Annotated in this window: 47 protein-coding genes and 1 pseudogene (2 of these 48 only partly in view); 29 read left to right on the top strand and 19 right to left on the bottom strand. The window is 74.1% G+C overall.

Annotation, left to right across the window (positions count from 1 at the left end):
• The 10 genes from ACH443_RS16360 to ACH443_RS16315 form a co-directional block, all read left to right on the top strand.
• Positions 1 to 1,629, top strand: partial view of an ABC transporter substrate-binding protein gene (locus tag ACH443_RS16360; RefSeq protein ID WP_430590898.1) — the 3' portion only. 33 nt of this gene lie to the left of the window's left edge; only the last 1,629 of its 1,662 coding nucleotides appear in the window; the start codon falls outside the window, past its left edge; its stop codon occupies positions 1,627 to 1,629.
• An 87-nt stretch (positions 1,630 to 1,716) separates the two neighbouring features.
• Positions 1,717 to 2,697 (top strand): ABC transporter permease, encoded by a 981-nt coding sequence (locus ACH443_RS16355; protein ID WP_429730146.1) that lies wholly within the window; start codon positions 1,717 to 1,719, stop codon positions 2,695 to 2,697.
• 5 nt (positions 2,698 to 2,702) lie between these two features.
• Positions 2,703 to 3,671: an ABC transporter permease gene (locus tag ACH443_RS16350; protein ID WP_430590897.1), complete on the top strand. Its 969-nt coding sequence runs from the start codon at positions 2,703 to 2,705 to the stop codon at positions 3,669 to 3,671.
• Positions 3,668 to 5,368, top strand: coding sequence for an ABC transporter ATP-binding protein (locus ACH443_RS16345; RefSeq protein WP_430590896.1), 1,701 nt, complete (start codon positions 3,668 to 3,670; stop codon positions 5,366 to 5,368). The genes ACH443_RS16350 and ACH443_RS16345 overlap by 4 nt, the downstream gene beginning before the upstream one ends.
• Positions 5,365 to 6,282, top strand: a complete 918-nt coding sequence (locus ACH443_RS16340) for an alpha/beta fold hydrolase (RefSeq protein WP_430590895.1) — start codon at positions 5,365 to 5,367, stop codon at positions 6,280 to 6,282. The genes ACH443_RS16345 and ACH443_RS16340 overlap by 4 nt, the downstream gene beginning before the upstream one ends.
• Positions 6,283 to 6,323: 41 nt before the next feature.
• Positions 6,324 to 7,499, top strand: coding sequence for a glycoside hydrolase family 1 protein (locus tag ACH443_RS16335; protein ID WP_430590894.1), 1,176 nt, complete (start codon positions 6,324 to 6,326; stop codon positions 7,497 to 7,499).
• Positions 7,500 to 7,667: 168 nt separating this feature from the next.
• Positions 7,668 to 9,953, top strand: coding sequence for a glycoside hydrolase family 3 N-terminal domain-containing protein (locus tag ACH443_RS16330; protein WP_430590893.1), 2,286 nt, complete (start codon positions 7,668 to 7,670; stop codon positions 9,951 to 9,953).
• A gap of 46 nt (positions 9,954 to 9,999) precedes the next feature.
• Positions 10,000 to 10,344 carry a metal-sensitive transcriptional regulator gene (locus ACH443_RS16325; protein WP_430553503.1) on the top strand — a complete coding sequence of 115 codons (345 nt, stop codon included), beginning with the start codon at positions 10,000 to 10,002 and terminating at the stop codon, positions 10,342 to 10,344.
• 45 nt (positions 10,345 to 10,389) lie between these two features.
• Complete coding sequence (locus ACH443_RS16320) at positions 10,390 to 10,770, top strand: heavy-metal-associated domain-containing protein (protein ID WP_429763154.1); 381 nt, start codon at positions 10,390 to 10,392, stop codon at positions 10,768 to 10,770.
• Between the two features lie 191 nt (positions 10,771 to 10,961).
• A complete protein-coding gene (locus ACH443_RS16315; RefSeq protein ID WP_430590892.1) occupies positions 10,962 to 13,484 on the top strand; it encodes a heavy metal translocating P-type ATPase in 2,523 nt (840 codons plus the stop codon).
• An 82-nt stretch (positions 13,485 to 13,566) separates the two neighbouring features.
• Here the strand turns inward: ACH443_RS16315 and ACH443_RS16310 are convergent, their stop codons facing one another.
• The 4 genes from ACH443_RS16310 to ACH443_RS16295 are packed head-to-tail and all read right to left on the bottom strand — an operon-like array spanning position 13,567 to position 16,295.
• Entirely contained in the window at positions 13,567 to 14,358 is a 792-nt protein-coding gene (locus tag ACH443_RS16310) for an ABC transporter permease (RefSeq protein ID WP_430590891.1), read from the bottom strand.
• On the bottom strand, positions 14,355 to 15,326 hold the full coding sequence (locus tag ACH443_RS16305) for an ABC transporter ATP-binding protein (RefSeq protein ID WP_430590890.1): 972 nt from the start codon (positions 15,324 to 15,326) through the stop codon (positions 14,355 to 14,357). Before ACH443_RS16305 ends, ACH443_RS16310 begins: the two co-directional genes overlap by 4 nt.
• On the bottom strand, positions 15,323 to 15,625 hold the full coding sequence (locus ACH443_RS16300; protein ID WP_429763150.1) for a transcriptional regulator: 303 nt from the start codon (positions 15,623 to 15,625) through the stop codon (positions 15,323 to 15,325). The genes ACH443_RS16305 and ACH443_RS16300 overlap by 4 nt, the downstream gene beginning before the upstream one ends.
• The gene (locus ACH443_RS16295; protein WP_429763149.1) at positions 15,618 to 16,295 is read right to left on the bottom strand and encodes a hypothetical protein; all 678 of its coding nucleotides are present in this window, start codon (positions 16,293 to 16,295) and stop codon (positions 15,618 to 15,620) included. Before ACH443_RS16295 ends, ACH443_RS16300 begins: the two co-directional genes overlap by 8 nt.
• Positions 16,296 to 16,370: 75 nt before the next feature.
• Between ACH443_RS16295 and ACH443_RS16290 the strand changes: the two are divergent.
• Together ACH443_RS16290 and ACH443_RS16285 are read left to right on the top strand one after the other, a co-directional pair.
• A pseudogene (locus ACH443_RS16290) lies at positions 16,371 to 16,649 on the top strand (hypothetical protein); the annotation flags it as partial.
• Positions 16,650 to 16,740: 91 nt separating this feature from the next.
• Entirely contained in the window at positions 16,741 to 17,535 is a 795-nt protein-coding gene (locus ACH443_RS16285) for a CPBP family intramembrane glutamic endopeptidase (protein WP_430590926.1), read from the top strand.
• Between the two features lie 27 nt (positions 17,536 to 17,562).
• On the opposite strand, the gene ACH443_RS16280 is transcribed toward ACH443_RS16285, so the two are convergent.
• From ACH443_RS16280 to ACH443_RS16265, 4 genes are read right to left on the bottom strand one after another with little or no spacing between them, the layout of a single operon-like run.
• A complete protein-coding gene (locus tag ACH443_RS16280; RefSeq protein ID WP_430590889.1) occupies positions 17,563 to 19,296 on the bottom strand; it encodes a dipeptide ABC transporter ATP-binding protein in 1,734 nt (577 codons plus the stop codon).
• Positions 19,293 to 20,384 (bottom strand): ABC transporter permease, encoded by a 1,092-nt coding sequence (locus ACH443_RS16275; RefSeq protein ID WP_429763146.1) that lies wholly within the window; start codon positions 20,382 to 20,384, stop codon positions 19,293 to 19,295. Before ACH443_RS16275 ends, ACH443_RS16280 begins: the two co-directional genes overlap by 4 nt.
• Positions 20,384 to 21,427, bottom strand: a complete 1,044-nt coding sequence (locus ACH443_RS16270; RefSeq protein ID WP_429763145.1) for an ABC transporter permease — start codon at positions 21,425 to 21,427, stop codon at positions 20,384 to 20,386. Before ACH443_RS16270 ends, ACH443_RS16275 begins: the two co-directional genes overlap by 1 nt.
• Positions 21,428 to 21,448: 21 nt before the next feature.
• Positions 21,449 to 23,089 (bottom strand): ABC transporter substrate-binding protein, encoded by a 1,641-nt coding sequence (locus ACH443_RS16265; protein ID WP_429763144.1) that lies wholly within the window; start codon positions 23,087 to 23,089, stop codon positions 21,449 to 21,451.
• Positions 23,090 to 23,294: 205 nt separating this feature from the next.
• Between ACH443_RS16265 and ACH443_RS16260 the strand changes: the two genes are divergently transcribed.
• A complete protein-coding gene (locus ACH443_RS16260; RefSeq protein WP_430590888.1) occupies positions 23,295 to 25,985 on the top strand; it encodes a flippase-like domain-containing protein in 2,691 nt (896 codons plus the stop codon).
• On the top strand, positions 25,982 to 26,896 hold the full coding sequence (locus ACH443_RS16255) for a helix-turn-helix domain-containing protein (protein ID WP_430590887.1): 915 nt from the start codon (positions 25,982 to 25,984) through the stop codon (positions 26,894 to 26,896). The genes ACH443_RS16260 and ACH443_RS16255 overlap by 4 nt, the downstream gene beginning before the upstream one ends.
• Here the strand turns inward: ACH443_RS16255 and ACH443_RS16250 are convergent.
• From ACH443_RS16250 to ACH443_RS16240, 3 genes are all read right to left on the bottom strand, one after another.
• Complete coding sequence (locus ACH443_RS16250) at positions 26,803 to 28,062, bottom strand: MFS transporter (protein ID WP_430590886.1); 1,260 nt, start codon at positions 28,060 to 28,062, stop codon at positions 26,803 to 26,805. The genes ACH443_RS16255 and ACH443_RS16250 overlap by 94 nt on opposite strands.
• Positions 28,063 to 28,242: 180 nt before the next feature.
• Complete coding sequence (locus tag ACH443_RS16245) at positions 28,243 to 28,524, bottom strand: HU family DNA-binding protein (protein WP_429763137.1); 282 nt, start codon at positions 28,522 to 28,524, stop codon at positions 28,243 to 28,245.
• 231 nt (positions 28,525 to 28,755) lie between these two features.
• Positions 28,756 to 29,481, bottom strand: a complete 726-nt coding sequence (locus ACH443_RS16240) for a copper resistance protein CopC (protein WP_430590885.1) — start codon at positions 29,479 to 29,481, stop codon at positions 28,756 to 28,758.
• Positions 29,482 to 29,561: 80 nt separating this feature from the next.
• Here ACH443_RS16240 and ACH443_RS16235 point away from each other — a divergent pair, with 80 nt between their 5' ends.
• The gene (locus ACH443_RS16235) at positions 29,562 to 31,610 is read left to right on the top strand and encodes an NAD(+) synthase (RefSeq protein ID WP_430555490.1); all 2,049 of its coding nucleotides are present in this window, start codon (positions 29,562 to 29,564) and stop codon (positions 31,608 to 31,610) included.
• Positions 31,611 to 31,622: 12 nt separating this feature from the next.
• Here ACH443_RS16235 and ACH443_RS16230 read toward each other — a convergent pair whose 3' ends face one another.
• Positions 31,623 to 32,210 (bottom strand): histidine phosphatase family protein, encoded by a 588-nt coding sequence (locus ACH443_RS16230; RefSeq protein WP_430590884.1) that lies wholly within the window; start codon positions 32,208 to 32,210, stop codon positions 31,623 to 31,625.
• A 29-nt stretch (positions 32,211 to 32,239) separates the two neighbouring features.
• On the opposite strand from ACH443_RS16230, the gene ACH443_RS16225 reads away from it, so the two are divergent.
• From ACH443_RS16225 to ACH443_RS16215, 3 genes are all read left to right on the top strand, one after another.
• Entirely contained in the window at positions 32,240 to 33,493 is a 1,254-nt protein-coding gene (locus ACH443_RS16225) for an amidohydrolase (protein ID WP_430590883.1), read from the top strand.
• Between the two features lie 159 nt (positions 33,494 to 33,652).
• Entirely contained in the window at positions 33,653 to 34,279 is a 627-nt protein-coding gene (locus ACH443_RS16220) for a TetR/AcrR family transcriptional regulator (protein WP_430590882.1), read from the top strand.
• Between the two features lie 92 nt (positions 34,280 to 34,371).
• On the top strand, positions 34,372 to 35,142 hold the full coding sequence (locus tag ACH443_RS16215) for a glucose 1-dehydrogenase (RefSeq protein ID WP_430555486.1): 771 nt from the start codon (positions 34,372 to 34,374) through the stop codon (positions 35,140 to 35,142).
• 4 nt (positions 35,143 to 35,146) lie between these two features.
• Here the strand turns inward: ACH443_RS16215 and ACH443_RS16210 are convergent, their stop codons facing one another.
• The 3 genes from ACH443_RS16210 to ACH443_RS16200 all read right to left on the bottom strand — a co-directional run bounded on the left by ACH443_RS16210 (position 35,147) and on the right by ACH443_RS16200 (position 39,380).
• Complete coding sequence (locus ACH443_RS16210) at positions 35,147 to 37,186, bottom strand: penicillin-binding transpeptidase domain-containing protein (RefSeq protein WP_430590881.1); 2,040 nt, start codon at positions 37,184 to 37,186, stop codon at positions 35,147 to 35,149.
• A 251-nt stretch (positions 37,187 to 37,437) separates the two neighbouring features.
• On the bottom strand, positions 37,438 to 38,649 hold the full coding sequence (locus ACH443_RS16205; protein ID WP_430590880.1) for a MalY/PatB family protein: 1,212 nt from the start codon (positions 38,647 to 38,649) through the stop codon (positions 37,438 to 37,440).
• A gap of 65 nt (positions 38,650 to 38,714) precedes the next feature.
• A complete protein-coding gene (locus tag ACH443_RS16200; RefSeq protein ID WP_429763128.1) occupies positions 38,715 to 39,380 on the bottom strand; it encodes a hypothetical protein in 666 nt (221 codons plus the stop codon).
• 344 nt (positions 39,381 to 39,724) lie between these two features.
• Between ACH443_RS16200 and ACH443_RS16195 the strand changes: the two genes are divergently transcribed.
• The 10 genes from ACH443_RS16195 (at position 39,725) to ACH443_RS16150 (ending at position 51,575) form a co-directional block, all read left to right on the top strand.
• Complete coding sequence (locus ACH443_RS16195) at positions 39,725 to 40,045, top strand: hypothetical protein (protein WP_429763127.1); 321 nt, start codon at positions 39,725 to 39,727, stop codon at positions 40,043 to 40,045.
• A 107-nt stretch (positions 40,046 to 40,152) separates the two neighbouring features.
• Positions 40,153 to 43,104 carry an AAA family ATPase gene (locus ACH443_RS16190; protein WP_430590879.1) on the top strand — a complete coding sequence of 984 codons (2,952 nt, stop codon included), beginning with the start codon at positions 40,153 to 40,155 and terminating at the stop codon, positions 43,102 to 43,104.
• 24 nt (positions 43,105 to 43,128) lie between these two features.
• Positions 43,129 to 45,528, top strand: coding sequence for a SpoIIE family protein phosphatase (locus tag ACH443_RS16185; RefSeq protein ID WP_430590878.1), 2,400 nt, complete (start codon positions 43,129 to 43,131; stop codon positions 45,526 to 45,528).
• A 65-nt stretch (positions 45,529 to 45,593) separates the two neighbouring features.
• Entirely contained in the window at positions 45,594 to 46,664 is a 1,071-nt protein-coding gene (locus ACH443_RS16180; RefSeq protein WP_430590877.1) for a sigma-70 family RNA polymerase sigma factor, read from the top strand.
• A gap of 49 nt (positions 46,665 to 46,713) precedes the next feature.
• Positions 46,714 to 47,967, top strand: coding sequence for an AI-2E family transporter (locus ACH443_RS16175; protein WP_430555480.1), 1,254 nt, complete (start codon positions 46,714 to 46,716; stop codon positions 47,965 to 47,967).
• 19 nt (positions 47,968 to 47,986) lie between these two features.
• Positions 47,987 to 49,207, top strand: a complete 1,221-nt coding sequence (locus ACH443_RS16170; protein WP_430590876.1) for a cation:proton antiporter — start codon at positions 47,987 to 47,989, stop codon at positions 49,205 to 49,207.
• Between the two features lie 25 nt (positions 49,208 to 49,232).
• Complete coding sequence (locus tag ACH443_RS16165; protein WP_430590875.1) at positions 49,233 to 49,685, top strand: universal stress protein; 453 nt, start codon at positions 49,233 to 49,235, stop codon at positions 49,683 to 49,685.
• A complete protein-coding gene (locus ACH443_RS16160) occupies positions 49,682 to 50,116 on the top strand; it encodes a fluoride efflux transporter FluC (protein WP_429763120.1) in 435 nt (144 codons plus the stop codon). The genes ACH443_RS16165 and ACH443_RS16160 overlap by 4 nt, the downstream gene beginning before the upstream one ends.
• A gap of 24 nt (positions 50,117 to 50,140) precedes the next feature.
• Positions 50,141 to 50,545, top strand: coding sequence for a fluoride efflux transporter FluC (locus ACH443_RS16155; RefSeq protein ID WP_429763119.1), 405 nt, complete (start codon positions 50,141 to 50,143; stop codon positions 50,543 to 50,545).
• A 55-nt stretch (positions 50,546 to 50,600) separates the two neighbouring features.
• On the top strand, positions 50,601 to 51,575 hold the full coding sequence (locus ACH443_RS16150; protein WP_430590925.1) for a 5'-3' exonuclease H3TH domain-containing protein: 975 nt from the start codon (positions 50,601 to 50,603) through the stop codon (positions 51,573 to 51,575).
• A 22-nt stretch (positions 51,576 to 51,597) separates the two neighbouring features.
• Here the strand turns inward: ACH443_RS16150 and ACH443_RS16145 are convergent, their stop codons facing one another.
• From ACH443_RS16145 to ACH443_RS16135, 3 genes are all read right to left on the bottom strand, one after another.
• Positions 51,598 to 52,287 carry a VOC family protein gene (locus ACH443_RS16145; protein WP_430590874.1) on the bottom strand — a complete coding sequence of 230 codons (690 nt, stop codon included), beginning with the start codon at positions 52,285 to 52,287 and terminating at the stop codon, positions 51,598 to 51,600.
• Between the two features lie 90 nt (positions 52,288 to 52,377).
• Positions 52,378 to 55,050 (bottom strand): phosphoenolpyruvate carboxylase, encoded by a 2,673-nt coding sequence (locus ACH443_RS16140; protein ID WP_430555685.1) that lies wholly within the window; start codon positions 55,048 to 55,050, stop codon positions 52,378 to 52,380.
• 127 nt (positions 55,051 to 55,177) lie between these two features.
• Positions 55,178 to 55,828: a CatA-like O-acetyltransferase gene (locus ACH443_RS16135; RefSeq protein ID WP_430590873.1), complete on the bottom strand. Its 651-nt coding sequence runs from the start codon at positions 55,826 to 55,828 to the stop codon at positions 55,178 to 55,180.
• Positions 55,829 to 55,995: 167 nt separating this feature from the next.
• Here ACH443_RS16135 and ACH443_RS16130 point away from each other — a divergent pair, with 167 nt between their 5' ends.
• The gene (locus tag ACH443_RS16130; RefSeq protein WP_430590872.1) at positions 55,996 to 56,772 is read left to right on the top strand and encodes a metallophosphoesterase family protein; all 777 of its coding nucleotides are present in this window, start codon (positions 55,996 to 55,998) and stop codon (positions 56,770 to 56,772) included.
• A 54-nt stretch (positions 56,773 to 56,826) separates the two neighbouring features.
• Here ACH443_RS16130 and ACH443_RS16125 read toward each other — a convergent pair whose 3' ends face one another.
• On the bottom strand, positions 56,827 to 57,671 hold the 3' portion of the coding sequence (locus ACH443_RS16125; protein ID WP_430590871.1) for an NADP-dependent oxidoreductase. It continues 175 nt past the right edge of the window; only the last 845 of its 1,020 coding nucleotides appear in the window; its start codon lies beyond the right edge, outside the window; it ends in the stop codon at positions 56,827 to 56,829.

Below are 57,671 nucleotides of genomic sequence, written 5' to 3'. Positions count from 1 at the left end.
GCCGCCATCGCGGCCACCGTCGCGGTGCTGGCCACGGCGGCCTGCTCGGCACCGGTGCAGAACAAGGGTGACGACGGCGCCGCCGGCGGCGCGACGTCGATGCTCATCGCGGCCGACAACGGCTCGCCGACGTTCGACCGGAACTTCAACCCGTACTCGTCCGGCAAGCGGAACACGACGACGTACATGTACGAGCCGCTGGTCATCATCAACGAGATGAGCGGCGAGGAGACCCCCTGGCTGGCCACGGGGTACGAGCAGCCCGACGCCAAGACCGTCGTCTTCACCATCCGGGACGGCGTCACCTGGTCGGACGGCGAGCCCCTCACCGCCGAGGACGTCAAGTACTCCTTCGAGCTCGTCAAGAAGCACCCCGAGATGGACCTCAAGGGTGCGTGGTCGCACCTGAAGTCCGTCGAGGTGGACGGCAAGACCGTCGTCGCGCACCTGAAGACCGACGACGTCCCCGCCGCGAAGATCCTCGCCCAGCAGCTCATCGTGCCCGAGCACATCTGGTCCGAGGTCAAGGACCCGGTCACCTGGACCAACGAGGAGCCCGTCGGGTCCGGCCCCTACACGCTCGGCACGTTCACGCCGAACCAGTACACGCTCACGAAGAACGCGACGTACTGGCAGGCGGACGAGGTGGCCGTCGAGGAGCTCGTGCAGCCCGCCGCCAACTCCGAGCTGGACATCGTCAACAACGGCTACGACTGGGCCTACGCGTTCATGAGCGACGTCGAGGACACCTGGGTCAAGGCCGACCCCGAGAACAACACCTACTGGTTCCCGGCGGGCGCGGCGATCTCGCTGATCCCGAACATGACGAAGGCGCCGTACGACGACGTCGACTTCCGCAAGGGCATCGCGCTGGCCCTGGACAAGCAGGTCATCGCCGACAAGGCCGAGCAGGGCTACGTCGACCGGGCCAGCCAGACCGGCCTCATGCTGCCGAACCAGGAGGCCATCCTCGACACGTCGATCCCGAACCAGGGCTACGTCGACCAGGACACCGACGCCGCCCTCGCCTCGTTCGAGAAGGCCGGGTACACGAAGAAGGGCGACAAGCTCGTCGACTCGTCCGGCAAGCCGCTGAAGGTCACGATCACCACCCCGAACGGCTGGTCCGACTGGCTGCAGGGCGTCGAGCAGGTCAAGGGCCAGCTCACCGCGATCGGCATCGACGTCACCGTCGTGCAGCCGCAGGCCGCGGCGTACCAGAAGGAGCTCCGCACGGGCGACTTCGACATGATCATGGGCACCGTCGGCGGTACCGGGCAGCCGTTCCAGGACTACAACGGCCTCATGGGCTCGGAGTTCCTGCTGCCCGTCGGCAAGACCTCCGCCGGCAACTTCGGCCGCTTCGAGTCGAAGGAGGCCGACGCGCTGCTCGCCGAGCTCAAGGTGACCACCGACGAGGCCAAGCAGCTCGAGATCACGCACCAGCTGGAGCAGATCACCTACGAGCAGCTGCCGATGATCGCGCTGTTCTACGGCGGCTCGTGGGGCCTGTTCTCGAACAAGAACTTCACCGGCTGGCCCAGCGCGGACGACCCCTACGCCTCCCCGAAGACGTGGGACTCCACCCCGCTGCTGATCCTCACGCACCTCAAGCCCGCCCAGGGCTGACGCCCGCCCGCCGGCCGGGCCCGACGACCGCCGTCGGGCCCGGCCGGCACCCCTTGCCCCACCGAACCGACCGACCCGGAGGCTCCGTTGCGCTACGCGCTCCGCAAGCTCGGCCTGCTGGTCCTCACGCTGTGGGCGGCGGTGACGCTGAACTTCGTCATCCCGCGCCTCATGCCCGGCTCGCCCGCTGACGCGGCCATCGCCAAGCTCGCCCAGAACGGCCCCGTGACGCCGTCGGTGCAGGCGGCGATCGAGGCCCAGCTCGGCGTGCCCGGCGGCAGCATCTGGGACCAGTACGTCACGTACCTGAACAACGTCATCCACCTCGACTTCGGGGTGTCCTACACCTTCTTCCCGCAGCAGGTCTCCGAGCTCGTCGCCGGCGCCCTGCCCTGGACGCTGATCATGGTCGGCGCCGTCACCGTCGTGGCGTTCGTGCTCGGCACCCTGATCGGCATCGGGGCGGCCTGGAAGCGCGGCACCTGGATGGACTCCCTGCCCACGGTGGCCGGCAGCTTCCTCTCCGCGTTCCCCTACTTCTGGACCGCGCTCCTCATCGTCTTCTTCCTCGGCTACGTGCTCGGCTGGTTCCCCACCTCGGGCGCCTACTCCGCCACCGCGGTGCCGAACCTGTCGTGGGAGTTCCTCGGCGACGTGCTGTACCACGCGGCCCTGCCCGCGGTGACGATCCTCATCACGTCGCTCGGCGGCTGGATCCTCGGCATGCGCAACACGATGATCAACACGCTCGGCGACGACTACGTGACGTTCGCCGAGGCCAACGGCCTGCGCGGCCGCACCGTCGCGATCCGCTACGCCGCCCGCAACGCGATCCTGCCGAACCTCACCGGGTTCGGCATGGCGCTCGGCGGCGTCGTCGGCGGCTCCCTGCTCGTCGAGCAGGTGTTCGCGTACCCCGGCGTCGGCTACCTGCTGTTCAACGCCGTCACCAACCAGGACTTCCCGCTGATGCAGGCCCTCTTCCTCATGATCACCGTGAGCGTGCTGCTCGCGAACTTCCTGGTGGAGATCCTCTACGGCGTCCTCGACCCCCGAACGAGGCGGTGACCCCGATGGCTGACCCGACCACCACCACCACCGCGACGATCCCGGACCCCGAGGGTCCCGCCCCCGAGGCGGCCCGCGGCCCGCACCGGCCCGCCCGCACCCGCCTCGGCCGCACCTGCCAGGTGCTCGGTCGCGCGTTCGCCACCGTCTGGGCCAACCCCAAGGCGCGAGTGGGCCTCGTGATCCTGGGCCTGTTCGTCCTCATGGCGGTCTTCGCGCCGCTGCTGGCGCCGTACTCCCCGCACGACGACTCGTTCGCCCGCAACGAGCCCGGCAGCGCCGCGCACTGGCTCGGCACCACCGGCGCCGGCGAGGACGTGCTGTCCCAGGTGATCTACGGCGCCCGCGTCTCCCTGCTCGTCGGCTTCGTCGCCGGCGGCCTGTCCACCGTCGTCGCCGTCGTCATCGGCCTGTCGTGGGGCTACCTGCGCGGCTGGGGCAACGACGTCGTCAACTTCCTCGTCAACCTGTTCCTCGTGATGCCGGGCCTGCCGCTGATGATCATCATCGCGGCGTACCTGCAGAACGGCGGGCTGCCGATGATCATCCTGGTCGTCGTCATCACCGGCTGGGCGTGGGGCGCCCGCGTGCTGCGCTCGCAGACGCAGTCCCTGCGCTCGCGCGACTTCGTCACCGCGGCGATCTTCTCCGGCGAGAGCTCGGCCCGCGTGATCTTCCGCGAGATCCTGCCGAACATGACCTCGATGATCGCGGGGTCGTTCTTCGGCGCCGCGACGTCGGCGGTGCTCGCCGAGTCCGGCCTGTCGTTCCTCGGCCTGGGCGACATGGCCACCGTGAGCTGGGGCTCGATGATCTTCTGGGCCCAGAACTCGATGGCGATCCTCACCGGCCAGTGGATCCTCCTGTTCGCCCCGGGTCTGTGCATCGCGCTGCTGGCGACCTCCATGACCCTCGTGAACTTCGGCGTCGACGGGTTGTCCAACCCGCGCCTGCGGGAAGGGACCGGCCGATGAGCCTGCTCGAGATCCAGGACCTGTCCGTCGTCTACGAGCCCCGCGGTGCCGTCCCGACGCACGCCGTGAAGCACGCGAACCTCACCCTGGAGCAGGGCGAGTTCGTGGGCCTGGTCGGCGAGTCCGGTTCCGGCAAGTCGACGCTCGGCTTCGCCGTCACCCGCCTCGCCAAGGCCCCGGCGCGCATCTCCGCCGGCCGCATCGTGTTCGACGGCACCGACATCGCGCACCTGGACGCCGAGGAGCTGCGCGTGCAGCGCCGCGGCGGGTTCGCGATGGTGCTGCAGTCGGGCATGAACGCGCTCAACCCGGTGCGCACCATCGCGCACCACTTCGGCGACATCTTCGCCGCGCACGGCCACGTGCCGAAGGGCAGGCGCCGCCAGCGCGCCGTCGAGCTGCTCGACAAGGTGCAGCTGCCGTCCACGGTGCTCGACCGCTACCCCGGCGAGCTCTCCGGCGGCATGCGCCAGCGCGTCTCGATCGCGCTGGCCCTGTCGCTCGAGCCGCGCCTCATGGTGTTCGACGAGCCCACCACGGCCCTCGACGTGCTGGTGCAGCACGCCGTCATGGACACCATCCGCGAGCTGCAGGCCGCGGAGGGCTTCACCGCCGTGCTCATCTCGCACGACCTCGGCGTCGTGCTGGAGTCCGCGGAGCGCGTCGTCGTCATGCACGACGGCGAGATCGTCGAGGACGGCGCCTCGCGGCAGATCTTCTCCGCACCCGCGCACCCGTACACGCAGATGCTGCTGAGCCACTACGCCGACCCGCGGGCCGAGGTCGTGGAGCTGCCGGGCTTCGAGCGCAAGGCACCTGCGGCCGCAGCGACCGGCGGGGCGGAGGACGGCGCGGCCCGCACGGGCGCTCGCGAGGGGCGCGCGGCCGCGCACGACGCGATCGTCGTCGACCACGTGTCGAAGGTGTACCCGCCGCCGCGCCGCGGCGAGAAGGCGGTCACCGCCGTCGACGACGTCTCGTTCCGGCTCGAGCCGGGCGCCGCGATGGCGCTGGTCGGCCAGTCGGGCTCCGGCAAGTCGACCATCGCCAAGATGGTCACCGGCGTGGAGCGACCGACGTCGGGCACCGTGACGTTCGGCGACCTGCGGGTCGACCGGCTGCGCCGCCGCCAGCTCAAGACGCTGCACGCGGACGTCCAGATGGTCTTCCAGGACCCGTACTCGGCGCTCAACCCGCTGCACACCGTGGAGTACACGCTCACGCGGCCGGTGGAGAACTTCACCGGGCTCAAGGGCGAGGCCGCGCGCGAGCGCGTGCTGGAGCTGCTCGAGACCGTGGGTCTCACGCCCGTGGAGCAGTACGCGGCCAAGCTGCCGCACCAGCTGTCGGGCGGGCAGCGCCAGCGCGTCGTCGTGGCGCGCGCCCTGGCGTCGGACCCGCAGGTGCTCATCGCCGACGAGCCGGTCTCCATGCTCGACGTGTCGCTGCGCGCCGGCGTGCTCAGCCTGCTGGAGGACCTGCGCGCCGACCTCGGCGTCTCGCTGCTGTACATCACGCACGACCTGCTGTCCGCGCGCGTCGTCACCGACCAGATCATGGTGCTGCACCACGGCAAGGTCGTGGAGTCCGGCGGCACCACGCAGGTGCTGCGGTTCCCCGAGGACGCGTACACGACCCAGCTGCTCGACGCGATCCCGCAGCCGGCCCGCCGCTTCTCCGACGGGGCCGCGTCGTGACCGCCCCCGCCCCGACGGCCGTCCGGCCCGGGGCGCCGTTCTCGGTGCTCCCGCTGCCGGACGGCGTCGAGCCGCTGGTGCTGGACGTGCCGGTGGGCCCGCTGACCGCGCTGCGGTCGGTCGTGCCGGACGGCGTGGAGCGCCGCGCCGTCGCGCTGCTGGTCCCCGGGTTCACCGGGTCGCGCGAGGACCACCGGCTGCTGCTGCCACTGCTGGCCGAGCGCGGGGTCGAGGCGTGGACGTACTCCCAGCGCGGGCAGGCCGACTCGGTCGCGCCTCGCGGGGTGGGCGCCTACCGCCGCGACGACTTCACGGGCGACGCGCTCGACGTCGCCGCCGTCGTGGGCGCGGCCGCCGGCCTCCCCGCCGGCGACCTCCACCTGCTGGGGCACAGCTTCGGCGGCACGGTCGCGGCGGCCACGGCCGTGCGCGACGCCGCGCCGTTCGCCAGCCTCACCATGCTCTGCTCGGGCCCGCACGGCTGGCCGGGGCGCAAGGACGCCGAGCGCGACCGGCTGCTCGCCGCCGCCGGGCTCGTCGACCTGTGGACGCTCGACAACCCCGGGCTCGCCCGGCGCCTGTCCGAGGACCCGGCCGCCCTGGCCGCCCTCGACGTCGACGCCCGCTTCCACCGCGACCGCTCGGTCGCGACCAGCACGGACAACCTGCTGGGCGCGATCGACGTCCTCGCCGACGTCCGCGACGTCACGCCCGGCCTGGCCGCCACCGGCCTGCCGGTGCTGGTCGCGCACGGCGTGGACGACGCGGCGTGGCCGCAGCCGTGGCAGCGCGCCATGGCCGAGCGGCTCGGCGCCCGCTACGAGGTGATCGCCGACGCCGGTCATCTCCCCAACGTCGAGAACCCCGCCGCGACGGCGGACCTCCTGGCCGGCTTCTGGACCACCTCCCGCTGAGCCACCCCCCGAACACCGCTCCACTACGTAAGGACCATCCCGTGCTGCACTTCCCCGAGGGCTTCCGCTGGGGCGCCGCCACCGCGGCCCACCAGATCGAGGGCAACAACGTCTCCAGCGACTGGTGGGTGCGCGAGCACGCCGCCGGCACCTCGATCGTCGAGCCCAGCGGCGACGCCGCGGACAGCTACCACCGTTACCGCGAGGACATGACGCTCCTGCGCGACGCCGGCCTCGACACGTACCGCTTCTCCATCGAGTGGGCGCGGATCGAGCCCGAGGAGGGCTTCGTCTCCCGCGCCGAGATCGCGCACTACCGCCGCATGGTGGAGACGTGCCTCGAGCTCGGCATCACCCCGATGGTCACGCTCATGCACTTCACGGTGCCGCGCTGGTTCTACGAGGAGGGCATGTGGCGCTCCCCGAAGGCGGCCGACCGCTTCGCCCGCTTCACCGAGCTCGCCCTGCCGATCCTCGGGAACGACGTCGACTACGTCTGCACCATCAACGAGCCCAACATCGCCGCGATGATCGCGGGCGGCGAGGACCCGGCCAACCTGGTCGCCTACGGGCTGCCCGCCCCCGACCTGCAGGTCGCGGACACGCTGCTGGAGTCGCACCGGCGCTCGCGCGAGATCCTCGCCGGCGTGGGCGGCATCAGCTCCGGCTGGACCGTCGCCACCCAGGACTTCCAGCCCGAGCCGGGCTGCGAGGACGTGGCCCACGAGTACGGCCACCAGCGCGACGACTGGTACCTCGAGGCCGCCCGCGGCGACGACTGGGTGGGCGTCCAGGCCTACACCCGCACCATCATCGGCCCCGACGGCCCGCGCCAGGTGCCCGAGGGCGTCGAGACCACCCTCACCGGCTGGGAGTTCTACCCCCTCTCCCTGGAGCACGGCGTGCGCTCGGCGTGGGAGAAGACCGAGGGCGTGCCGGTGTTCGTCACCGAGAACGGCATGGCGACCCAGGACGACGCGCGCCGCATCGACTACACCGAGGGCGCGCTGGCCGGCCTGCACGCCGCCATCTCCGACGGCATCGACGTGCGGGGCTACCTGCACTGGAGCCTGCTGGACAACTACGAGTGGGCCTCCGGGTTCCGCCCCACGTTCGGGCTCGTCGAGTTCGACAAGGAGACGTTCGAGCGGCGCCCGAAGCCGTCGCTGGGCTGGCTGGGCTCCGTCGCGCAGGCGAACGGCCTCACCGTCCGCTGACCCCGTCCGCGAGGTGGTACGGACCCTGCCGAGGTAGTACGGGCCGTGCCGAGGTAGTGGGCTGCCCACGACCTCGGCACGGCCCGTACTACCTCGCGGGGTGGGGTACTACCTCGCGGAGACTCGTACTACCTCAGCGATCCTCGACCGACGGAAGGCTCAGGAGCCATGACCGACCTGCCGTACCGCGACCCGTCCCTGTCCCCCGCCGCACGGGTGGAGGACCTGCTGAGCCGCATGACGCTGCCCGAGAAGGTCGGGCAGATGCTGCAGCTCAACGCGATGGACGACCTCGACGAGATCGTCGTCGGGCGGCTGGCGGGGTCGATCCTGCACGCGTCGCCGTCGCGCGTCGTCGAGGCGATCGAGCTGGCCCGCGGCACCCGCCTGGGGATCCCGCTGCTGGTGGCCGACGACGCGATCCACGGGCACGGCTTCTTCCCCGGCGCGACCGTCTTCCCCAGCCAGCTGGGGATGGCGGCGACGTGGGACCTCGACCTCGTGGAGCGGGCGGCCCGCGCGACGGCGGTCGAGGCCGCCGCGACCGGCCTGCACTGGACCTTCTCCCCCGTGCTCTGCGCGACGCGCGACCTGCGCTGGGGCCGCGTGAACGAGACGTTCGGCGAGGACCCGTACCTCATCGGCGAGCTCGGCGCCGCGATGGTGCGCGGCTACCAGGGCGAGGGGCTCACCGACCCGACGGCGGTGCTCGCGACGGCCAAGCACTTCGCCGGCTACTCCGAGACCCAGGGCGGCCGCGACGCCACCGAGGCCGACCTCACGCCGCGCAAGCTCCGCTCCTGGTTCCTGCCGCCGTTCGAGCGCGTGGTCCGCGAGGGCGTGCGCACCGTGATGATCGGCTACCAGGCCATCGACGGCGTCCCCATCACGACCAGCCGCTGGCTGCTGCAGGGCGTGCTCAAGGACGAGTGGGGCTTCGACGGCACCCTCGTCACCGACTGGGACAACGTGGGCCGCATGGTGTGGGAGCAGTTCGTCAGCCCCGACCACGCGGCCGCGTCGGCCGCCGCCGTCGGCGCCGGCAACGACGTCATCATGGCGACGCCGACGTTCTTCGAGGGCGCGCAGGAGGCCCTCGCCGACGGGCGCATCGACGAGACGCGGCTCGACGACGCGGTGCGGCGCATCCTGCGCCTCAAGGTGGACCTCGGGCTGTTCGAGGACCCGCGGGCGCCGGTCGGCGAGCGCATCGAGGCCGTCGTCGGCTCGGCGGAGCACCGCGACCTCGCCCTCGACGTCGCGCGCGGCTCGCTGGTGCTGCTGGAGAACGACGGCACCCTGCCGCTCGCGGGCGGCCTCGTGGCGGACGACGACGGGCGCGCGGGCGCCCCGACCGGTGCCGCGCCGCTGCGCGTCGCCGTCGTCGGGCCGAACGCCGACGACCCGCACGCCCAGCTCGGCGACTGGGCCGGCGCGTCGGGCCAGGTGAGCTGGATCCGCGACGGCCACCCGCGCGAGCTGACCGAGACGGTGCTGGACGGGCTGCGCGCCGTCGCGCCGCCGTCGTGGGAGGTGACGTACGCCCGCGGCGCCGACATCGTCGAGCTGGGACCCGACCCCGACGGCACGCACTTCCCCGACGGGCAGCCGCGCCCGCCGGCGGCCCTGCCCGCACCGTCCGACCCGGTCCTGCTGGCCGAGGCGGAGGACGCGGCCCTCTCCGCGGACGTCGTCGTCGCCGTGCTGGGCGACGCGGTCGCGCTGGCGGGCGAGGGCAGGTCGACCGCCACGCTGGAGCTCCAGGGCGGGCAGGCCGAGCTGCTGGAGCGGCTGGTCGCGACCGGCACTCCCGTGGTCGTCGTGCTCGTCGCCTCCAAGCCGCTCGTGCTGCCCGAGGCCGTGGGCCGCGCCGCCGCCCTCGTGCACGCCGCCAACCCCGGCATGCGCGGCGGCCGGGCCGTCGCGGAGCTGCTGCTCGGGCTGGTCGAGCCGACCGGCCGCCTGCCGATCTCCTACGCCCTGCACGCCGGGCAGCAGCCGGTCTTCTACCACCAGGTGCGCGGCCAGCACGGCACGCGGTACGCCGACCTCACGCAGCGCCCGCCGTACGTGTTCGGCGAGGGCCGGTCGTACACGACGGTCGAGTACTCCGGGCTGGAGCTGGACGCCGCCGACGTCGCGGCCGACGGCGTGGTGCGGGGCCGCGTCACCGTCGCCAACACCGGGGCCCGCCCGGCGGTCGAGACCGTGCAGGTGTACGTGAGCGACAAGGTCACGTCCGTGACCTGGGCGGACCGGGAGCTGAAGACCTTCCGCCGCGTGCCGCTGGCACCCGGCGAGAGCGTCGTCGTCGAGGTCGAGGTGCCCGCCACGGACTGCACGATCGTCGACGCCGCCGGCCGCCGCGTCGTCGAGCCGGGCGAGTTCGAGCTGCTCGTCGGTCCGAGCTCGCGCCGTGACGACCTGCTGGTGACGCCGTTCCGCGTCGGCTGACCGCTTCAAGGGTTGACGCATTACCCCCTAGGGGTATGGTGGACCCATGACCGACACCGGCACGCCCCTCCCCGACCTTGCGACCGACGGCGGCCACCCGCACGACGGCCCGCACGGCTACGCCTCCGACAAGGAGGCCTACCTCAAGCGCATGCGCCGCATCGAGGGCCAGGTGCGCGGCATCGCCCGCATGATCGACGAGGACGTCTACTGCATCGACATCCTCACCCAGGTGTCCGCCGTGACCAAGGCGCTGCAGGCGGTCTCCATCGGCCTCGTCGAGGACCACCTGGGCCACTGCGTCGTCGACGCCGCCCGCGCGTCCGAGGCCGAGGGCGCCGCGAAGGTCAAGGAGGCCGCCGACGCCATCGGCCGGCTCGTCCGGTCCTGACCCACGTCTCACCCCTGCTGATCCACCCTCGATGAAGGAGCACGCATGAGCACCGTCACCACCCTGGGCGTCACCGGCATGACCTGCAGCAACTGCGTCGCGCACGTGACCAAGGACCTCTCCGCCGTCCCCGGCGTCGAGGACGTCTCCGTCGAGCTGCACGCCGGCGGCACCTCCGACGTCACCGTCTTCTCCGACGCCCCGCTCGACGAGGCCGCGCTGCGCGAGGCCGTCGACGAGGCGGGCTACGACGTCGAGTCCGTCGCCGTCCAGCAGGACGCGCTTGCCGCCCAGCAGGCCGCGCAGGCGCCCGCCCGCCAGGAGGCGCACAACTGCGCCTGCGGCTGCGGCACCGGCGAGGCCTCCGCCACCGAGACCGGCCCGGCGCGGAAGACCTACGACCTGGCCGTGCCCCCGCGCGCCTGAGTCCCCGCTCCCCGGAGCCCATCCCCGCGGACCGCCTGCCGAACCGTCGCGCCGCTCGACCACCACGAGCCGCCGCGACCCAGGCCCTCCGCGCCGCGCCGCCGTCCCCCCGACCCGGCGCCCCCACCGCGACCCCGCCGCCCCGGGTCGTCGCGGGTGACCTCCACCCAGCACCTCAGGGAGTCACCCTCATGAGCACCCCCACGTCCTCGCCGGTCGACCCGGCAGGGCCCGCCGCCGGCCCTCCGATCCTGGAGATCGACCTCGCCATCGAGGGCATGACCTGCGCGTCGTGCGTGGCGCGCGTCGAGAAGCGGCTCAACCGCGTCGACGGCGTCACCGCGACGGTGAACCTGCCGCTCGAGAGCGCCCACGTCGAGCTCACCGCGCCCGTCGACGACTCCGCGCTGGTCGAGGCCGTCGAGAAGGCCGGCTACGGCGCCCGCGTCACCGGCCGCCGCGACGTCGCCCCGCCCGCCCCCGACCTGTCGGAGGCTCAGCGCACCCCGGTACGACCTCCGTCCGACACGTCCGCCCCCGGCGACGCCCGCGGGGCCGACCTCCGCCGTCGGCTCGTCGCGTCCGCGGCGCTCACCGTGCCGGTGGTCGCGCTGTCGATGATCCCCGCGCTGCAGTTCACGGGCTGGCAGTGGGTGGTCGCCGCCGCCGCGCTGCCGGTCGTGACGTGGGGCGCGTGGCCGTTCCACACCGCCGCGGCGCGGGCCGCCCGGCACGGCGCGTCCACGATGGACACGCTGGTCTCGCTCGGCGTGGCCGCCGCGACGCTGTGGTCCCTGTGGGCGCTCACGCTCGGCGGGGCGGGCGAGCTCGGCATGCGGATGCGGCCGTCGCTGATCCCGTCCGAGTCGGGCGGCGCGCCCGAGCTGTACTTCGAGGTCGCGGCCGTCGTCACGACCTTCCTGCTCGCCGGCCGCTACGCCGAGCACCGCTCCCGCCGCCGCGCCGGCGACGCCCTGCGCTCCCTGCTGGAGCTGGGCGCCAAGGACGCCGAGCGCGTGCGGCTCGCACCCGACGGCGCGCCCCTGACCGGTCCCGACGGCGGGCGCGTCACCGAGCGCGTGCCCGTCGCGGACCTCGCCGTCGGCGACGTGTTCGTCGTGCGGCCGGGCGAGAAGGTCGCCACCGACGGCGAGGTGGTCGAGGGCGCGAGCGCCGTCGACACGTCGCTGCTCACGGGCGAGCCGGTCCCGGTCGACGTCGGCCCCGGCGACGCCGTCACCGGCGCGACCGACAACACGTCCGGCCACCTGCTGGTGCGCGCCACGCGCGTGGGCGAGGAGACGACGCTCGCGCAGATCGGGCGCCTCGTGTCCCAGGCGCAGACCGGCAAGGCCCCCGTGGCCAGGCTCGCCGACCGCATCTCCGCCGTCTTCGTGCCGATCGTCATCGGGCTGTCGGTGCTCACCCTGGTGGGCTGGCTGCTGGCCGGCGCAGACGTCCAGCTCGCCTTCACCGCCGCCGTCGCGGTGCTGATCATCGCGTGCCCCTGCGCCCTCGGCCTCGCGACGCCCACCGCCCTGCTGGTCGGCACCGGCCGCGGCGCGCAGCTCGGCATCCTCATCAAAGGCCCGGAGATCCTGGAGTCCACCCGCCGCGTCGACACCGTCGTGCTCGACAAGACCGGCACCGTCACCGAGGGCCGCATGCAGGTGGAGCGCGTCGTCGCCGAGCTGTCAGGGCCAGGAGCAGGTTCTGATGGCCCTGGCCCTGACAACTCACGGGAGGACGAGGTGCTGGCGTACGCCGGCGCCGTCGAGGCCCTGAGCGAGCACCCGATCGCGCACGCCGTCGCGGCCGCCGCACGCGAGCTGTCAGGACCAGGAGCACGTTCTGATGGTCCTGGCCCTGACAGGTCGGGCGGGACGGGGGCGGACGGCGTCGGGATCGGCGCGCTGCAGGCGTTCGACTTCCGCGCGACGCCGGGCGGCGGGGTCGAGGCGGTCGTGCGGCGGGCGCACTCGGGCCTCGCCGGGCTCGCCGCGGACGGCGGGCTCAACGCCCGGCGGGTGCTCGTCGGGCAGCCGTCGTGGCTGGCCGGGCAGGGCGTCGCGTTCGACGGCGACCTCGCGGCGGCGTTCGCCGACGCCGAGGCGACCGGCGCGAGCGCCGTCGTCGTCGCGTGGGACGGCGCCGCCCGCGGCGTCGTCGTGCTGCGCGACCCGGTCAAGGCGACCTCCGCCGAGGCGGTGCGCGAGCTGCGCGACCTCGGGCTCCGGCCGGTGCTGCTCACCGGCGACGGCGAGGGCGCGGCCCGTGTCGCCGCCCGCGAGGTCGGCATCGCCGAGGAGGACGTCATCGCCCGCGTGCTGCCGCAGGACAAGGCGGCGGTCGTGACGCGGCTGCGCTCCGAGGGCCGGGTCGTGGCGATGGTCGGCGACGGCGTGAACGACGCCGCCGCCCTCGCCACGGCGGACCTGGGGCTCGCGATGGGCACGGGCACCGACGTCGCGATCGAGGCGAGCGACATCACGCTCGTCCGCGGCGACCTGCGCTCCGCGCCCGCAGCCGTCCGGCTCTCGCGCGGCACGCTGCGCGTGATCAAGCAGAACCTGTTCTGGGCCTTCGCCTACAACGTGGCGGCGATCCCGCTCGCCGCGGCAGGCCTGCTCAACCCGATGATCGCCGGGGCGGCCATGGCCGCGTCGTCCGTCATCGTCGTCGGCAACTCGCTGCGCCTGCGCCGCGCCGGCTGACCCTCCCGCGATGGTGTGGGCGCGATGTCGGGGACGCATGGTCCCCGACATCGCGCCCACAACACAGCCGGTGGCAGGCAGGTCAGCGGAAGCGGCGGCCCTCGTCGCGGCGGTAGGCGCCGGCGGCGAGGACGGCGAACAGCACGGTCCAGCCGAGCAGCACGACCCACGCCAGCCCGTAGGCGGGCTCGCCGGTGAGCGCCTGCACCAGCAGGTCACGACCGGCGCGCGTCGGGGTGGCCTGCGAGATCGCGTCCAGCCACTCCGGGAACGCCTGCGGCGGCAGGAACAGGCCGCCCGCGAACGCCAGGGGGAACAGCACCGCCTGCACGACCGGCAGCGCGGCCTTGGCGGACAGCGAGTACCCCACCGCCATGCCGAGCAGCACGAACGGCACGGAGACCAGCAGGATGGTGCCCACCCCGGCGAGCAGCTGCCCGAACGTCACGGTCGCCGCCGTGAAAAGCCAGCCGATGAGGATCAGCGGGACCAACCCGAACAGCGCGAAGATCGCGCCGTTGCCGATCCGCGCGACCATCCGCGGGCCGGGGCCGGCGGGCAGGGAGCGCAGGAACGGGTCGAACGGGAGCTGCCGGTCCTCGGCCACGCCCAGCCCGTAGGTGAACAGGCTCGCCGAGCAGACGGCGAACAGGCCGAGGCTCGCCACCGACATCGTGGCCCACAGCGGGTTCTGCGCGACCTCGCGCTGCGGCACCACGAAGAAGAACATCGCCAGCGCGGGGAACAGCATGTTGCCCAGCACCGCGATGGGCACCCGCACCGTCTCCAGGAACTGGTAGCGCAGGTGCAGCCAGGTCAGCCGCAGCGGTCCCGGGGCCGTCCCCGCCCGGGCGGGGGTCGTCGTCGCGCTCATCGTGCCGCCTCCGTCACCATCTCCTCGAACGCCTCCTCGAGGCTCGCGCCCCGGATGCGGAGGTCGTGGAAGTCCACCTCGCCGCGCACCAGCGACCGGACGAGCTCGTCGGCGTCCGCCGTGTACAGCTCCTGCGTGCCGTCGTCGAGTCGTTCGGCGCGCACGACGCCGGGCCACGCGGCCAGGTCGGCCGTCGCGCGCAGCGCCACCCGCCGCAGGCCCACGCGTCGCAGGATGGCGTCGAGCGTGTCGTCCGCCCGCACCACGCCGCGGTCGATGACGACGACGCGCTGCGCCAGCGCCTGCACCTCCTCGAGGTAGTGGCTGGTGAGCAGGACCGTGCCGCCGTCCGCGTGGTAAGCGCGGATCGCGTCCCACAGCGCCTGGCGGGCGCCGACGTCGAGCCCGGTGGTGGGCTCGTCGAGCAGGACGACGCGCGGCCGCCCCACCAGCGACAGCGCGACGGCGAGCCGCCGCTTCTGCCCGCCGGACAGGGCGCCCGTCTGGCGGCGGGCCAGGTCGGCGAGCCCGAACTGCTCCAGCAGCTCGCCGGTGGGCACGGGGTCGGCGAAGTGCCCGCCGACGAAGTCGACCACCTCGCGCACCCGCAGCGTGGCGGGCAGGCCCGTCTCCTGCGGGGTGATGCCGAGGCCGGCGCGGCTGGCGGCGTCGCGCGGGTCGCCGCCCAGCAGGCGCACGGTCCCCGCGTCGGGGCGGCGCTGGCCGCTGACCAGCGAGAGCAGCGTGGACTTGCCGGCCCCGTTGGGCCCGAGCAGGCCCACGAGCTCGCCGGGTCCGACGTCGAGCGACACGTCGTCGAGCGCGACGACGTCGCCGAACCGCCGGGTGACACCGCGCACGGCGACGACGGCGGGGACCGCTGCGGGCCCGGGGTCGGGCGCGGCGGCGGGCACGGGCGGCGTGTCGGCCCGGGCGGGGGCACGCTCCGGGGGGCGGGTGCGGGTCATGATCCGGCTCCTCTCAGCAGGCCGGTCAGGGCCTCTTGGTAGTCCTCGAACGCGCGGCGCCCCTGCGGGGTGAGCGCGAGATAGGTCGCGGGGGTGCGGCCCTCGTGGGTCTTGGTGACGCGGACGTAGCCCGCGTCCTCGAGCTTGCGCAGGTGGGTGGACAGGTTCCCGGCGGTCATGTCGAGCAGCTTCTGCAGCCTGGGGAAGCTCAGCTCGTCGCCGGCGTCCAGGGCGGCGAGCGTCGCGACGACGCGCAGCCGGGCGGGCGCGTGGATGACCGGGTCGAGGGCGTCAGCCACGGCCCGCCCCCTCCCCCGCGCGGCGCCGTCGGCGCACGATGCGCAGGTGGTCGACGAGGGCCATCACGAGGAAGCCGCCCCCGCCGGCGAACGCCATCACGAGGTAGGTGAGGGGCAGGCCGGCGAGCGTCGCGGCCGCGGCGACGAGCAGGATCCACCCACCCAGGACGAACAGGGAGCGGTCGTCGAACGCGACCGCCCCGCCCAGGTACAGCAGCCCGACGACGAGGCACGCGCCGCCGTTGCTGGCGAGGCCCATGAGCTCCCCGTCCGCGCCCGCGCGGGCGAGCCCGCCGAGGAACGCGCTGAAGGTGAGGAAGCCGAGCATCCACGCCCAGCCGTACATCGCGCCCGTCCGGGCGGAGACGCCGCGCGTGCCGGACGTGCGGCTCATGGTGTGCACCATCGTGAACACGACGGCCGCGGCGAGGGCGCCGGCGAAGACCCAGTACGCCCAGGCCTCCGGCTGCTCGCGGCCCTGCGCGCTGAACCACAGCACCAGGTAGCCGGCCAGCCAGGCGACGCCCCACGCGCCGTAGAGCGCGCGGCCGTCCGGCCCGAGGGCCGCGCGGGCCCGGTCCTGCTGCTCGCGGATGAGCCGGAGCGAGTCGGCGGCGGCCAGCCCGGCGTCGTCGGTGGCGTCGCCAGGGCGGTCGGGGTGGTCGGTCATGGCTCCCTCTCGAGGATCCTGCAGACGACTTTGCGCTGCAAACTGGTTTGTTGATCATGACACCGAGCGGCTCCGCGCACAACCCCCCTCGCCTACGCCCCGGAGATCGCCCGGGCCATGCTGCAGCGCCAGCAGGCGGGCGCGATCATCGCCGCCCGGTCGCGGATCGTCGAAGGCGCCGTCTCGATGGTCGCGGACGCGCTGAACCGCCTCGAGTCCGAGGGCGTCGTCACGCTCGACGACGAGCGCCGCGCCACCACGGTCTCCAACCTGCTGGTGGTGCGGTGCGGCGAGAGCCGCGCCACCCCGTCGTCACGCGGGATCGCTGCACCTGTGACGCCCGCGCGCCCCTGAACCCGGGGACCAGCGCTCAAGGACGCCGCCGTCCTCCTGACCGTCGTCCAGGGGCGGGTGCTATAACCGGACGGTGGCCGACCCGCAGACGATGACGCCCGCGGCGCGACGCCGCACCACCGCCGAGATCTGGATCGTGCTGGGCCTCAGCCTGGGGCAGAGCGGCGTGTACGCCCTGGTCAACATCATCGCGAGGCTCACGGCCGAGACCCCGCTCGCGGAGCAGTCCGCGACCCTCAACGCCAGCCAGTCGGACCGCTCGCTCCTCGACCTCACCTACCAGCTGCTGGGGATCTTCTTCGCGCTGGTCCCGGTCGCGCTGGCGCTGTACCTGCTCAGCGGGCGGGCGGGCGCCACGTGGCGGGGCACGCGCCGTCGGATCGGCCTCGACTGGGGCCTGGAGGACGCGCGCCCCGGCCGCGACGTCGCGTGGGGCTTCGCGCTGGCCGCCGCCATCGGCATCCCGGGGCTCGCGTTCTACGCCCTCGGCCGCCTGCTCGGCATCACGGTCCAGGTGCAGGCCAGCGCCCTGAACGAGCACTGGTGGACGGTGCCGGTCCTCGTCGTCGCCGCCCTGCAGAACGGTCTGCTCGAGGAGGTCGTGGCCGTCGCGTACCTGCACGAGCGCACCCGCGACCTCGGGTGGTCCCGCCTGTGGTTCGTGGTGTGGAGCTCGCTGCTGCGCGGCTCGTACCACCTGTACCAGGGCATCGGCCCGTTCTTCGGCAACGTCGTGATGGGGCTGGTGTTCTCGTGGTTCTACACCAGCCGGTGGGGCCGGCATCGGGTGGTGCCGCTCGTCGTCGCGCACACCCTGCTCGACGTCGTCGCCTTCGTCGGCTACGCGCTGCTGCCGCAGGGGTGGAAGGACGCGCTCGGCCTCTGATCGGCGACCGAGCGCGTCCCGCCGGGGTCAGCGCTGCCGGAGGGCGAGCAGCTCCTCCCGGTGCACGGCCTGCGCGTCCGGGTCGGGCACCGGCAGCGAGGCCAGCAGCTGCTTCGTGTAGTCCTCGCGCGGGGCGCCGAGCACCTGCTCGCCCGTACCCTCCTCGACCAGGTGCCCGCGGTAGAGCACCGCGATGCGGTCGGCCAGGAGGTCCACGACGGCGAGGTCGTGCGACACGAACAGGCAGGCGAAGCCGAGCTCCTTCTGCAGCTCGGCGAAGAGCTCCAGCACCCGCGCCTGCACCGACACGTCGAGGGCCGACGTCGGCTCGTCGGCGATGAGCAGCTCCGGGTCGAGCGCCAGGCCGCGCGCCAGCGACGCGCGCTGCCGCTGCCCGCCCGACAGCTCGTGCGGGAAGCGGTCGCCGTAGCTGCGGGGCAGCTGGACGGCCTCGAGCAGCTGGTCGACGCGGCCGCGCGCGGCCTCCGGGTTGCGCACCCGCCCGTGCACGACCAGCGGCTCCGCCACGCACTCGGCGATGGTCAGCAGCGGGTTGAACGACGTGGCCGGGTCCTGGAACACGAACCCCAGCCGCGGGCGCATCGCCTTGAGGTCACGCCCCTTGGCGCCGCGCATCTCGGTGCCGAGCACCCGCAGCGACCCGCCGCTCACGGGCGTGAGGCCGGCGATCGCGCGGGCGATCGTCGTCTTGCCCGAGCCCGACTCCCCCACCAGCCCCAGCACCTCGCCGGGGCGGATCGCGAGGTCCACGCCGTCCACCGCGGTGAACGCCGGCTGCCGGAACCGCCCCGGGTACGTGATGGTCAGGCCCTCGGCCCGCACCACCGGCTCGGACGCCGCCCACCCCTCCGGGCGGGCGGCGGCGCGCTCGACGGCGCGGACGGTGCCCTCCCCGACGCGCGGCACGGCCTTGAGCAGCGCCTTCGTGTAGTCGGCCTGCGGGTCGGTGAACAGGTCGCCCACCGGCGCCTGCTCCACGACCTTGCCCTGGTACATCACGGCGACCCGGTCGGCCAGGTCCGCCACCACGCCCATGTTGTGCGTGATGAGCACGATCGCCGTGCCGGTCTCGTCGCGCAGGTGGCGCAGCAGGTCGAGGATCTCGGCCTGGACGGTGACGTCCAGCGCCGTCGTCGGCTCGTCCGCGACGATGAGGCTCGGCCCCAGCACCAGCGCCATCGCGATGACGATGCGCTGCTTCTGCCCGCCCGAGAACTGGTGCGGGTAGTGGTCGACGCGGTGCTCGGGGTCGGGGATCCCGACCGTGCCGAGCACCTCGATCGCCCGTCGCCGCGCCTCCTTCTTCGACACGTCGCCGTGCGCACGGATGCCCTCGGCGATCTGCCACCCCACCGTGTACACGGGGTTGAGCACGCTGGAGGGCTCCTGGAACACCATCGCCACGTCGCGGCCGCGCACCTGGCGCAGCTTCGACGCCGAGACCGCGACGACGTCCGTCGCCGCGCCGTCGCGCCCCGTGAGGACGACGGCGCCGCTCGTGGTCGCCGTCTCCGGCAGCAGGCCCAGGATGGTCTTGGCCGTGACGGTCTTGCCGGAGCCGGACTCGCCGACGACGGCGAGCACCTCGCCCGGCTGGACGTCGAGGCTCACGCCGGCGACGGCCCGTACCGGCCCGGCGTCCGTGGCGAACGAGACCTCGAGGTCCCTGATCGACGCGACAGCACCGTTCGGCGCGACCGCGCCGTTCGATGCGGCGGCGCTCGATGCGACGGCGCTCATGCGTCGCCTCCCTTCGGGTTCTCCTCCGAGTGCTCGGCGGACGCCGGGTTCTCCGGGTCGGAGGCGTCCGCCTCGACCGACGTCGCCGCGACCGCCCCCGCCACCTGGCCGGAGCGTGCACGCGAGCGCAGGCGCGGGTCGGCCAGGTCGTTGAGCGACTCGCCCATGAGGGTCATGCCCATCGCCGCGAGGACGATGGCGAGACCCGGGAACAGCGCGGTCCACCAGATGCCGGAGGTGACGTCGGCGAGCGAGCGCTGCAGGTCGTAACCCCACTCGGCTGCCGCCGTCGGCTCGATGCCGAAGCCGAGGAACCCCAGGCCGGCGAGCGTGAGGATCGCCTCCGACGCGTTCAGCGTGACGATGAGCGGCAGCGTGCGCGTGGAGTTGCGCAGCACGTGGCGGGTCATGATGCGCCAGTGCCCGGTACCGAGCACGCGCGCCGAGTCGACGAACGCCTCCGCCTTGATCCGCACCACCTCGGCGCGCACCACCCGGAAGTACTGCGGCACGAACACCACGGTGATCGACAGCGCGGCGGCGAGGATGCCGCCCCACATGCTCGACTGCCCGCCCGAGATGACGATGGCGAGCAGGATCGCGAGCAGCAGGGACGGGAACGCGTAGATCGCGTCCGCGATCACCACGAGCACCCGGTCGAGCCAGCCGCCGAAGTAGCCCGACACCAGGCCGAGCAGCACGCCCACGACGATCGACGCCGCGACCGCGACGATCACGACGAGCAGGGACGTCTGCGCGCCCCACACCACGCGGGACAGGACGTCGTAGCCGCCGACGGTGGTGCCGAACCAGTGCTCCGCCGACGGTGGCTGCTGGGCACCGAACGCGACGCCGTCCCCGCTGCGCAGCTGCGACCAGCCGTACGGCGCCAGGAGCGGCGCGAAGACCGCGACCAGCACGAACACCGTCGTCAGGACGAGGCCCGCGATGAGCATGCCCCGCTGGAGCCCGACGCTCTGGCGCACCTGGTGCACCACCGGCAGCTTCTTGAACCAGGCACCGCGTCCGGCGACGTGCTCGGGGGCTGCGCCGGCCGTGCCGACGCTCGTGATCTCTCCGCTGGTCATCAGTACCTCACCCTCGGGTCGATCAGGGCGGCGAGGACGTCCACGAGGAAGTTCGTCACCGCCACGACCACGGCCATCAGCACGACGATCCCCTGCACGGCGACGAAGTCGCGCGCCTGCAGGTACTCCGACAGCTGGAAGCCGAGGCCGCGCCACTCGAACGTGGTCTCGGTGAGCACGGCGCCCACGAGCAGCATCGCGACCTGCATGCCGGCCACGGTGATGATCGGGATGAGCGCCGGGCGCCACGCGTGCTTGCGCACGAGGCGGCTCTCCTTGACGCCCCGCGAGCGGGCCGCGTCGACGTAGCCGGTACCGAGGGTGCCGATCATGTTGGTGCGCACGAGGCGCAGGAACACGCCGGCCGTGAGCAGGCCGAGCGCGATCGCCGGCAGCGCGGCGTGCGACAGCACGTCGAGCACGACCGCGGGGTCGCCCGTCTTGAACGCGTCGATCAGCATGAACCCGGAGTCGGCGCCGGCGAGCTGCATCGCGATCTCCCCGTCGGTGGACACGCGGCCCGCCACCGGGAACCAGCCCAGCCAGACGGAGAACACCAGCTTGAGGATGAGGCCGGCGAAGAACACCGGCGTCGCGTACGCGAGGATCGCGAGGATGCGGAGCACCGCATCGGGCAGACGGTCGCGGAAGTAACCGCTGACCATGCCGAACGGGACGCCCAGCACGAGAGCCACGAGGATCGCGTACGACGCGAGCTCCAGCGTCGCCGTCCCGTAGGTGGTGAGCACCTCGGTGACCGGCCGGTTGTCGCTGATCGTGGTGCCGAAGTCGCCGGAGAAGATCCCGGTGAGGTACTCCCAGTACTGGACGACGATGGGTCGGTCGTAGCCGGCCGCATGGATCAGCTCGGCGAGCTGGTCGGGCGGAAGCTTGCCGCCCAGCGCGGCGGTGATGGGGTCACCGGTCGCGCGCATGAGCACGAAGACGGTGGTGACCAGGATGAACACGGTGGGGATGATGAGCAGGAAGCGCACCAGGACGTAGCGTCCCAGTGCGCTCCCTGCCGTGCTACGTGCAGACACGAGAAGTGCTCAGTCCGTCTCTCAGCCCTTGGCCAGCGCGGCGTAGCGGACCTTGAACGACGCGTCGAGGGTGTCCTCGACGCCCGTGACGTCGGCGCCGGTGACCGCGACCTGCGCACCCTGCAGGTACGGGACGGTCGACAGGTCCTTGGCCTCGGCCTCCTGGATCTGGCCCAGGAGCTCGGTGCGCTTCGCCTCGTCGGCCGTGACGGCCTGCTCGAGGATCATGTCCTCCACGTCCTGGTTCACGTAGTGGTTGCCCAGGAAGTTCTCCTTGAGGAAGAACGGCGTGAGGTAGTTGTCCGCGTCCGAGTAGTCCGGGAACCAGCCGAGCTGGTAGGCCGGGTAGACGTCGGACGTGCGGTCCTTGGAGTACTGCACCCACTCGGTGGTCTGCAGGTTGACGGTGAACAGGCCGTCCGCCTCGAGCTGGTCCTTGATGAGCGCGTACTCGTCGCCCGACGACGGGCCGTAGTGGTCGTTCGAGTACTGCAGGTTCAGCTCGACCGGGGTGGTGACCCCGGCGTCGTCGAGGCGCTTCTTCGCCGCGTCGGCGTCGGCGCCGCCCTGGCCGTCGCCGTACATCTCCTTGAGCGGCTCCGTGGCGCCGGTGAGGCCGTCCGGGACGAAGGAGTACAGCGGGGTGTAGGTGCCCTTGTAGACCTGGTCGGCCAGGGCCTCGCGGTCGATGAGGTCGGCGACGGCCTGGCGGACCGCGGTCGCCTTCTTCGGGTCGGCGTCCGGCTGCTTCTCGCCGTAGGGCTGGGTGTTGAAGTTGAACGTGATGTAGCGGATCTCGCCGCCGGGCCCGTCGACGACCTTCACCGCGTCGTCGCCGCGCAGGTCCTCGATGTCCGTGGGCGACAGCGACCGGAGGGCGACGTCCACCGAGCCGTCCTGCACCTCGAGCTTGAGGTTGGAGGCGTCCGTGAAGTACTTGGCGGCGACCTTCGGCGTCTTGGCCGCGCCGAGGATGCCCTGGTAGCCGTCGTACGCCTCGTAGCTGATGAGCTCGTTGGCCTTGTAGCTCGTGATCGAGTACTGGCCGGCGAACGCCTTGCCGTCGACGATCTCCTGGTCCGGCGTCACGGCGTCGGCCGAGAAGACGTCCTCGTCCACGATGGGGCCCACAGGGGACGACAGGATCTGCGGGAAGATCTGGTCGTCCGCGCTCTTGAGCTTGAAGACGACGGTCGTGTCGTCCGGCGTCTCCACCGAGTCGAGGTTGTACAGCAGCGACGACGGGCCGTTCTCGTCCGCGATCGCGAGCTGGCGGTCGAAGGTGAACTTGACGTCGGAGGACGTGAGGTCGTTGCCGTTGGCCCACTTCAGGCCCGGCTTGAGCTTGACCGTGTACTCCTTGGGCGACGTGAACTCCGCCGACTCCGCGATGTCCGGCTCCACGTCGGGGCTGCCGTACGGGGTATTCAGGAGGAACGGGTAGATCTGGTTCATCACCGCGAACGACCCGTTGTCGTACGACCCGGCCGGGTCGAGCGACGTGATCTTGTCCGTGGTGCCGACGACCAGCGACTCGGCGCTGCCTCCGCCGCCGCTCCCGCCGTCGCCGGAACCCCCGCCGCACGCGGTCAGCACCAGCGCGAGCGCTGCCGTTCCTGCGGCGCCGGCGAGCAGCCGTCGCGAGCCTCTGATGGCACTCATGGTCGTGGTCCCCTTCGTCCAGGCCGGCCGCGGCGGGTGGCCGCGGACTCGTCACGATGCGGGTTTCTAGCACACCGGTGTGTCGCTCCCGTCACGGGTGTGGGTCACACCCGGGGGCAGGTTCGCATCGTGGTCCGGGAACCTACCACCGCTCTCTACCTCGTGTCACAGGCCGTGAGGCCCGGCAACACCTAGACTTTCCGGCATGTCCGGAGCGAGCACCGCGGGTCCTGCCCAGGATCCTCCGCACCGGAGCCCCGCGGGCGACGCGGCGACACCGACCGGCCCGCTGCGCGCCCTGCTCGGCGGCGACACCTCCGACCAGGGCACGCCGACCGACCTGGTGCGCGTCGTCGACACCCCCGAGGCCCGGGTGCGGCACCCGTCCGACATGCTCGGCATGGTGGTCAGCGCGCTGGGCGTGGCCCTGGTGCTGGTGCTGTCGGTCGTCGCGCACGCCACCACCGAGGGCGTCACCCAGGACGTGCGGACGTTCAGCTCCCTGCTGGCGCGCATCCTGTTCATCCCGGTCGCGCTCCTCGAGGGCCTCATCACCCTGTTCGTGCCCGCGGCCGTGCTGATCGAGCTGGGCTGGCGCCGGCTGGGCCGCCAGGTGGTGGAGTCCATCTGCGCGGCCGCGCTCGGGCTCGTGCTCGGCGTCGTCACGGCCCTGACCATCTCCCGCTTCGGCAGCGACGAGCTGGTGCGCGGGCTGTCGGTGTTCACCGACGGCGCGTGGCAGCTCACCATCCCCGGGTACGTGGCGGCGATCGCCGGCCTGCTCACCACGGCGGGGCCGCGCACCCGCCGGCGCACGGTGCGCTGGTCGTGGAACGTGCTGTACCTGGCCCTGTTCATCGTGCTCATCACGGGGCAGGTGTCGCTGCCGGGCGTGCTCGTCGCCCTGCTGCTCGGCCGCCTCGCCGGGCAGGCGGTGCAGTACGTGTCCGGCGTGCGCAGCGAGCGCGCCTACGGCGCCGACCTCGTGGGCGCGGTGCGGCGGGCCGGGTTCCACCCCACGGCGCTGGTGCGGGTGCGCGACGTCTCCGCCGTCGTCGACGACGGCGAGGCGCACGCCGACGGGCCTCCCGCCGTGCCGGAGGACCCGGTGGCCTCCTACGACGCCGACGGCGACGTCGTGGACGCCCCGGAGGACGAGGAACACACGCTCCCGCCGGACCCCACGACCGCGGACGCGGCGGCCGTGGCCCTCACCCGCTCCGGCGACAACCGGGTGTACGCGCTGTTCACCGGCGACGGCGAGCCCCGCCGCGACGTCGTCGTGCTGGACGGCGACCGCCAGGTGCTGACCACGGTGCAGCGGCTGTGGCGCGCCCTGCGGCTGCGCGGCCTGGAGGGCCGCGCCGCGATCTCGCTGCGCGCCGCGGCCGAGCGCACCGCCCTGCTCGCGTACGCCGCCCAGGCGGCCGGCGTTCGCACCCCTCGGCTGGAGGGCATCGGCGTCGCCGCCGACTCCGTGGTGCTGGTGCAGGAGCACGCCCGCGGCGCCGTCTCCCTGCGCGACCTCGAGCCCGACGACCTCGACGGGCCGCGCGGCGACGCCGTGCTCGCCCAGGCGTGGGAGCAGCTGCGGCGCGCGCACGACGCCGGTCTGACCCACCACGCCCTGACGCCCGACGTCGTGCTGGTGCACCGGGACCTCTCCGGCGCGCCGCACGTGTGGCTCACCGGCTGGGAGCAGGGCGAGATCGCGTCGGGCACCCTGTCGCGACGCCTGGACCTCACGCAGATGCTCGCGCTGCTGGCCCTGCGGGTCGGGGCGCGTCGCGCGCTCGCCTCCGCGGTGCGCGCCCTGCCCGACGAGGACATCGCCGCCATCGGGCCGCTGCTGCAGTCCATCGCGCTGCCCAGCCCGACGCGCGAGGAGGTGCGGCGCACGAAGGGCCTGCTGGACGAGCTGCGCGAGGCGCTCGTCGAGCGGCTGCCGCAGGCGGACGTGCAGCCGCAGAACATCACCCGCTTCGGCGCCCGCACGGTCATCACGCTCGCGCTGACCATCGTCGCCGTCACGGTGATCGTCACGACCCTGAACTTCGAGGAGATCGCCTCCGCGATCACCGAGGCGAATCCCTGGTGGGTCGCGGCGTCGTTCCTGCTCGGGGCCCTCACCTGGTTCGGCGCGGCCCTGACGTTCAGCGCCTTCTCGCCGGAGAAGCTGCCGCTGTGGCGCGCCACGCTGACGCAGATGGCCGGCTCGTTCGTCGCGCTCGCCGCCCCCGCCGGCATCGGGCCCGCGGCGCTCAACCTGCGCATGCTCACCCGCCGCGGCGTGTCGACTCCGATGGCGGTCGCGACGGTCGCGCTGGTGCAGCTGTCGCAGTTCGTCGTCACGGTGCTGCTGCTCGTGGTGCTGTCGGTGTCCACCCAGTCCGGCGGCCTCATCGACCTGCCCTCCACGACCGTGCTGCTGGCGATCGCGGGCGTCGCGATCGCCGTCGTCGCGATCCTCCTGGTGCCGTCCGTCCGCCGGTGGGCGTGGGAGAAGGCGCGCCCGACGCTCGAGCAGGTCTGGCCCCGGCTGTCGGCCATGCTGGGCCAGCCCACCCGCCTCGCGCTGGGCCTCGGCGGCAACGTCATCATGACGCTCGGGTACGTGCTGGCGTTCGACTTCGCCCTCGCCGCGTTCGGGCAGTCGCTCAACCTCATCGACGTCGCGGTGATCTACCTGGTCGGCAACTCCGTGGGCGCGATGGTGCCCACGCCCGGCGGCCTGGGCGGCGTCGAGGGCGCGCTCATCGCTGGGCTCACCGCGGCCGGCATCCCGGCGTCCCTCGCCGTCACCGTGACCATGCTCTACCGCGTCGTCACGTACTGGGCCCGCGTGCCGATCGGCTGGGTGGCGATGAAGCGGCTCGAGAAGACGGGCGACCTGTGACGGCCCTGGGCTGCGCGTCCCGCTGTTCGTCGAGCACGACGTCGGCGTCGGCCGCCGCGGAGGAGCTCGACCGCGTGCTCGCGGGGCTGCAGTGGCGCTTCGTGGCACGGTCCCGGCACACGCTGGCCGCCGGCGAGTGGGCCGAGCACACCTCCGGGGACGCGGCGCTCCTGCTCGTCACCGACGGCCTGGTGCGCGTGCGCGGCGTGGGCGACGTCGCCGACCTCGCGCCCGGCGACTTCCTGTTCCTGCCGCACGGCCCACGCTTCGAGGTGCACGCGCTCTCGGCCGCCGCCGTGCAGTGCGTGCGGGTGGCACCCGTGGGGGCGGACGACGGCGCGGGCGTGCTGCCCGCCGTCGTGCTCCTCACCGAGCTGCCCCAGACCGAGCCGACGGCCGCGACGATGCTGCGCTCGCTGGTCGAGGACTACCGCGCCCCGCGCAGCGTGCTGGGCGACCGGGTCGTCACCCTCGTGGCGTCGATGGCGATCAGCGCCTGGTACGCGCGAGGCTGCGCCCCCGCCCGCTGGCTGATGCAGCGCGAGGACCCGGGCCTGGCGAGCGCCGTCGCCGCGATCCACGCCGACCCCGGCCGCGAGTGGACGGTGGACGACCTGGCCCGGGTGGCGCTCGCCTCCCGGTCCGGGTTCGCCGCCCGGTTCCGCGCCGCGACGGGGCTGCCCCCCGGGCGCTACCTGGCACAGGTGCGCGTGGCGCACGCGCGCTGCCTCCTGACGGCGGGCGACCTGCCGGTCGCGACGATCGCCCGCCGTCTGGGCTACGGCTCCGACACGGCGTTCGGCCGCGCCTTTCGCCGTCACACCGGCGCGACGCCGTCCGAGTACCGCCGCGACAGCGTGCTGCGCACCAGGACCCCGCCCGCGACGGCGGCCACCGCCGCCACGAGGTAGGTCCAGCCGACCCCCACGGAGTCGACGCCGAGGCCGCCCACCGCGGAGCCGAGGATGATCGCCGTCTGGAACGCGGCGACGACGAGCCCGCTGCCCGCCTCGACCTGGCCCGGCATCACGCGCGTGATCCACACCTGCACCACGTTGAGGACGCCGCCGAACGCCGCGCCCCACACGATCACCGCGGGGTACACGAGCAGCGGCAGGGCGGACGCCAGCCCGACGGCGGCGACGCCCGCGCCGATCGCCACGGGGACCGCGAGCAGCAGGACGGCGAGGTGCCGGTCGACGAGCGCCCCGATCGCGAAGTTGCCGACCAGGCCGCCCACGCCGAACAGCGCGAGCAGCACGGCGACCGTCCCGACGTCGGACCCCGGCAGCAGCGACAGCGCGGGCCGCACGTACGTGTAGCCGGCGAAGTGCCCGCCGATGACCGCGACGATGGCCACCAGGCCCACGCCGACGCCCGGCGACCGCAGCGCCCGCCCGGTCGCCGACCAGCCGATCCCCGGCGTCGGCGCCACCGGCGGCAGGGCGACGCGCATCGCGACCGCCGTCACCACCGTGATCACCGCGGCGGCCACGAACACGACCCGCCAGCCGGCCGCGGCGCTGAGGATCACGCCCAGCGGCACGCCGGCGACCGTGGCGACGGTCGTGCCGGCGTTGACCACCATCATCGCCCTGCCCACCCGGTCCGCGGGGACGAGCTGCGTCGCGATGACCAGCGACATCGACCAGTAGCCGCCCAGCGCCGCGCCCAGCAGCAGCCGGGCCGCCATGAGCACGCCGATGCTCGGCGCCAGCGCCACCAGCACGTTGGAGGCGACCGCGCCCAGCGCGAGCACCACGAGCAGCGTGCGGCGGTCGGTGCGCGGGAACAGGGAACCCAGCACGAGGGCGGTGAGCAGCGCGGTGAGGGCCGTGGCGCTCACGGAGAGGCCCACCACGCCCTCGGTCACCCCGAGGTCCTGCGCCACCGGGGTGAGGACCCCGGGCGGCAGGAACTCCGCCGTCACGAGGGAGAAGCTGCCCAGGAACATCGTGGCCAGCGCCAGTGCGGCGCGTCGGCGCGAGAGAGGGCCGGGCGACCCCGGTGCCGCCGTCGTCGCCGTCGTCGTGGCCGCCGCGGGAGCCGCGGTGGTGTCGATCGGGTTCGTCGTCATGCTGGTCGCAACAACGCGCGGCCGCGCCCGGGCCGACCGGGACGCCGACGGACTCGATCCAGACGCCACGCGCCGGGCGCCGCCCGCGCCCGGGTCCGGGAACGCCGGAGGCCCGCCGCTCGCAGGATGCGGGCGGCGGGCCTCCGGAGCGCTGACACGACGCGTCGTGTCAGCGAAGGATCACTTCGCGACGGCCTTCTTCAGCAGCGAGCCGGCGCTGATCTTCACACCGAAGCCGGCCGGGATCTGGATCTCCTCGCCCGTGCGCGGGTTGCGGCCGGTGCGGGCCGCGCGCTCGACGCGCTCGACCGAGAGCAGACCCGTGACCTTGACCGCCTCGCCCTTGGCGAGCGACTCCTCGAGCACCTCCTGGAAGGCGCTGAGGAACTTCTCCGCGTCCGCCTTGCTGAGCTCAGCCTTGCCGGCGATGGCCGAGACCAGCTCGGACTTGTTCAGCGACATGTGCATCCCTTCTCCGGTTCACGACGCACGCGACCCGCGCGTCGTCACGTTCGTACGCCACCCCGGCTCGCGCCGGGAGGACGGGGAACACACTAGGGAACATCCGCGGATTCCTGCGACTTTTGCGCGCGTGGCGTGCCGGACACCTCGAATCGGGAACCTTTCGAGCACGCGATCTGTCCCGGTATCTGCCGTCATGGCGGGACAGATCGCGTGCTGGCAGGGCAACCCTCAGGACGTCGGCTGGTCCTCGTCGCCGGGCATGTCGCCCGGTTCGCGCGGTTCGCCCGTCGTGTGCGGGCCGTCACCGGCGTCGTGCGCGTCCTCGGCGGCGCGGCGGCGCCGCTGCAGCAGGACGGCGGCCGCCACGCCCACCACCGCGAGCACGGCCACGGGGAACAGCCACGCCGTCGCCCACCCCGCCTCGCCGTCGGCGTCCAGGTCCACGCCCGGCGTGCCCCCGCCGTCGTGCTCGTGCCCGGACGACGTCGGGCTCGAGAGAGTGCCCGACGGCGTGGCGCTCGGGGAGGCTGTCGGCGAGGCGGTCGGCGAGGCGCTCGGGGACGGCGGCGCGGCGTCGACCGTGAACGCGAGCTCGCCCTCGATCGGGTGGCCGTCGGAGGAGACGACGCGCCACGACACGTCCCAGTCGCCGCCGGGCAGGTCGTCGGGCAGCGCGGCGACGGCCTCGTCGCCGTCGACGGTGACCTCCGCCGGGACCGTGCCGTCCGCCGTCGTGACCGCCACCTGGGCGCCCGCGGCCAGCACGTCGGCGCTGAACACGAGGGTGAGCTGCGTGGGCACCTCGTCCACGGTGGCGCCGTCGGCCGGGTCCGAGGACAGGAGCCGGTCGTGCGCGCTGGCGGGCTGCGCGACGGCGACGGCGAGCGCGGGAGTCACCGCGGCGGCGAGCAGGACGGCGAGGACGCGACGACGGCGCGCGGGTCGGGGGTGCACGGCCCGACCCTAGCGACCCGCCCGCCCGACGTGTCAGGGCCAGGTCTCGCGGGCACGGGCGGCGTTCCTACACTCGGGGGGTGGACTTCACCTCGGCCTACGCCCACGGCTTCGCCCGCGTGGCGGCCTGCACCGTCCCCGTCACCGTCGCCGACCCCCGCGCGAACGCCGCCGCGATCCTCGCCGAGGCGCGCGCGTGCCACGACGACGGCGTCGCGGTCGCCGTCTTCCCCGAGCTGTGCGTCTCGGGGTACGCGATCGACGACCTGCACCTCGCGGACACGCTCCTGGAGGCGACGTCGGACGCCCTCGCGGCGATCGTCGAGGCCAGCTCCGGCCTGCGGCCGCTGCTGGTCGTCGGGGCACCGCTGGAGGTCGGGAACAGGCTGCTGAACTGCGCCGTCGTCGTGCAGGGCGGCCGCGTGCTCGGCGTCGCGCCCAAGTCGTACCTGCCGAACTACCGCGAGTTCTACGAGAAGCGGTGGTTCGCCCCCGGCGACGACCGCCGCGGCACCACGGTGACGCTGCCGTTCGCGGACGGGTCCGTGCCGTTCGGCCCGGACCTGCTGTTCGCCGCCGACGACGTCGCCGGGCTCGTCGTGCACGTCGAGGTGTGCGAGGACCTGTGGGTGCCGGTGCCGCCGTCGGCGGAGGCGGCCCTGGCCGGCGCGACGGTGCTGCTCAACCTGTCCGCGAGCCCCATCACGGTCGCGCGCGCGGAGGACCGGCGGCTCATGGTCCGGTCCGCGTCGCACCGCGGGCTGGCCGCCTACGCGTACGCGGCGGCGCAGGGCGAGTCGAGCACGGACCTGTCGTGGGACGGCCAGACGATGGTCTACGAGGTGGGCGACCTGCTCGCCGAGACCGAGCGCTTCCCCGACGGCGCGCGCCGCTCCGTGGCCGACGTCGACCTCGACCGGCTGCGCCAGGAGCGGCTGCGGCAGGGGTCGTTCGACGACAACCGTCGCGCGCTCGGCGCCCGCGTCGAGGGGTTCCGCACCGTCGGTTGGACCGTCGACCCGCCGGCGGGCGACGTCGGCCTGCGGCGCAAGGTGGATCGCTTCCCGTTCGTGCCCGACGACCCGGAGCGCCTGGCGCTGGACTGCTACGAGGCGTACTCGATCCAGGTGGCCGGGCTGGAGCAGCGGCTGCGGTCGATCGGGCAGCCGAAGATCGTCATCGGCGTCTCGGGCGGCCTGGACTCGACCCACGCGCTGATCGTCGCGGCCCGCGCGATGGACCGGCTCGGCCGGCCCCGCACCGACATCCACGCGGTCACCATGCCCGGCTTCGCGACGTCGTCGGAGACGAAGGACCGCGCCACCCGGCTCGCGACGTCGCTGGGCGTGCACTTCGAGGAGCTCGACATCCGGCCGGCGGCCGAGCAGATGCTCCGCGACCTCGGCCACCCCTACGGCGCGGGCGAGAAGGTCTACGACGTCACCTTCGAGAACGTGCAGGCCGGGCTGCGCACCGACTACCTGTTCCGGCTCGCGAACCACCGCGGCGGCATCGTGCTCGGCACCGGCGACCTGTCGGAGCTCGCGCTCGGCTGGTGCACGTACGGCGTGGGCGACCAGATGTCGCACTACGCGGTGAACACCGGCGTGCCGAAGACGCTCATCCAGCACCTCATCCGCTGGGTGGCGGACTCCGGCCAGTTCGAGGCCGACACGAACGCCCTGCTCCTGGAGATCCTGGGCCAGGAGATCTCCCCCGAGCTCGTCCCGGCCGGCGAGGGCGAGGCGCCGCAGTCCACCGAGGCCGCCATCGGCCCGTACGCGCTGCAGGACTTCACCCTGTTCTGGACGCTGCGCCACGGCCTGCGGCCGTCCAAGATCGCGTTCCTCGCCTGGCACGCCTGGCGCGACCCCGACGCCGGCGAGTGGCCGCCGAACTTCCCCCACGACGAGCGGTCGGCCTACGACCTGGCGACCATCCGGAAGTGGGAGACCGTGTTCTTCCGGCGCTACTTCTCGTCGCAGTTCAAGCGGTCCGCCATCCCGAACGGCCCCAAGGTCGCCGCCGGCGGCTCGCTCTCGCCGCGCGGAGACTGGCGGATGCCGTCCGACGCGTCCGCCGCCGCCTGGCTCGCCGAGCTGGAGGAGAACGTCCCGACGACGGTCTGAGTCCCGTGCGCGTCAGGGCCGGGCGGCGGGGCCGAACCCGGTCCAGCGCAGCTCGGGCGGCAGGTGGCCCATGTCGTTGTAGACGATCAGGGAGGCGCTGCGGTCGTCGCGGTACTCGATCGTCGTGAGGGCGGCGTTGCCGTAGGGCAGCCCCAGCCAGCTCGCGGGCGGCGCGGCGAGGGCGTCGCGCACGAGCCACGCGACCTGGAACGCGTGCGTGACCAGCACGTCGTGGGTCTCGACGTCGACGGCGCGGGCGAAGCGGGTGGTGAGCGCGGCGGCGAGCCGCTCGCCCTCGGCCGCCTGGGCGACGTCGTACCCGTCGAAGAATCCCGCCCACGCGGCGGGCATCGGGTCGGGCAGGTACGGCACGTGGTCGATCAGCTCGGCCGCCTCGCGCACCCGCACGCCCGGCAGCTGCGCGCCCAGGACCTGCGCCGACCGCACCGCGCGCGACAGCGGCGAGTGCCAGACGGTGTCCACCGGCAGGGCGGCCAGGCGGCGGCCGGCCAGCTCCATCTGCTGCTCCCCCTCCGCCGTCAGCTCGCCGAAGGGGTCCGCGAGACCGTGGCGCAGCACGTGCAGGTGTCGGGTCGGCATGCTCCGACCGTAGCGGCATGATGGCGGCCATGACCGCACCGATCCGCACCGCCCGCTCGTCCGTCGCGATCACGAACGGCTACGTCGTCCCGGTCGACGGGCTGCCGATCGAGAACGGCACCGTCCTCGTCACGGACGGGGTGATCACCGCCGTCGGCGCGGACGTCGAGGTGCCCGCCGGCGTGCCGACGCTCGACGCCGGCGGCCGGTGGGTGCTGCCCGGCTTCGTCGAGGCGCACGGGCACGTGGGCGTGCACGAGGAGGCCGAGGGCTGGGCCGGCGACGACACCAACGAGAAGACCGGGCCGAACGGCGCGCACCTGCGCGCGCTGGACGCGATCAACGTCGAGGAGGAGGGCTTCCGCGACGCCCTCGCCGGCGGCGTGACGTCGGTCGTCGTGAAGCCGGGGTCGGCCAACCCCATCGGCGGCCAGACCGTCGCGATCAAGACGTGGGGCGGGCGCACGGTCGACGAGCAGGTGATCAGCGACGCCGTCTCCGTGAAGTCGGCCCTCGGCGAGAACCCCAAGCGCGTGTACGGCGAGCAGAAGAAGGCTCCGTCCACCCGCCTGGGCGTGGCCGCCGTCATCCGGCAGGCGTTCCTCGACGCGCAGCACTACGTGGCCCAGCGCGACACGGCGGAGGCCAAGGGCGAGCCGTTCGCCCGCGACCTCGGCAAGGAGACGCTGGGGCGGGTGCTCGCCGGCGAGCTCGCCTGGGACCAGCACACGCACCGCGCCGACGACATCGCCACCGCGCTGCGGCTGGCCGACGAGTTCGGCTACCGGCTCGTCGTCAACCACGGCACGGACGGCGCCGCGATCGCGGACGTGCTCGCCGAGCGGGACGTGCCGGTCATCTACGGCCCGATGCTCACGTCCCGCTCCAAGGCGGAGCTGCGCGACCGCGACGTCGCCAACCTCGCCCGCCTCGCCGAGGCAGGTGTGCGCGTCGCCATCACGACCGACCACCCGGTGGTGCCGATCAACTTCCTCGTGCACCAGGCGTCGTTCGCCGTGAAGGAGGGGCTGGACCCGCGGGTCGCGCTCGAGGCGCTCACCGTGAACCCGGCGTCGTTCCTCGGCCTCGACGACCGCGTCGGCGCGCTCAGGCCCGGGCTCGACGGCGACGTCGTCGTCTGGTCGGGCGACCCCCTCGACGTCGGCTCGCGCGCCGAGCACGTCTTCGTCACCGGCACCGAGGTCTACACCTGGGACCGCGCCGCCGACCGCGGGCGCGGCGCGGGCCGCGTCGTCGAGCGGTCGGAGCGGTTCGGCCGCTGACCGCACCGTCGGCGCGGCAGTTCGTGCTCGGCGCGGCAGCTCGAACTGCCGCGCCGAGCAGAGACTGCCGCGCCGGGCGACCCCGCACCCGCAGGGGCGAGTTAGACGACACCTGTTGCTTTACTGGTTTCCCCGGCGTACCGTCGAAGGCGTCGGGAGGTGACGGACGTGGACAAGCGGGTCGAGCGGACCGCCGAGGCGCTGCGCGCCGCCGTCCTCGAGCTGGCCGCGGAGCAGGACGTCGCCGCCCTCACCGCGTCCGCCGTCGCCGCCCGCGCGGGCATCAACCGGGCCACGTTCTACGACCACGCCGCCAGCCCGGCCGACCTGCTGGCCCGCGTCCTCGGCGGCGAGCTCGACCGCATCCGCGCGGAGTTCGACGCCGCCGTGCGGCAGGTCGCCGGTCACGCCACCCACGGCGACGCCGAGCAGGTCGTCGCCCGGTACACCGGCGCGCTTCAGGCCCACGTCGAGGCGCACCTGCCCGTGTACGAGCGGGCCCTCGAGGGTGGCCTCAGCGCCCCGCTGGCGCGCCTGCTCGCCGATCACGTGGCCGGCACCCTCACCGACCATCTGCGCGCCCACCCAGGCCTCATGCCCCTGGCCCCGGGCACCCCCGCCGACCAGGTCGACCGCTACGCGCGCGCGTTCGCGACGTACGTCGGGCTCGGCACCGTCGGCGCCCTCGAGGTCTGGCTCAGCACTCCCCCGCCCCGCGACCCCGGGTTCTTCCCGCGCGTCGCCCACGACGCCCTGCCCGCCTGGTGGACCACGCCGTCCCCCTGACGTCCCCTCCGTCCCGGGACCGTCGCGTCCCAGGCGGGCAGGTGCACCCACCCGGTGCGCGCACCACAGCAGAACCACGAAGGAGGGCCGACATGGCCGTCAGCACAGGAAGCCGCGTCCACAACAAGGTCGCGATCGTCACCGGCGGGACCGGCGGGATGGGCGTCACCCACGCCCGCGCGCTGGCCGCCGAGGGCGCCAAGGTCGTCGTCGCCGACCTCGACGACGCGAAGGGCGAGGCCCTCGCCGCGGAGCTGGGCGGCGACCGCACCGACGTCGCCCGCTACGTGCACCTCGACGTCACCAGCGAGGACGACTGGGCGAAGGCCGTCGCGTACACGCTGGACGAGTTCGGCCGGATCGACGTCCTCGTGAACAACGCGGGCATCGCGAACGGCGGCCCCATCACCGAGTTCGACACCGACGCCTGGCGCCGGATCATCGACATCAACCTCACGGGGGTGTTCCTGGGGATCCGGGCCGTCTCGCCGATCATGGTCAGGGCCGGCTCCGGCTCGATCATCAACATCTCGTCCGTCGAAGGGCTCCGCGGGAGCCGCGGCCTGCACGGCTACGTGGCCTCCAAGTTCGGCGTCCGCGGGCTCACCAAGTCGGTCGCGCTCGAGCTCGGGCCGCACGGCGTGCGGGTGAACTCCGTGCACCCCGGGTTCATCGAGACGCCGATGACCGCCGGCATCGACGCGGGCGACCTGCTCATCCCGCTCGGCCGCGGCGCACGGCCCGAGGAGGTCTCCCAGACCATCGTCTTCCTGGCGAGCGACGAGTCCAGCTACTCCACCGGCTCCGAGTTCGTCGTCGACGGCGGGCTCGTGGCAGGCGTGCCGCACAAGCACGGCGCCTGACCGGTCACAGGCCCGCCAGGAAGTCCTTCATGAGCGGGCCGGCGGTGTCCGACCCGCGGTGGCCGTCCTCCACGAAGACGGCGACCGCGAGGTCGTCGACGATCGCGAGCATCCACACGTGCTGCTTCGACCCGTCGCCGTACTGCGCGGTGCCGGTCTTGGCGCCGACGATGCCGGGCACGCCCTGCAGCATGTCCGCGCTGCCCTCGGTGACGACGCCGTGCATCAGGTCGCGCAGCACCGCCGCCTCGTCGTCCGCCACCCCTGGCGTCGAGGGCTTCTTCGGGGCCTTCTCCGACGCCTCTTCGTCGGCCGACGGCGAGGCGGAGGCCTCCTTCTCGTCGCCGGTCTCGTCGCTCACCAGCACGGGCTGCACACGGTGACCGGCGGCGACGCTCGCGGCGACCGTCGCCATCCCCAGCGGCGACGCCTGCACCTTGCCCTGGCCGATCATCGACGCCGCGTGCTCGGTGCCGTCCGCCTTCGCGGGCACGGCGCCGAGGAACGCGGGCACGCCCAGCACGGGCGACGCCACCTCGTCGTCGACCAGCCCGAGGTCGGACGCCGCGGTCGCCAGGTCCGCCTGCGCCACCTTGTCGCGCTGCCCGATCATCGCCGTGTTGCACGAGTGCGCGAACGCCGTGCGCAGCGGCACCTCCCCGGTCGCCGACGCCGGGTAGCCGGGCACGTTGCCGAACGTCCGGCCGTCCACGGTGAGGTGCTCCGGGCAGGCGACCTTCGTGTCCGGGGTGATCCCCGCCCGCTGCATCGCGAGGGCGTCCACCACCTTGAACGTCGACCCCGGCGGGTACTGCCCGAGCGTCGCGGTGGACCAGCCCTCGCTGCCCGGCCCGCTCGCCGCGGCGAGCACCTCGCCGTCCGACGGCCGGATCGCGACGATCGCGCTGGCCGGGTCGACGTCGTCGAGCACGTTCTCCGCGAGCTTCTGGAGGTGCTGGTCGAGGGTGGTGGCCACGGGCGTGCCGTCGACGGCGTCCACGCGGTACAGCTCCCGGCCCTCGTTCTCGTCCTCCTCCGGCTCGCCGTCCAGCCCCACGTCGCCGCCGTCGCCGGCCGGGACCACGCTCACGAGGACGCCCGGAGAGCCGGTGAGCTGGTCGTCGTAGGCGCGCTGCACCCCCGACAGGCCCACCACGTCGCCGGCCTGCACCGCGCCGTCCGATTCCTCGATGACCTCCTTGGTCGCCTCGCCGACCCGGCCCAGGATCGGCGACGCGAAGGTGCTCGTCGGACCGAGCTCGAGGGAGTCCTCGACCGCCCGCACGCCGATGATGTCCTGCGCGTCCTCCACCGTGAAGTCCACGCCCGGGTTCTTCTGGCGGATCGTGATCGCCTCGACGAACGCCTTCTCCCCGGCCGCGTCGACGCGCGCGAAGAACTCGTTCGGCTCGAGGCCCACGAGCTGCGCGAGGTCGCGCGCCGCGGACTCCTGGCCGAGCCCCTCGACCGCCGTCTTGTCCACCCCGATGTGCCACACGCCCCGCTCGGTCACCATCGGCTTCCCGTCGCCGTCGAGCAGGTCGCCGCGGTCCGCGTCGAGGGTCTTGACCGTCAGCCGCTCGCCCGGCTCCAGGTCGGGCACCAGTACGTCCGGCCGCCACACCGCGCGCCAGGCCCCCTCACCGTCGCCGCTCTCCGGCGGCGTGTAGGCGAGGTCGACGTCGGTGCTGTACTTCCACGTGACGTCGCGGCCCACCGGCCACGACCAGTCCAGCGTGGCCACCGCCGTCGTCGAGCCGTCCTTCGTGACCGGCTTGCCGACGTCGGCCACCGTCACCGTGTGCTCGCGCTCGCCCGAGGCGTCCACGAGCGGCTCCAGCACCTGGCTGAGCTGCGTCTGCACGTCGACGGAGCCGGGCGCCTGCAGCGGCAGGTCCTTCACGTCGCCCGCCTGGAGCGCGGTCGCGAGCGCCGCGGCGGTGGGCTCGGCGGACGGCGTGTCGGTCCCGGTGCACGCCACCAGGGACACCCCGACGACAGGGGTCAGCAGGACGGCGAGGGCGAGGCGGTGTCGGCGGCGCACCTTGGCGAGATTATCGGCTCCCTGGCAACCGTGTCGGCATGTTCCCCCGTGTCGTGGTCACGGTCCCGCATAGATTTCGTGACGCTGCCGTGGCGGGCACCCTGGCGGGCGTCCTGACCGTCGCGGGCAAGTACGGACCGTGCCGAGGTAGTACGGACCGCGCCGAGGTAGTACGGACCGCGCCGAGGTAGTACGGACCGCGCCGAGGTAGTACAGAGCCTGGGGCACGGGACCGCCTCGGCAGGTCCGTGCTACTCCGGCGCGGCGAGGGCGCGGCCGAGGCGCTCGACGGCCTCGGTGAGCACCGCCGTGGACGTCGCGAGGTTGAGCCGCAGCCACCCGGCGCCGCCGGCGCCGAAGCGCACGCCGTCCTCGAGGGCGAGGCGGCCGCGCTCCAGGACGAACGCGGCGGCGTCGGCGGCGGGGACCCCGCCGGGCAGGGCGGCGCGCAGGTCGAGCCAGGCGAGGTAGGTGGCGTCGGCGGGCTGGAGCCGCACGGCGGGCGCGTGCTCCGCGAGCAGGCGCGCGAGCATCCCGCGGTTCGCGCGCACGCCGGCGAGGAGGGCGTCCAGCCACGGCCCGCACTCACGGTAGGCCGCCGCGTGCGCCAGCACCGCGAGGTGGTTGACGGCGTGGCCAGCCTCCTCGGGGATCCGGCGCAGGTCGTCGGCGGCGTCCGACCCGCCGAGCGCGACCGCCGCCCGCAGCCCGGCGAGGTGGAAGGCCTTCGACGCCGACTGCACGACGATCGCGCGCTCGGACCCCGCCACGGAGAGCAGCGGCACGAACGCGGGCACGCCGGCGGCCACGCGCTCGAACGTGAAGGGGGCGTGGATCTCGTCGGCCACCACCCGCACCCCGTACCGGTCGGCGAGCGCCAGCACCGCCTCGAGCTCCGCGCGGGTGTGCACGGTGCCGGTGGGGTTGTGCGGGTTGCAGAGCAGCAGCACGGCGCGCCGGCCGGAGCCGGGCCCCGTGCCGTGGGCGGCGGCGCCCGTGACGCGCGCGAATGCGGCCTCGAGCGTGCCCAGGTCGAGCCGCAGGTCGGCGTCCAGCGGCGCCTCCACGACCTGCCGCCCCTCGTTGCCGGGGAAGCCGTAGAACGGCGGGTAGACGGGCGGCGTGACGACGACGGCGTCGCCGGGGGCGGTGAGGACACGCAGGACCTCGACGATCGCGACCATGACGTCCGGCATCGTGCGGCTGGACGCGACGTCGGGCGCCCAGCCCCACCGCTCTCGCGCGAACGGCTCGAGCGCCTCGGCGTACGTGGTGCCGACGTCGTACCCCGTGTCGCCGAGGGCGAGCGCGGCACGGACGGCGTCGACGACGGGCGGGGCGACGGGCGTGTCCATCTCGGCGACGAACAGGGGGAGCACGTCCGGCGGGTAGGCGCGCCACTTCACGGACGTACGACGGCGCAGGTCGTCGAGGGTGAGCTGCTCCAGGGGGTTGTCGGTCACGGCTCCGGTCTACCAGAGGCGCCCGCGTACTACCTCGGCGCCGGGGGGTGCTACCTCGGCACGGGTCAGGCGGACGGGACCGTCTTCACCACCGGGGCCCACTGCTCCTCGACGAGCGCCGGGCGGTCCTCGTCGGTGTGGCCGGCCCAGCGCCGGGCGTCCTCGATCGTGGCGGCGAGCAGGCCGCGCAGCCGGGCGTCCGTGTCCGGCACGAACGCCTCGCTGATGCCCTGCACCGCGGTAGAGACCACGGACGGCGCGGCGTCGCGCACGAACCGCTTGGGCCGCACGCGGGTGCCCTCGCAGAACCGGTAGGCCCACTCGGCCGTCTTCGGCGACGCGGCGAGCGCGTCGGCGCTGGCGGGGTCGAGGGTCCCCTCGGGTCGACCGTCCAGGGCGTCGAGCATGCGCTCCGCACCGATGATGGCGACGGCCAGCGTCTGCTGCCGGTCGGCGGGCGCGACGGGCAGCGCCGTCTGCGCGGCACGCAGCGCGATCCGCACGTCCCAGCGCGGGTCGCCGCTGGTCAGCCCGATGACGGACGGGATGAGCGGCGCGAGCTGCGGCCGGTTCCCGTCGGAGGTCAGGTCGTTCACGGCACGGGCCAGCATCGCGAGGAGCGGGTGCGTGCACTGCGGATGGTCGCTCCACCGTTCACCGGCCAGGAACGAGGCCAGCTCCATGAAGCACGCGCCCTTCTTGGGGTTGCGGTGCTTGCCACGCCCGAGCATCGGCAGCGCGTCGAAAGCGCCTGCAACAGATCCAGCCACGAGTCCACCCCCGTATAGGTCCGGTCTCCCCAGTGTGCGACCGCTGTGACCCAGGTCGCAACGGCTGGCGCGGGCGAAGGCGGGTCCGGGACCGGCCCCGGCGCACCGCAACCCTGCCCTGGGGGTACCTCAGACGGGCGAAGGCCCTGGTCGCCACGCCGTCTGAGGTACCTCCGACGGCGAAGACGGGGCAGTTGCCCGATCCCCCGCCGGGGGCCTCAGGACGAACGTGGTCACCACGAGATCGGAGAGCCGGCGGTGGCCGGCACGAAGGCCGGGACCCCGGCCGGTGAGGGGACGAGGACATGAACCAGATGACGTCGCGGGACGTGGCCGTCCTGGCCGAGCTGGACTACCGGCGCGAGCGGATGGCCGAGACCTACCAGCGCGGGACGCCGGCGTGGGTGCGCACGGTGGGCCGGGCGGTCCGGGACCTGGCCCGCCGGGCACGGTCGCGGGCCGTGGACCGCGAGGCGGTGCAGCGCCTCGGCTCGACGCTCGACGCCGTCGCGGCCCGCACCGACGCCCGCGCCTGGGACCTCCAGGTGACCCGCCGGGCGGACCAGATCGCCCACGGGCTGGACGCGCTGCGCCCGCAGGACGGCGCGGGACGCCGGGCCGCCTGACCGTGGGCGGCACGGGGGCCCGCACCGCGGTGGAGGCGGCCGCGGAGCGGGTCGGCGAGCACGGAAAACCTGCGGCGGGTGTGGGCGGCCGGTGGGACGATCACCTCGTGCGACGTTCCAGCGAGGTGCCCCTGATCGCCCGCCAGGAGGAGGTCACCGCCTTCCGCGGTGCGCTGGAGCGCGCCGCGGAGGGCGAGCCCGGCGTCCTGCTGCTCGGCGGCGACGCCGGAGTGGGCAAGACGCGCCTGGTGACGCACCTCGCGGACACCGCGCGCGACGCCGGCGCACGCGTCGTCGTCGCGCACTGCGTGGACCTGGGCGACGTCGGCATCCCGTACCTGCCGTTCACCGAGGCTCTGGGACAGCTGCGGACGGTCCCGGCCGTGGGCGAGGTGATCGCCGAGCGGCCCGCCCTGACCCGCCTGCTCGACCCCGCCAGCGGCTCCGGCACCGACCACGCGGAGCGGCTGCAGCTGCTCGACGGCGTCGCGGGCAGCCTCGCGGCGGCCGGGCACGCGGGCTCCCCCCTGGTCCTCGTCCTCGAGGACCTGCACTGGGCGGACGAGTCCACCCGCGACGTGCTGCGGTTCGTCGTCGCGCGGATGCGCTCGGAGCACCTGCTGGTGGTCGCCACGTACCGCAGCGACGACGTGCACCGGCGCCACCCCTTGCGCCCCGTCATCGCGGAGCTGCACCGCCAGCGCCCGGTGCAGCACGTGGAGCTGTCCCCCTTCACGCCCGACGAGCTGCGCGAGTTCACCACCGCCACCCGCGGAGAGCCCCTCGACGACGCCGAGTTCGACGCCGTGCGCAGCCGGTCGGACGGCAACGCGTTCTTCGCCGAGGAGCTGCTCGACGCCGGGCCCTCGAGCGTGGGCCTGCCCTGGTCGCTCGCGGACGTGCTGCACACGCGGCTGCAGCGGCTGGACCCCGCCGTGCAGCAGCTCGTGCGGCTCGCGGCGGTCGCCGGCCGGCAGGTGGACGAGTCGCTGCTGCGCGCGGCGGCGCCGCGCCTGCCCGGGCTCGACGTCCCCGGCGCCGCCGACGCCGCACTGCGCGAGGCAGTGGCCCAGCAGGTGCTGGGGGTGGAGGGCCAGCACGTCGCCTTCCGGCACGCGCTCGTGGCCGAGGCGCTCGTGCTCGACCTGCTGCCCGGCGAGCGCACCACCATGCATCGCGCGTACCTCGAGGCGCTGTGCGCCGAGCCGGCGCTCGGCTCCGCCGCCAAGCGCGCGCACCACGCCCTGCAGGGCCACGACCTGACGGCGGCACTCGTCGCGTCCCGCGAGGCGGCCCGCAGCGCGGCCGAGCTGCTCGCCCCCGCCGAGGAGCTGCGGCACCTGGAGCAGGTCCTGTCCCTCTGGGAGTCGGTGCCGGACGCCGCGGAGCTCTTGGGCGAGGACCGCGTGGCGCTGGCCCTCGGGACCGCGGCGGCGGCCAGCTCCGCCGGGCTGCCGATGCGCGCGGAGCAGCTCGCCCGGCGCGCCGTGGAGGGTCTGTCCGGCGACCCCGACAGGCAGGCCCGGCTGCGCCACGTGCTCGTGCGGTACGTCCTCGACCTCGAGTCCCTCGATGACGCCCTCGCCCAGTCCTCCGGCGCCCTCGACGTGCTGCTCCCGGGCGCCACCGAGGCCGGCGTCTCGGGGCCGTTCCCCGAGGTCGCCGACGCCGACGCCACGCCCGAGCTCGCGTGGACCCTTGCCGTGCACTCGCGCGTCCTGCTCACCGTGGACCGCGACGACGAGGCCGGCGTGTTCGCCCGGCAGACCGTCGACGTCGCCCGCCGCGCGGACGCCCCCGGCGCGGAGGCCGACGCCCTGACCACGCTCGCCGTGCTGGAGGTCGGCACCCCGGACACCGCGGCGGAGCTCGTCGACCGCGCCCGCGAGCGCGCCGTCGTCGCCGGCGACCTGCGCACCGAGATGCGCTGCTGGTACGGCCTCGCCACCACGCACTTCTACGCGGGGCACCTCGACGAGGCCGAGCGCGTCCTGGAGGCGGCGATCGAGCGCGGCCGCGCCACGGGCGTCATCTGGGGCGTGTACGGGGTGCAGCTGCTGGACCTCGCGCTGCTGGTGTCGTACTTCGCCGGCGACCTCTCCGACCAGCCCATCCCGGACGGCGCGCCCGCGCCCGCCCTCGTCTACCTCGACAGCGGCCGCCTCTACGCCACGACCGCCCGCGAGGGCGGCGACGCCGTCGCTGCCGCCGAGGCGCTGCGCCCGTCCTGGGGCGTGGACGGACAGATCGCGCTCGTCGCGGGCGGCCTGCTGGCCGACGCGCTGACCTGGGCCGGCCGGTACGACGAGGCCGTCTCGACGGCGGAGGAGGTCGCCGCGCACGTCGGCGCCACCTGGTCCGAGTTCTTCCTCGGCCGCATCTGGCTGTCCGCGCTGGCGCTGGCGGCGCTCGCGGACGACGCGGAGGGCGGCCCCCACGCCGCCGACGCCGCCCAGGGGCTGCTCGACCGCGGCGACGCCCTCCTCGCCGTCGCGCAGGAGACCGCGCGCCGCGGGCGCCCCCGCGGCGGCCGCCTCGGTCCCGAGGGCCGGGCGTGGCTGAGCCGTGCGGCGGCGGAGCACTCCCGGCTGCGGACCGCGCTCACCGACGCCCCGGCCGACCCCGGGGTGTGGGAGGCGACCGTCAAGGAGTTCGACTTCGGCTACCGCTACGAGGTGGCCCGGTCCCGGTTCCGGTGGGCGCAGGCGCTGCGGGCGTCCGGCGACGTGCCGGCGGCCGAGGTCGAGGCGGCCGAGGCGCTCGGCGAGGCCGTCGCCATGGGCGCCGCGCCCCTCGCCGAGGCCATCCACGCGTGGGGCCGCCGCGCCCGCGTGCCGCTTCCCGGCGCCCGGCGCACGTCGTCCGTCCTCACGGAGCGCGAGGAGGAGGTGCTGGTGCTCGTCGCGCAGGGGCTGAGCAACCGGCAGATCGGCGAGCGGCTGTACATCTCCACGAAGACGGTCAGCGTGCACGTGTCGAACCTGCTCGCGAAGCTGGGCGTGTCGGGGCGGGCGGAGGCGGTCGCCGTCGCGCACCGGCGCGGGCTGATCGGCGTCTGACCGATCGAGGTCCATACTGGGCCCGTGCCGGAAGCCCAGGCTGTCGGCTCCCTGTCCGGCCCGTCGCCCGGCCGCGTGCCCGGTCCCGCGTCCGACCGCGTGCCCGGCCCGCCGCCCGGCCCGGCCAACGGTGAGCCCGTCGCAGACGAGGTGTTCGACCGCATCGCGCGGCTCGTGCACCGACAGCTCGGCGTGCCCGCGGCCGCCGTCGCCATGCTCACCGACGAGGGCGACGTCAAGACGCTGCCGGGCGCGGTCGGCTTCCCCGAGGACGCGCAGCGCAGCCGCCGCCTCGTGCTCCCCCGGCCCCTGACGGCGATCGTCGCGCGCACCCGCACGCCGCTCGTCGTGGGCGACGCCGACGACGACCCGCGGGTGGGCGGCCGGCACAGGATCGGCGACCTCGTGCTCGCCGCGTACGCCGGGTACCCGATCGAGGACGCCCGTGGCCACGTGGTGGGCGCGCTGTGGGCGGTGTCGTCCGTGCCGCGCACCTGGACCGAGACGGACCTCGCCACCCTCGCCGACCTGTCCGCCGCGGCGTCGGGCGAGCTGCGGCTGCGCGCCGAGCGGGAGCGGGCGCGGCTGGCCGAGCAGGTCGCGTTCCGCGCGCACCGCCGGTCGCGGTTCCTGCTCGGGCTGTCGGAGCGGTTCGCGCGCGTCACCACGCTGGACGAGGTCGAGGACGCCATCGCGCACGTCATCGGCACCGGCACGGGCGCCCGCTGGGTGTCGCTGGCCCTGGTCGACGCCGACCGGCGGCACCTGTCGTTCTTCACCGTGGGGCACCACCACCCGGGCGAGCCCGCGCTGCGCAGCACGCGGCTCGACGCGCCCCGGCCCGACACGCACGTCGTGCGCAGCCGGGCCGCCCTGCGGTTCCGCGACCACGCGGAGATGGTCGCGACCTACCCGGAGATGGGCCCCGTGGGGTCCGTGTCGGAGGGCGCGCGGTCGTTCCTGCCGGTGATGTCGAACGGCATGGTCGTGGGCGTCATCGCCTGCGTGTGGGACCAGGCCCGCGAGCACGACGCCGAGACCGCGGCGCTCGAGTCGACGATCAGCCGGTACGTGGCGCTCGCGCTGGAGCGGGTGGCGCTGCTGGAGGCGCGTCGGCGGGTCGCGACCACGCTGCAGGAGTCGATGCTCACCGCGCCGCCCACGGTGGCGCACCTCGACATCGCGACCACCTACGCCCCCGCCGCGCGCACCGACCAGGTGGGCGGCGACTGGTACGACGCGGTGGTGCGCGACGACGGCACCGCGATCGTCATGATCGGCGACGTCGCGGGCCACGACGTGCACGCCGCCGCGCAGATGGGCCAGCTGCGCTCGATGCTCCGGGCGCTCGCATGGAGCCACGACGAGTCGCCGGCCGGGCTGCTGACCCGCCTCGACAAGGCGAACGCGCGCCTCGGCCCGCGGGCGATGGCGACCGCCGTCGTCGCGCGCCTGGACCGCGACCCGGCGCCGTGCCCGACGGACGCGCTCGAGGGCGTCCCGCCGGCCGAGCGGCCCGAGCGCGCGTACACGCTCACGTGGTCGGTGGCCGGGCACCCGCCGCCGATGGTGCTGCGGCGCGACGGGCGGGTCGAGCGCCTGTCCGAGACCCCCGACCTGCTGCTGGGCGTGGTGCCCACCACGCCGCGCGTGGACCGCTCCGTCCGCCTCCTGCCGGGCGACACCCTCGTGCTGTACACGGACGGGCTGGTGGAGCGCCGCGGCGTCCCGAGCGACGAGCGGCTGTCCGACCTGGAGACCGTGCTGCGCTCCGCGCACGGCGAGGCCACGTCCGCGGTCCCGCGCGCGCTGGTGCGCGGCCTCGTGGGCGACGCGCAGCGCGACGACGTCGCCGTGCTGGCGCTGCGGGTGCGCGTCCCCGCCCCGTCCGGGCCGCCGTCGTCGGCCGGGCCCGCCAAGGCGGAGCGGCGCGTCGCCGACGACGACCTCAGCGACCTCGGCCCGGCGCGCCGGTGGGTGGACGACGTGCTCGAGTCGTGCGACGTGTCCGACGAGCAGCGGCGCACCGCGATGCTGCTGACCAGCGAGGTGCTGACCAACGCGCTGGAGCACGGCGAGGGACCGATCACGGCGACGGTCGAGGTGGACGGCCGCCGCCTGCGCGTGGGCGTCCGCGACGGGAGCATGGCCGAGCCGGAGCTGCAGTCCCCCCGGCCGCAGGACCTGTCGGGCCGCGGCGTGCTCTTCCTCGACCGCCTCGCGTCCCGGTGGGGCGTCCAGCTGCACGACGGCTCCGACGCCGTCGGGCGGCACTCCGGCGTCGTCGAGGGCAAGACCGTGTGGTTCGAGATCGACCGCGCGGCCCGGCCGCTCACCGGCACGGTCAAGCGGGTACGCCCGCCGACGCCCGCCACCGGCGCCGTGCCCCTGGTCGAGCGCGTGCTGCGCGACGACCGTCGCTGACCCCTTGCCGTCGCCCCGGGCGACACCCCTCCCGGGTGTCGGCGGTACGTCGTACGGTGTGAGACGTGACACACACCGCCCAGCGCGCCGCCGCGCCGTCCCGACGCGGGACGACGGCGACCGGCGCCTCCCCCACGTCCGACGGCGAGGGCGAGGACGTCGGCGCCCTGCTCGAGCCGTACCGCCGCGAGCTCACCGGCTACTGCTACCGCATGCTCGGCGGCGCGTTCGAGGCCGACGACGCGGTGCAGGAGACGCTGCTGCGCGCCTGGCGCTCGTACGACCGGTTCGAGGGCCGGTCGTCGCTGCGGTCGTGGCTGTACCGCATCGCGACCAACGTGTGCTTCGACCACCTCGGCTCGTCCAAGCGGCGCGAGCGTCCCATGGGGCTGGGCGGGCCGCAGCCGGCGGAGGAGCAGTACTTCGGCGACGTCCTGGCGGAGGACCGGTGGCTCGAGCCCGTGCCCGACGACGCCGTCCTGCCGCGCGAGGGCGACCCGGCCGACGTCGCGGTGGGGCGCGAGTCCATCCGGCTCGCGTTCGTGGCCGCGCTGCAGCACCTGCCCGCGCGCCAGCGCGCCGTGCTGGTGCTGCGCGAGGTGCTGCGCTGGTCGGCCGCCGAGGTCGCCGCCCTCCTCGACACCACCGTCGCGTCCGTGAACAGCGCGCTGCAGCGCGCCCGCGCCACCCTCGGCAGCAAGGGCCTGCGCCGGGCGGGCGACGACGGCGCCGACGCCCCCGAACCGCAGTGGGACGAGATCGACCAGACGCTGCTCGAGCGGTACCTGGACGCGTTCGAACGCTACGACATGGACGCCCTGGTGGCGCTGCTGCACGAGGACGCCGTGCTCAACATGCCGCCCTACACGATGTGGGTGCGCGGGCGCTCCGAGGTGATCCGCTGGATGACGGGTCCCGGCTCCGGCTGCGAGGGGTCGCGCTGCGTGCCCGTGCAGGCGAACGGCTCGATGGCGTACGGCCAGTACCGGCGCGACCCCACGGGCGGCTGGTCGCCGTGGGGGCTCGCCGTGCTGGAGGACGACGGCAGCGGCCGGATCACCGGCATCACCACGTTCCTCGACACGGCCACCTGGTTCCCCCGGTTCGGCCTGCCCGACCGGCTGCCCGCCCTCTGACCTGCGGCCCAGCGCGCCCCGCGGGCCGCGCTGGGCTACGTTTTCCCGCATGACCACGGACGCCCCGCACCCTGAGGGCGAGCCCGACGAGGTCGACGAGGTCGACAGCTCCGTCCGTCCCGTCCAGCACGACAGCAAGAACCCGCCGCGGTGGCTGCCGCGCGCGCTGGTGATGGTCGTGGTGGCCGCGTTCGTCGCCACCTTCCTCGCGTACGCGTTCGGCCAGCTCGGCGGGCTGGCCGTCAACGTGCTCATCTCCTTCTTCGTCGCGCTCGCGCTCGAGCCGATCGTCGTGTGGCTGGTGCGGCACGGGTGGCGGCGCGGCGCGGCCGCGGGCGTCTCGCTGGGCGGGGCGATCGTCGTCGTGCTCGCCGTGTTCGCGATGTTCGGCAACCTGTTCGTGCAGCAGCTGATCCAGCTCGTCTCGTCGCTGCCCGACCTCTACACGAGCATCCAGCAGGGCATCGAGTCGCGCTGGGACGTCACCGTCCCTGACTCCGACGATCTCGTCGCGCAGGCCCTGGACCAGTGGGGGCAGGACGTCGCGACGGGTGCGATCAGCATCGGCGTGTCCATCGTGGGCGTCCTGTTCGCGATCACCACGATCCTGCTCATCACCTACTACCTCATGGCCGCGGGCCCCAAGTTCCGCGCCGCCATCTGCGCCTGGCTGCGGCCGGACCGCCAGCAGGAGGTGCTGACGCTGTGGGAGATCACGCAGGTGAAGGTCTCCGACTTCATCAGCTCCCGCGTCGTGCTCGCCGCGCTGTCGAGCGTGTTCACGTTCGTCTTCCTGCTGATCGTGCAGACGCCGTACGCGCTGCCGCTGGCGGTGTTCACGGGCGTCGTGTCGCAGTTCGTGCCCACCATCGGCACGTACATCGGCGGCGCCCTGCCGGTGGCGGTCGCGCTCGCCGCCCAGGGACTGCCGCAGGCGATCGCCGTGCTGATCTTCATCGTCGCGTACCAGCAGGTGGAGAACCTCATCTTCTCCCCGAAGGTCAGCGCCCGGGCGCTGGAGATGAACCCGGCCGTGTCCTTCGTCGGCGTCCTCGGGTTCGGCGCCGTCTTCGGCGCGCTCGGCGCGTTCCTCGCCCTGCCGATCCTCGCGACCGTGCAGGCCCTCGGGAACACGTACCTGCAGCGGCACGAGCTCGTCGACTCGACCCTGCTGCACGACCCCGACCAGCCGTCCGGCCGCGGCGAGGGCGTGTGGTCGTCGCGGCGACGGCGCAACCTCGAAGCCGGGGAGCGTGCCGCCCGCGAGGCGGAGGCCCGGCGCCGCGACGGCGCAGAGGAGTGAGAGCTGAGATGAGCAACGCATGAGTCCGGACCTCGTCGGCGGCATCGCCCTCATCGTGATCGTCGGGGTGGCCGGACAGGTCGCCGCCCGCGCGCTGCGGGTCCCGTCGATCCTGCTGCTGCTCGTGCTCGGGCTGCTCGTCGGGCCGGTCCTCGGCTGGCTCGACCCGGACGCGCTGTTCGGCGAGGCGCTGTTCCCGCTGGTGTCGATGGCCGTCGGCCTCCTGCTCTTCGAGGAGTCGCTCAAGCTGGACTTCGGACGCCTGCGCGGTGGCGCGCGGCGGCCCGTGCTCGGCCTGGTGACCACCGGCGCCCTCGTCACCGGCCTCGGCGCCACCGCCGCCGCGTACCTGTTCCTCGACGTGACCTGGGGCCGGGCGGCCGTCATCGGCGCGATCCTCATCGTGTCCGGGCCGACCGTCGTCGGGCCGCTGCTCGCCATCATCCGGCCCCGCCAGCCCGTCGAGTCCGTCCTCGCCTTCGAGGGCATCTTCATCGACCCGATCGGGGCCACGGTGGCGCTCGCCGTGGCGAACGTCGTGCTCCACGCCGAGCCCGTCAGCCTGCTCGAGACCGGGGGTCTGGGGCTGCTGGTGGGCGGGGTGGCCGCCGTGCTGCTCGTGGTGCTCATCCGCTTCGGCAAGGTGCCGAAGGAGACGGAGGTCGTGCTGGCGTTCGCGTTCGCCCTCGGGGCCTACGCGCTGGCCGAGGGCGTGCACGACGAGGCCGGCCTGTTCGCCACGACCGCGCTCGGCGCCGTCCTGGCGAACCAGCGGGTGGCGCGCACCGAGCCGCTGCACGAGTTCGGAACCCACATCGGCCTGCTGCTCATCGGCGCGCTGTTCGTCGTGCTGTCCGCCCGGATCGACCTGGACGCCCTGGCCCGGTACGCGCTGCCCACCGTCCTCGTCGTCGCGGCGCTCGTGCTGGTGCTGCGCCCCGTGGTGGCCGCCGTCTCGACGCTCGGGACCGACCTGAGATGGTCCGACCGGGCGATGATCGGCTGGATGGCGCCGCGCGGCATCGTCGCCGCGTCGACCGCGTCCGTCTTCTCGCTGCGGTTCGACGACGCCGGTGAGCCGTTCCCCCAGCTGGTGCCGGTGATCTTCGGCGTCGTGCTGCTCACCGCGATCGTGTACGGGTTCACCGGCACGCCCATGGCGAAGCTGCTCGGGGTGCGCTCCGACGACCAGGAGCGGCTGGACGACGACGGCCTGCCGGTGCTCGACCGGACGTCCTGACCGGCCCGCTGCCTACGATGTCGGGATGACCGGTCCGGTGCTGGTGGGCGTGCCCCACGACCGCCACCCCAGCGTGCCCCGGCGGGCCGCCGACCTGGCGGCCGCGCTCGGTACCGAGCTGGTGTGCGTGGCCGTGGACGAGGCGTCCGTGCGCGAGCCGTCCGGCGCCGTGGTGCCCGTCGACCCCGACGCCGGCTCTCCCGCCGACGACGGCGGCCTGCGCGACGCCGTCGCCGCCGCCCTGGCCGACAGCCCCGTGCGCTGGCGGCTCGAGCGCACCGCCGGCGACCCGGCCACGGAGCTCGCCCGGATCGCCGCCGCACATGACGCTGCCCTGATCGTGGTGGGCGCGCGCCGCCCCGGGATGCGGGGCTGGGCCACGCACCTGGTCGGCGGCACCGTCGCCGGGCACCTCGTCCACGACCAGCCGCGGCCGGTGGTCGTGCTGCCCGACCGGCACGCGGGCGACGCGTCGTGACGGCGGGCAGCCCGCCCGCGCGCGGACGCCCGGCCCACCGGCGCCCTGGTCTGGTCGCGCTGGTCGCAGCCGGCGGCGCCGTCGGCACCGCCGCCCGGTTCGGGCTGGCGCAGGCGTGGCCCGCCGTCGACGGGTGGCCGGTCGCGACGCTCGCCGCCAACGTGCTCGGTGCGTTCGTGCTGGGCTGGCTGCTGGAGTCGCTCGCGGCCCACGGGCCGGAGACGCCCACCGTGCAGCGGGTGCGGCTGGCCGTCGGCACGGGCGTGCTGGGCGGGTTCACGACGTTCTCGTCCCTCGCCCTGGAGACGGAACGGCTGCTCGCTTCCGGATCCGTGGGGCAGGGGCTCGCGTACGCCCTCGGCACGCTGGTGCTCGGGTACCTCGCCTGCCTCGCGGGCGTGCTGCTCGGCTCTCGCCGGAGGTCCCGATGAGGCGGCCGAGATGAGGGTGCCGCGATGAGCGCCGCCGCGACGCTGCTGCTCGTCGCCGTGGCAGGTGGGCTGGGCGCCGCCGCCCGGTTCGTCGTCGACGGCGCGGTGCGGGCGCGGACGCCGGGCGCGGCGTTCCCCTGGGCGACGGTCGCGGTGAACGTGTCCGGGTCGCTGCTCATCGGCCTCGTCTCGGGCGTGCTGCTCGGCGCCGGCGACCCGGCCCACCTCGAGCCCTGGCGCCTCGGCGTGGCGACCGGGTTCTGCGGCGGGTACACCACCTTCTCCACGGCGATGGTCGAGACCGTCCGCCTCGCCCGCTCCGGTCGGCCCCGGCTGGCCCTGGCCAACGCCCTCGGCACCATGGCGCTCACGCTGGCCGCCGTCGTCGTCGGCATCGGCCTCGGCGTCCTCGTGGGTCGGCTCCTCTAGGACGTCGTGGGCGCTCGGGGTCAGGGGCCTGTGGCACGCTGACCCGGTGAGCCTCATGCTGCTGGACTCCGCGAGCCTGTACTTCCGCGCCTTCTTCGGCCTGCCCGACTCGCTGCGCTCCCCCGACGGCAAGCCCGTCAACGCGGTGCGCGGCCTGCTGGACATGATCGCGTTCCTCGTCACCGAGCACGGGCCGGACCGGCTCGTGGCGTGCTGGGACGAGGACTGGCGGCCGGCGTTCCGCGTCGAGGCGATCGGGTCGTACAAGGAGCACCGGGTCGCGGCGGTCACCCCCGTCGGGGAGCCCGACGTCGAGGAGGTGCCCGACGCGCTCACGCCGCAGGTCCCCGTGATCGTCGACGTGCTGGCCGCGCTCGGCATCGCCCGTGTGGGCGCGCCGGGCTTCGAGGCGGACGACGTCATCGGCACGCTGGTCACCCGCGAGGTGGCGCGCAGCGCGGCGACCGCGCTGCCCGTGGCCGGCGCCGTCGGGATGGTGATGCCGGCCAGCGTCGACATCGTCACCGGCGACCGCGACCTGTTCCAGCTCGTCGACGACGCCGCCGGCGTGCGCGTGCTGTACCCGGCGCGCGGCGTGCGCGACCCCGACGTCGTCGACCAGGCGAGGCTCGCGGAGAAGTACGGCGTGCCCAGCGGGCAGGCGTACGCCGAAATGGCGACCCTGCGCGGCGACCCGTCCGACGGCCTGCCCGGCGTGCCCGGCATCGGCGAGAAGACGGCGGCCAAGCTGCTCGCCGCGTTCGGCGACCTGGCCGGGCTGCGCGCCGCGGCGGAGCACGGCGCGAAGGGGATCACCCCGACCCAGCGGCAGAAGCTGCTCGACGCCGCGCCCTACCTCGACGTCGCGCCCACGGTGGTGCAGGTCGCGCACGACGCCCCCGTCGGGGAGGTCGACGCGACGCTGCCTCGGGCCCCGAAGGACCCCGAGGCGCTCGACGCCCTCGCCGAGCGGTGGGGCATCCGCAGCAGCGTGGACCGCGTGCTCGCGGCCCTCGCCGCCCGCCCCTGAGCCGCACCCCGGCCCGGACGGGTCAGGGCTGGAAGACGCAGAACTCGTTGCCCTCCGGGTCGCCCATGACGGTCCAGGCGATCTCGTCGTCCTGCGCGCGCAGCACGCGTGCGCCGCGGGCGACGAGGTCGTCCACGGTGACGCCGTCGTTCAGGGTCACGTCCCAGTGCCAGCGGTTCTTGACCGTCTTCGGCTCCGGCACGGGGACGAAGTCGAACGACTCGAACGGGACGCCCGCGCCCTCGTCCAGGTAGGCGTAGTCCATGGCGTCGTCCTGGGTGAGCGTGCCACCCAGGAGCCCGTGCCAGAACGCGGCGACCGTCCGGTAGTCCGCGCAGTCCACGACGATGTCCTTGAGCCGGTAGGCCGGCACCTCCTCGGCGGTGAAGACGCAGAGCTCGCCGCCCTCGGGATCGGCCAGCGTCGTGTAGTGGAACCGACCGGGCTCGCTGAGGCGCGGCTGGTCGGGGAGCTCGTCGAGCGACCGGGCGCGCACGTCGGGGTGCACGCGGTGCTTCACCGTCTTCGCCTCGGGCACGGTGTTGACCCAGATCGTCCGCGCCTTCGCGGGGTCGGGGCCCGGGTCGCGCAGGACGACGTCGCCGTCGTCCAGCGCCTCCGCCCGCAGCCCCAGGGTGCGGGCCCAGAACTCTCCCAGCGAGGCCGCGTCGACGGCGTCGACGCACAGGTCCTTGAAGGTCACCAGGCTCATGACCGGCCACCCTAGACCGTGGTGGGTGCTCGATGGGCGCTGTTCGCCTCGCGAACAACGCCCATCGAGCACCCCGACGAACCGGCGGGGTCAGCCCGTGTTCTGCAGGCCCGCGGAGACTCCGTTCACGGTGAGCAGCAGCAGGTGCTGCCAGCGGTCCTTGTGTCCGCCGTCCACCCACTCGCCGTCGTCCACGGTGAGGCCCTCGCTGACGCCCTGGCTGCGCAGCGCGCGCAGGGCGCGGACCTGGAGCAGCGACAGCGCGTCGACGTACGGGGAGCGCAGCTGTACGGCGCGGCCGAGGACGCGGCGGTTGGCGAGCGGCCATTCGTTGCCCGTCACCCGCAGCACCCACTCGCGGGTGAGCCGCAGCTCGCCGAGCACGAGCTCGGCGAGGTCGTCGCGGTCGCCGAGGGCCAGGTACTGCGCGGCGATGTCCTCCTGCGTCTTGGCGAGGCCCATCTCCACGGTGTCGAGCAGCGTGGTGAACAGGGGCCACTCGCGGTACGCGGCCTGCAGCTCCTCGAGCCCGCCCGGCTGCTCGCCGGCCGAGCGCAGCGACGTGCCGAGGCCGAACCAGCCCGCGAGGTTGATGCGCGCCTGCGACCAGGAGAACACCCAGGGGATGGCGCGCAGGTCGTCGAGCGAGTTGACCGACAGGCCGCGCTTGGCGGGGCGGGAGCCGATCGGCAGCAGGCCGACCTCCTCCAGCGGAGTCACCTGGGAGAACCACTGCGGGAAGCCCTCGGACTTCACGAGGCCGTGGAACGCGGCGCGCGACGTCTCGTCGAGCGCGGCGGCCAGCGGCGCGAACCGCTCCCGGGCGTCAGCGTTCCGCTTCTCCACCGTCGGGGCCGAGGCGAGCAGCGTCGCCGCGGCGACCTGCTCGATGTGCCGCGCGGCGATCGTCGGGTCGCCGTAGCGGGCGAGGATGACCTCGCCCTGCTCGGTGAGCTTGAAGCGGCCGTCCACCGAGTGCGGCGGCTGCGCGAGCACCGCGCGGTTGGCAGGGCCGCCGCCGCGGCCGAGCGAGCCGCCGCGGCCGTGGAACTGGGTCAGCGTGATGTCGTGGCGCTGCGCCCACTCGGCGATCCGCGACTGCGCCTTGTGCAGGGCGAGGGTCGCGGCGACCGGGCCGACGTCCTTCGACGAGTCCGAGTAGCCGAGCATGACCTCGACGCGCCGGCCGTTCTCCGCGAGGCGGCGCTGCACCTCGGGGAACTCCAGCATCGCCTCGAGGATGTCGACCGAGTTCTCCAGGTCGTCGAAGGTCTCGAACAGCGGCACGGCGTCGACGACGGGGGCGTCGTCGCTGCCCTCGAAGGCGAGCGCGGCGAGCCGGTAGACGGCGGCCAGGTGCTCGGGCGCCTGCGTGAACGACACGATGTAGCGGCGGGCGGCGCGGATGCCGAACCGCTTCTGCACGGCGCCGAGGGCGCGGTAGGTGTCGAGCACCTCGACCGTGCGCTCGGAGAGGTCGCCGTGGATGCCCTTCTCGTCGATCTCCGCGAGGGCCGCGGCGTGCACCTGCGAGTGCTGGCGCACCTCCAGCTCGGCGAGGTGGAACCCGAAGGTCTGCACCTGCCACACGAGCTTCTGCAGGTCGCCGTAGGCGGCACGCGGGGCGCCCGCCTCGACGAGGGAGCGCTGCACGACCTCGAGGTCGGCGACGAGCTCCTCCGGCTCCCGGTACCCGAGGTCCGCGTCGCGGCGACGGGTCGCGGCGACACGGCCGGCGACGGCGAGGACGGCGGCGCGGTGCGGCTCGTTCGGCGAGTCGGCGGCGGCGCGGGTGACGAGCTCGTCGGAGAGCTGGCGCATCCGCTGCCAGAGCGCCTTGAGCTCGGCCGACGCCGGCGTGCCCTCCTCGTCGAGCGTGAGCTTGCGCCCCGTCTCGACGGCGGCCTTCTCGAGCGCGCCGAGCGCGTGCTCGGCGGCGAGGGTCGCGGCCTGCCGGGTGACCTCGGCGGTGACGTTCGGGTTGCCGTCGCGGTCGCCGCCGATCCAGGAGCCCAGGTGGACGAACGGGCGCGCGACGGGTGGCACGCTGCCGGCCTCGCCGTCGAGCAGCCAGTCGTCCAGGCGGCGGTACACCTCGGGGAAGGTGGAGAACATCGTGGCGTCGAAGACGCCCATCGCGGTCTTCACCTCGTCCAGCACGGACGGCTTGTGCGCGCGGATGGGCGACGTGCGCCACATGGTGTCGATCTCGGCGAGCAGGCGGCGCTCGTTCTCGGCGAGCGTGGTGCCTCCGGGACGCATCGTGTCGCGGTCGGCGACCAGCGAAGAGATGCGGCGGACGGCGCCCGAGACGGCGCGACGGCGGGCCTCGGTGGGGTGCGCGGTGAGGACCGGGCGGAACTCGATCTCGCCCAGGCGCCGCAGCGCCTCGTCGCGGCCGACCTCCTCCGCGAGCTGCGTGAACGCCTGCGGCAGCGAGTCCTCGATGACGACTCCCGACGCGGCGTCCGACTCGCGCGCCCGCAGCACACGGACACGGTGGTACTCCTCGGCGAGGTTCGCCAGGTGGAAGTAGCACGTGAAGGCCCGCGCGACCTGCTCGGCGCGCTCCGGCGTGAAGCCGGCCACGACCTCGGCCGCCTCCGCCAGCGTCGCGCCGCCGTCGTCCGCCCCGTAGGCGCGGATCGTCAGGCCGCGGAGACGCTCGACGTCGTCGAGCAGGCTCTGACCACCCGCCTCCTTCAGCACGGTGCCGAGCAGCCCGCCCAGCAGGCGGATGTCGTCCCGCAGGGGGTCGGGCATCTCGTGGCGTGCCACCACGCGTTCGATCGAGCCGGTGGATCCCAGGTTCTCGCTCACGGGACCAGAGCGTAAGCCGTCTCGCCGTCCGGGCGTCGAGCCGTCCGGCAGGTGACCCCTGAACTGTGGCTCAGCCCACCCATGACGGGTCGTCGAGGAGCTCCTGCAGCTCGTCGACCAGGCGCGCCGTGTGGAAGCCGTCGGCGGCGGCGTGGTGGACCTGCACGGCCAGCGGCAGGAGCACCCGGCCGTCCCGCTCGACGTACCGGCCCAGGGTGACGATCGGCGCGAGGTGGCTCCAGGCGTCGCGGATGGTCAGCGTGAACCCGGTGAACGACGCCCACGGCAGGCTGGACACGTCGAACGCGTTCGGCGGCGGCGAGCCCTGCGGGAAGAAGTCCGTCGAGCCCCCGTGCTCGGCCAGCACCGCGGTCGCGGCGTCGTGGAACGCGCCGAAGTCGGCGTCGTAGGGCGCCCAGACGCACGAGAACGTCTCCCGTTCCACGTGGAACACCGTGAACGCCGGGTGCACGACCGGCCAGACGGCGGGCGCGCCGTCCTCGGTGAGGACCATGCGGAACTCGTCGTGCCGGTTCACGACCGTCGCGAGCGCCCACACCTGCGCCACGTACGTGCGGCGCGACGACGTGCGCAGCGCCGCCACGAACGCCGTCGCGTCCGGCTCCACGGTCATCGCGTACGTGCACGGCGACGCCCGGTAGTGCTCGAAGTGCTGCCGGCGCGGCCAGGTGTCCAGGTCGATCGGGGCTGGTGTCTGCATGCTCCCCAGCGTCGCAGCGACCATCGGCTCTCGGCAGCGCATTTCTGGTCGCCCCGACCGACGGTGCCGCGTGCGGGAGCGGGCGAGCGTCGCGGTTAAGGTCGTCCCCGGCGGATGGTCCCCACGGACCGGTGGCACGGCCGGACGACGGACGGAGCGAACGGCAGATGACGAGGGTGTACGCGGTCAGCGACGTGCACGGCTACCGCGACGTCCTGGTGCGTGCCCTGGCCGAGGAAGGGCTCACGGACGCAGACGGACGGTGGGCCGGCCGGGACGCCCGGCTCTGGTTCCTCGGGGACTACCTGGACCGCGGGCCGGACGGCGTCGGCGTCATCGACCTCGTCCGGCGGCTCGTCGACGAGTCCGGAGGCGCCGTGGCGGCGCTCCTCGGCAACCACGAAGTGCTGGCGCTCGGGATGCGGCGGTTCGGGGCGACGACGGTCCCTCCGCCCGGCGAGCCCGGGCGGAGCTTCGCACGGTCGTGGGCCCGCAACGGCGGCCTCGACCGCGACCAGGCGCGGCTCACCGACGAGCACGTCGCCTGGCTGGGCGCCCTGCCGTTGGCGGCGCACGACGCCGGTGCGCTCCTCGTGCACTCGGACACCCTCGCCTACCTCGGGTGGGGTCGGACCCTCGAGGACCTCAACGCCGCCGGGCGGGACCGGCTGGCGAGCGACGACCTCGTGGTGTGGTGGGAGACGTGGCGGGACCTCACGTCTCGCGCGGCCTTCCGCGGGGAGCACGGTCCGCGGGCCGCACGAGAGCTGCTGGACCACCTCGGTGGTGACCGGGTCGTGCACGGGCACAGCATCGTCGCCGAGATGCTCGGCACTGCGTACACGGACGTCACGGAGCCGCACTCCTACGCCGACGGCCACGCGCTCGCCATCGACGGTGGGGTCTACGAGGGCGGGCCCTGCCTCGTCGCGCGGCTCGCCTGACGTCCGGACGCCCCGGCCGACCCCGACCACCTCCCCCGCGGGCGAACCGACACCCTAGGCCGCCAGGTCCTCCGGCCCGTCGTCCGGAAGCTCGACGACGACCTTGCCCTTCGCGCGGCCGCGCTCCAGGTAGGCGTACGCGCGGGCGATGTCGGCGAACGCGAACGTCCGATCGACCACGGGGCGCAGGTGCCCGTCGTCGACGAGGCCCGCCAGGACGGCGAGATCCGACCCGCTCGGGTGCATGAAGAGGTAGCGGTAGCGGACGCCCGCGCGGCGGGCCCGGCGTCGGATCGCGGTGCTCGCCGCCCACAGGAGGGCCGCCTTGAGGGGGCCGGCCTCCAGGTCGACGCGTGCGGTCGTCGCGTCCGGGAGGCCGGCCACGGAGACGACGGTCCGGCCCGGCTCGAGGATCGTGAAGGCGTCGGTGAGGTCCTGCCCCCCGGTGAGGTCGAACACGCCGTCGTAGTCGTGCAGGACGTCGGCGAACCGCTCGCTCCGGTAGTCCACCACCCGCGTGGCGCCGAGCGATCGCACGAGGGCCGTGCCGCGGGCGGACGCCGTCGTCGTGACCTCCGCGCCGAGCCAGACCGCGAGCTGGATGGCAAGGGTTCCGACGCCGCCCGCGCCGCCCGTGACGAGCACCCGGTCCCCCGGGGCCACCTTCAGCTCGTCGCGCAGGGCCTGCAACGCGGTGAGCCCGGCCAGCGGCAGCGACGCGGCCTCGACGAACCCGAGCGACGCGGGCATCGCCGCCACCAGGCCCTCAGCGACCGCCGCGTACTCGGCGAACGCGCCCAGCCGCCGCTTGTCGACCCGCGCGAAGACCCGGTCGCCCACCGCGAACCGGGTGACCCCGGCCCCGACGGCCGCCACCTCACCGGCGAGCTCGCTGCCCG

It is taken from the genome of Isoptericola sp. NPDC019571 (assembly GCF_044389385.1).
Classification (GTDB): Bacteria; Actinomycetota; Actinomycetes; order Actinomycetales; family Cellulomonadaceae; genus Isoptericola; species Isoptericola nanjingensis.
This window is presented reverse-complemented; position numbering and strand designations above follow the sequence as displayed.

Bases quoted from the DNA above. Each gene is read 5' to 3' on its own strand.
- ACH443_RS16350 (WP_430590897.1), top strand. From the start codon at position 2,703: ATGGCTGACCCGACCACCACCACCACCGCGACGATCCCGGACCCCGAG.
- ACH443_RS16345 (WP_430590896.1), top strand. From the start codon at position 3,668: ATGAGCCTGCTCGAGATCCAGGACCTGTCCGTCGTCTACGAGCCCCGC.
- ACH443_RS16330 (WP_430590893.1), top strand. From the start codon at position 7,668: ATGACCGACCTGCCGTACCGCGACCCGTCCCTGTCCCCCGCCGCACGG.
- ACH443_RS16325 (WP_430553503.1), top strand. From the start codon at position 10,000: ATGACCGACACCGGCACGCCCCTCCCCGACCTTGCGACCGACGGCGGC.
- ACH443_RS16320 (WP_429763154.1), top strand. From the start codon at position 10,390: ATGAGCACCGTCACCACCCTGGGCGTCACCGGCATGACCTGCAGCAAC.
- ACH443_RS16315 (WP_430590892.1), top strand. From the start codon at position 10,962: ATGAGCACCCCCACGTCCTCGCCGGTCGACCCGGCAGGGCCCGCCGCC.
- ACH443_RS16310 (WP_430590891.1), bottom strand. From the start codon at position 14,358: ATGAGCGCGACGACGACCCCCGCCCGGGCGGGGACGGCCCCGGGACCG.
- ACH443_RS16305 (WP_430590890.1), bottom strand. From the start codon at position 15,326: ATGACCCGCACCCGCCCCCCGGAGCGTGCCCCCGCCCGGGCCGACACG.
- ACH443_RS16295 (WP_429763149.1), bottom strand. From the start codon at position 16,295: ATGACCGACCACCCCGACCGCCCTGGCGACGCCACCGACGACGCCGGG.
- ACH443_RS16285 (WP_430590926.1), top strand. From the start codon at position 16,741: ATGACGCCCGCGGCGCGACGCCGCACCACCGCCGAGATCTGGATCGTG.
- ACH443_RS16280 (WP_430590889.1), bottom strand. From the start codon at position 19,296: ATGAGCGCCGTCGCATCGAGCGCCGCCGCATCGAACGGCGCGGTCGCG.
- ACH443_RS16275 (WP_429763146.1), bottom strand. From the start codon at position 20,384: ATGACCAGCGGAGAGATCACGAGCGTCGGCACGGCCGGCGCAGCCCCC.
- ACH443_RS16265 (WP_429763144.1), bottom strand. From the start codon at position 23,089: ATGAGTGCCATCAGAGGCTCGCGACGGCTGCTCGCCGGCGCCGCAGGA.
- ACH443_RS16260 (WP_430590888.1), top strand. From the start codon at position 23,295: ATGTCCGGAGCGAGCACCGCGGGTCCTGCCCAGGATCCTCCGCACCGG.
- ACH443_RS16250 (WP_430590886.1), bottom strand. From the start codon at position 28,062: ATGACGACGAACCCGATCGACACCACCGCGGCTCCCGCGGCGGCCACG.
- ACH443_RS16245 (WP_429763137.1), bottom strand. From the start codon at position 28,524: ATGTCGCTGAACAAGTCCGAGCTGGTCTCGGCCATCGCCGGCAAGGCT.
- ACH443_RS16230 (WP_430590884.1), bottom strand. From the start codon at position 32,210: ATGCCGACCCGACACCTGCACGTGCTGCGCCACGGTCTCGCGGACCCC.
- ACH443_RS16225 (WP_430590883.1), top strand. From the start codon at position 32,240: ATGACCGCACCGATCCGCACCGCCCGCTCGTCCGTCGCGATCACGAAC.
- ACH443_RS16215 (WP_430555486.1), top strand. From the start codon at position 34,372: ATGGCCGTCAGCACAGGAAGCCGCGTCCACAACAAGGTCGCGATCGTC.
- ACH443_RS16200 (WP_429763128.1), bottom strand. From the start codon at position 39,380: ATGCTCGGGCGTGGCAAGCACCGCAACCCCAAGAAGGGCGCGTGCTTC.
- ACH443_RS16195 (WP_429763127.1), top strand. From the start codon at position 39,725: ATGAACCAGATGACGTCGCGGGACGTGGCCGTCCTGGCCGAGCTGGAC.
- ACH443_RS16175 (WP_430555480.1), top strand. From the start codon at position 46,714: ATGACCACGGACGCCCCGCACCCTGAGGGCGAGCCCGACGAGGTCGAC.
- ACH443_RS16170 (WP_430590876.1), top strand. From the start codon at position 47,987: ATGAGTCCGGACCTCGTCGGCGGCATCGCCCTCATCGTGATCGTCGGG.
- ACH443_RS16165 (WP_430590875.1), top strand. From the start codon at position 49,233: ATGACCGGTCCGGTGCTGGTGGGCGTGCCCCACGACCGCCACCCCAGC.
- ACH443_RS16155 (WP_429763119.1), top strand. From the start codon at position 50,141: ATGAGCGCCGCCGCGACGCTGCTGCTCGTCGCCGTGGCAGGTGGGCTG.
- ACH443_RS16150 (WP_430590925.1), top strand. From the start codon at position 50,601: ATGCTGCTGGACTCCGCGAGCCTGTACTTCCGCGCCTTCTTCGGCCTG.
- ACH443_RS16145 (WP_430590874.1), bottom strand. From the start codon at position 52,287: ATGAGCCTGGTGACCTTCAAGGACCTGTGCGTCGACGCCGTCGACGCG.
- ACH443_RS16140 (WP_430555685.1), bottom strand. From the start codon at position 55,050: ATGCCCGACCCCCTGCGGGACGACATCCGCCTGCTGGGCGGGCTGCTC.
- ACH443_RS16135 (WP_430590873.1), bottom strand. From the start codon at position 55,828: ATGCAGACACCAGCCCCGATCGACCTGGACACCTGGCCGCGCCGGCAG.
- ACH443_RS16130 (WP_430590872.1), top strand. From the start codon at position 55,996: ATGACGAGGGTGTACGCGGTCAGCGACGTGCACGGCTACCGCGACGTC.